This is a genomic window from Pseudomonas sp. B3(2017) (genome assembly GCF_002113595.1).
GTDB lineage: Bacteria > Pseudomonadota > Gammaproteobacteria > Pseudomonadales > Pseudomonadaceae > Aquipseudomonas > Aquipseudomonas ekonensis.
Genome location: NZ_NEIU01000031.1, coordinates 1 through 44,474, shown reverse-complemented (window position 1 = coordinate 44,474; position 44,474 = coordinate 1). Strand labels below are relative to the sequence as shown.

40 protein-coding genes and 3 pseudogenes are annotated in these 44,474 nt (G+C 62.6%); 27 read left to right on the top strand and 16 right to left on the bottom strand.

Annotation, left to right across the window (positions count from 1 at the left end; translation table 11 throughout):
* From CAG33_RS27275 to CAG33_RS27255, 5 genes and pseudogenes are all read left to right on the top strand, one after another.
* A pseudogene (locus CAG33_RS27275) lies at positions 1-233 on the top strand (type VI secretion system tip protein VgrG); the annotation flags it as partial.
* A complete protein-coding gene (locus CAG33_RS27270; RefSeq protein WP_085586946.1) occupies positions 230-1,078 on the top strand; it encodes a DUF4123 domain-containing protein in 849 nt (282 codons plus the stop codon). The pseudogene CAG33_RS27275 and the gene CAG33_RS27270, both read left to right, overlap by 4 nt.
* Before the next feature lie 80 nt (positions 1,079-1,158).
* Entirely contained in the window at positions 1,159-1,935 is a 777-nt protein-coding gene (locus CAG33_RS27265; protein WP_256576760.1) for a hypothetical protein, read from the top strand.
* Positions 1,928-2,797: a hypothetical protein gene (locus tag CAG33_RS27260; protein WP_085641213.1), complete on the top strand. Its 870-nt coding sequence runs from the start codon at positions 1,928-1,930 to the stop codon at positions 2,795-2,797. The genes CAG33_RS27265 and CAG33_RS27260 overlap by 8 nt, the downstream gene beginning before the upstream one ends.
* A gap of 8 nt (positions 2,798-2,805) precedes the next feature.
* On the top strand, positions 2,806-5,031 hold the full coding sequence (locus tag CAG33_RS27255; protein WP_085586943.1) for a lipase family protein: 2,226 nt from the start codon (positions 2,806-2,808) through the stop codon (positions 5,029-5,031).
* Positions 5,032-5,122: 91 nt separating this feature from the next.
* On the opposite strand, the pseudogene CAG33_RS27250 reads toward CAG33_RS27255, so the two are convergent.
* Positions 5,123-5,418 (bottom strand): annotated as a pseudogene (locus CAG33_RS27250) (hypothetical protein).
* 492 nt (positions 5,419-5,910) lie between these two features.
* Between CAG33_RS27250 and CAG33_RS27240 the strand changes: the two are divergent.
* Complete coding sequence (locus CAG33_RS27240) at positions 5,911-6,180, top strand: DUF2790 domain-containing protein (protein WP_085641211.1); 270 nt, start codon at positions 5,911-5,913, stop codon at positions 6,178-6,180.
* 90 nt (positions 6,181-6,270) lie between these two features.
* On the top strand, positions 6,271-6,669 hold the full coding sequence (locus CAG33_RS27235; RefSeq protein WP_085586939.1) for a hypothetical protein: 399 nt from the start codon (positions 6,271-6,273) through the stop codon (positions 6,667-6,669).
* Here the strand turns inward: CAG33_RS27235 and CAG33_RS27230 are convergent, their stop codons facing one another.
* Entirely contained in the window at positions 6,670-6,939 is a 270-nt protein-coding gene (locus CAG33_RS27230) for a DUF1652 domain-containing protein (RefSeq protein ID WP_085586938.1), read from the bottom strand.
* 373 nt (positions 6,940-7,312) lie between these two features.
* Between CAG33_RS27230 and eco the strand changes: the two genes are divergently transcribed.
* Positions 7,313-7,798 (top strand): serine protease inhibitor ecotin, encoded by a 486-nt coding sequence (gene eco / locus CAG33_RS27225; RefSeq protein ID WP_085586937.1) that lies wholly within the window; start codon positions 7,313-7,315, stop codon positions 7,796-7,798.
* A 29-nt stretch (positions 7,799-7,827) separates the two neighbouring features.
* On the opposite strand, the pseudogene ilvA reads toward eco, so the two are convergent.
* The 3 genes and pseudogenes from ilvA to CAG33_RS27210 all read right to left on the bottom strand — a co-directional run.
* Positions 7,828-8,814, bottom strand: a pseudogene (gene ilvA, locus CAG33_RS27220) (threonine ammonia-lyase, biosynthetic); the annotation flags it as partial.
* A 202-nt stretch (positions 8,815-9,016) separates the two neighbouring features.
* Positions 9,017-9,940 (bottom strand): magnesium transporter CorA family protein, encoded by a 924-nt coding sequence (locus tag CAG33_RS27215; RefSeq protein WP_085633822.1) that lies wholly within the window; start codon positions 9,938-9,940, stop codon positions 9,017-9,019.
* Positions 9,941-9,947: 7 nt separating this feature from the next.
* Complete coding sequence (locus tag CAG33_RS27210; protein WP_085641207.1) at positions 9,948-11,522, bottom strand: RimK family protein; 1,575 nt, start codon at positions 11,520-11,522, stop codon at positions 9,948-9,950.
* A gap of 92 nt (positions 11,523-11,614) precedes the next feature.
* Here CAG33_RS27210 and CAG33_RS27205 point away from each other — a divergent pair, with 92 nt between their 5' ends.
* Complete coding sequence (locus CAG33_RS27205; protein WP_085641205.1) at positions 11,615-12,715, top strand: GNAT family N-acetyltransferase/peptidase C39 family protein; 1,101 nt, start codon at positions 11,615-11,617, stop codon at positions 12,713-12,715.
* Between the two features lie 200 nt (positions 12,716-12,915).
* Here CAG33_RS27205 and CAG33_RS27200 read toward each other — a convergent pair whose 3' ends face one another.
* The 3 genes from CAG33_RS27200 to lpxO all read right to left on the bottom strand — a co-directional run bounded on the left by CAG33_RS27200 (position 12,916) and on the right by lpxO (position 15,573).
* A complete protein-coding gene (locus tag CAG33_RS27200; RefSeq protein ID WP_085586932.1) occupies positions 12,916-14,067 on the bottom strand; it encodes a PQQ-dependent sugar dehydrogenase in 1,152 nt (383 codons plus the stop codon).
* Positions 14,068-14,118: 51 nt separating this feature from the next.
* Positions 14,119-14,460: a hypothetical protein gene (locus CAG33_RS27195; RefSeq protein ID WP_085586931.1), complete on the bottom strand. Its 342-nt coding sequence runs from the start codon at positions 14,458-14,460 to the stop codon at positions 14,119-14,121.
* Between the two features lie 213 nt (positions 14,461-14,673).
* Positions 14,674-15,573 carry a lipid A hydroxylase LpxO gene (gene lpxO, locus CAG33_RS27190; protein ID WP_085586930.1) on the bottom strand — a complete coding sequence of 300 codons (900 nt, stop codon included), beginning with the start codon at positions 15,571-15,573 and terminating at the stop codon, positions 14,674-14,676.
* Between the two features lie 391 nt (positions 15,574-15,964).
* Here lpxO and CAG33_RS27185 point away from each other — a divergent pair, with 391 nt between their 5' ends.
* The gene (locus CAG33_RS27185; RefSeq protein ID WP_085586929.1) at positions 15,965-17,551 is read left to right on the top strand and encodes an ABC-F family ATPase; all 1,587 of its coding nucleotides are present in this window, start codon (positions 15,965-15,967) and stop codon (positions 17,549-17,551) included.
* Between the two features lie 477 nt (positions 17,552-18,028).
* Positions 18,029-19,213: an MFS transporter gene (locus CAG33_RS27180; RefSeq protein WP_085641203.1), complete on the top strand. Its 1,185-nt coding sequence runs from the start codon at positions 18,029-18,031 to the stop codon at positions 19,211-19,213.
* A gap of 142 nt (positions 19,214-19,355) precedes the next feature.
* Here the strand turns inward: CAG33_RS27180 and CAG33_RS27175 are convergent, their stop codons facing one another.
* Both CAG33_RS27175 and CAG33_RS27170 read right to left on the bottom strand, forming a co-directional pair.
* Positions 19,356-20,393, bottom strand: a complete 1,038-nt coding sequence (locus CAG33_RS27175; RefSeq protein WP_085586927.1) for a dienelactone hydrolase — start codon at positions 20,391-20,393, stop codon at positions 19,356-19,358.
* Between the two features lie 236 nt (positions 20,394-20,629).
* Positions 20,630-21,241 (bottom strand): FMN-dependent NADH-azoreductase, encoded by a 612-nt coding sequence (locus CAG33_RS27170; RefSeq protein WP_085633810.1) that lies wholly within the window; start codon positions 21,239-21,241, stop codon positions 20,630-20,632.
* Between the two features lie 127 nt (positions 21,242-21,368).
* Here CAG33_RS27170 and CAG33_RS27165 point away from each other — a divergent pair, with 127 nt between their 5' ends.
* The gene (locus tag CAG33_RS27165) at positions 21,369-22,277 is read left to right on the top strand and encodes a LysR substrate-binding domain-containing protein (RefSeq protein ID WP_085641201.1); all 909 of its coding nucleotides are present in this window, start codon (positions 21,369-21,371) and stop codon (positions 22,275-22,277) included.
* Positions 22,274-22,633, top strand: coding sequence for an MmcQ/YjbR family DNA-binding protein (locus CAG33_RS27160; RefSeq protein ID WP_085586924.1), 360 nt, complete (start codon positions 22,274-22,276; stop codon positions 22,631-22,633). The genes CAG33_RS27165 and CAG33_RS27160 overlap by 4 nt, the downstream gene beginning before the upstream one ends.
* A gap of 179 nt (positions 22,634-22,812) precedes the next feature.
* Here CAG33_RS27160 and CAG33_RS27155 read toward each other — a convergent pair whose 3' ends face one another.
* Together CAG33_RS27155 and CAG33_RS27150 are read right to left on the bottom strand one after the other, a co-directional pair.
* Positions 22,813-23,223 carry a DUF1294 domain-containing protein gene (locus CAG33_RS27155; RefSeq protein WP_085586923.1) on the bottom strand — a complete coding sequence of 137 codons (411 nt, stop codon included), beginning with the start codon at positions 23,221-23,223 and terminating at the stop codon, positions 22,813-22,815.
* A complete protein-coding gene (locus CAG33_RS27150; RefSeq protein WP_085586922.1) occupies positions 23,220-24,050 on the bottom strand; it encodes an undecaprenyl-diphosphate phosphatase in 831 nt (276 codons plus the stop codon). The genes CAG33_RS27155 and CAG33_RS27150 overlap by 4 nt, the downstream gene beginning before the upstream one ends.
* 301 nt (positions 24,051-24,351) lie before the next feature.
* Between CAG33_RS27150 and CAG33_RS27145 the strand changes: the two genes are divergently transcribed.
* The 9 genes from CAG33_RS27145 (at position 24,352) to CAG33_RS27105 (ending at position 32,747) form a co-directional block, all read left to right on the top strand.
* Positions 24,352-25,986 carry a methyl-accepting chemotaxis protein gene (locus CAG33_RS27145; RefSeq protein WP_085641199.1) on the top strand — a complete coding sequence of 545 codons (1,635 nt, stop codon included), beginning with the start codon at positions 24,352-24,354 and terminating at the stop codon, positions 25,984-25,986.
* A gap of 333 nt (positions 25,987-26,319) precedes the next feature.
* Positions 26,320-26,886: a nicotinamide riboside transporter PnuC gene (gene pnuC / locus CAG33_RS27140; protein WP_085633804.1), complete on the top strand. Its 567-nt coding sequence runs from the start codon at positions 26,320-26,322 to the stop codon at positions 26,884-26,886.
* Positions 26,883-27,407: an AAA family ATPase gene (locus CAG33_RS27135; protein WP_085586919.1), complete on the top strand. Its 525-nt coding sequence runs from the start codon at positions 26,883-26,885 to the stop codon at positions 27,405-27,407. The genes pnuC and CAG33_RS27135 overlap by 4 nt, the downstream gene beginning before the upstream one ends.
* Before the next feature lie 358 nt (positions 27,408-27,765).
* On the top strand, positions 27,766-28,215 hold the full coding sequence (locus CAG33_RS27130) for a hypothetical protein (RefSeq protein WP_085586918.1): 450 nt from the start codon (positions 27,766-27,768) through the stop codon (positions 28,213-28,215).
* A gap of 1 nt (position 28,216) precedes the next feature.
* Positions 28,217-28,789: an adhesin gene (locus CAG33_RS27125; protein WP_085586917.1), complete on the top strand. Its 573-nt coding sequence runs from the start codon at positions 28,217-28,219 to the stop codon at positions 28,787-28,789.
* A 68-nt stretch (positions 28,790-28,857) separates the two neighbouring features.
* Positions 28,858-29,862, top strand: a complete 1,005-nt coding sequence (locus CAG33_RS27120) for a heme utilization protein (RefSeq protein ID WP_085586916.1) — start codon at positions 28,858-28,860, stop codon at positions 29,860-29,862.
* Positions 29,863-29,926: 64 nt separating this feature from the next.
* Positions 29,927-30,607 carry a C39 family peptidase gene (locus CAG33_RS27115; RefSeq protein WP_085641197.1) on the top strand — a complete coding sequence of 227 codons (681 nt, stop codon included), beginning with the start codon at positions 29,927-29,929 and terminating at the stop codon, positions 30,605-30,607.
* A gap of 43 nt (positions 30,608-30,650) precedes the next feature.
* Positions 30,651-31,397: a hypothetical protein gene (locus CAG33_RS27110; protein ID WP_085586914.1), complete on the top strand. Its 747-nt coding sequence runs from the start codon at positions 30,651-30,653 to the stop codon at positions 31,395-31,397.
* 45 nt (positions 31,398-31,442) lie between these two features.
* On the top strand, positions 31,443-32,747 hold the full coding sequence (locus CAG33_RS27105; RefSeq protein WP_085586913.1) for a transporter: 1,305 nt from the start codon (positions 31,443-31,445) through the stop codon (positions 32,745-32,747).
* Positions 32,748-32,829: 82 nt separating this feature from the next.
* On the opposite strand, the gene CAG33_RS27100 is transcribed toward CAG33_RS27105, so the two are convergent.
* Positions 32,830-34,155, bottom strand: a complete 1,326-nt coding sequence (locus CAG33_RS27100; protein ID WP_085586912.1) for a sigma-54 dependent transcriptional regulator — start codon at positions 34,153-34,155, stop codon at positions 32,830-32,832.
* A 344-nt stretch (positions 34,156-34,499) separates the two neighbouring features.
* Here CAG33_RS27100 and CAG33_RS27095 point away from each other — a divergent pair, with 344 nt between their 5' ends.
* The 3 genes from CAG33_RS27095 (at position 34,500) to nhaB (ending at position 37,917) form a co-directional block, all read left to right on the top strand.
* Positions 34,500-34,766 (top strand): hypothetical protein, encoded by a 267-nt coding sequence (locus CAG33_RS27095; protein WP_085586911.1) that lies wholly within the window; start codon positions 34,500-34,502, stop codon positions 34,764-34,766.
* 285 nt (positions 34,767-35,051) lie between these two features.
* Positions 35,052-36,341, top strand: coding sequence for a hypothetical protein (locus tag CAG33_RS27090; protein ID WP_085586910.1), 1,290 nt, complete (start codon positions 35,052-35,054; stop codon positions 36,339-36,341).
* Between the two features lie 73 nt (positions 36,342-36,414).
* Positions 36,415-37,917 carry a sodium/proton antiporter NhaB gene (nhaB, locus tag CAG33_RS27085; protein ID WP_085641195.1) on the top strand — a complete coding sequence of 501 codons (1,503 nt, stop codon included), beginning with the start codon at positions 36,415-36,417 and terminating at the stop codon, positions 37,915-37,917.
* A gap of 136 nt (positions 37,918-38,053) precedes the next feature.
* Here the strand turns inward: nhaB and CAG33_RS27080 are convergent, their stop codons facing one another.
* From CAG33_RS27080 to gnd, 3 genes are read right to left on the bottom strand one after another with little or no spacing between them, the layout of a single operon-like run.
* Positions 38,054-38,875 carry a Cof-type HAD-IIB family hydrolase gene (locus tag CAG33_RS27080; protein ID WP_085641193.1) on the bottom strand — a complete coding sequence of 274 codons (822 nt, stop codon included), beginning with the start codon at positions 38,873-38,875 and terminating at the stop codon, positions 38,054-38,056.
* Positions 38,872-40,395 (bottom strand): glucose-6-phosphate dehydrogenase, encoded by a 1,524-nt coding sequence (gene zwf / locus CAG33_RS27075; protein ID WP_085633800.1) that lies wholly within the window; start codon positions 40,393-40,395, stop codon positions 38,872-38,874. Before zwf ends, CAG33_RS27080 begins: the two co-directional genes overlap by 4 nt.
* Entirely contained in the window at positions 40,392-41,372 is a 981-nt protein-coding gene (gnd, locus tag CAG33_RS27070) for a phosphogluconate dehydrogenase (NAD(+)-dependent, decarboxylating) (protein ID WP_085641191.1), read from the bottom strand. Before gnd ends, zwf begins: the two co-directional genes overlap by 4 nt.
* Before the next feature lie 274 nt (positions 41,373-41,646).
* Here gnd and CAG33_RS27065 point away from each other — a divergent pair, with 274 nt between their 5' ends.
* Positions 41,647-41,829 carry a DUF6026 family protein gene (locus CAG33_RS27065; RefSeq protein ID WP_085586905.1) on the top strand — a complete coding sequence of 61 codons (183 nt, stop codon included), beginning with the start codon at positions 41,647-41,649 and terminating at the stop codon, positions 41,827-41,829.
* A gap of 189 nt (positions 41,830-42,018) precedes the next feature.
* Complete coding sequence (locus CAG33_RS27060) at positions 42,019-43,764, top strand: phosphoethanolamine transferase CptA (protein WP_085633798.1); 1,746 nt, start codon at positions 42,019-42,021, stop codon at positions 43,762-43,764.
* Positions 43,765-44,474: the final 710 nt, after the last annotated feature.

The following is a 44,474-nucleotide window of genomic DNA, read 5'->3' as shown; positions in this document are numbered from 1 at the left end:
GCGGGGCCGAGGTGAAGGCCAATACCGGCGGGGCGCCGGGGGTGGGGAGCGGGATTGCGGTGTTGGAGCCCGTCATCCCCTGGGCCGCCGCCCGGGACAAGGCCGGCGCCGTGCTCGTCCCCGCCGCCGTGCAGATGGCCCTGGCCAAGGCCGCCCGCAAGGCCGGCGACACCCGCTGCCCGATCTGTGAAGCCTGCCGCGAAGGCAAATGCGATATTGGAGCCACGGCATGAGCGATGCACTCAACAACTGGCTGGGCGAGCAATCGCGCCTCAACCGCGTCCTGATCCTGACCCTGGACAGCCTCGCCGAACCGAACCCGGTCACCTCGCTGTACAGCGCCGGCGTCATGCAGCGCTCGGTGCAACTCTACCGGCGCACCGAGTTCGTCCAGTTCGCCGCCATCAGTCCGTGGCTCACCGAACTGGAAAACCCGGGCAACGAAGCGTTCCGCCTGCTGCTGGACGACCCGCAGCGCAACTGGGGCTGGATCGGCAGCATGGACAAGGCCGACCTCGACGGCCTGACCCAGCACTGGATCGCCCGCATGGTCATCGACGAAGACGGCGACCGTTCCCTGTTCCGCTTCCAGGACAACCGCGTGCTTGCCCGCTGCCTGGGCAACATGAAAGACACCGAATGGCCGCTGCTGCTCGGCCCGGTCAGCAGCGTGCTGTATTGGGACGAAGATCAGTGGAAAAGCGCGGATAACGGTCGGCCGGGGCAGTACCCGGTGCCGAATCCGGCGCCGTGGCTGAGAACGCCCGAGTCCGGTGAACAGGCCCGCAGCATCCTGCGCGACAACCTCAAGCGCTGGCTGTTCACGTACCACGTCGACGCCGCCGCTGCACTGGCGGAAACCCACGTGGTCAGCGAATGGCTGGAAGAACAGATGGATCTGCTCGACACCTGGGGCTGGCAGACACCGGAACAGCGTGAACTGATGCTGAGCCGGCGCCTGTCGCCACCATGCGCTGCTGACATTGCCTGGGAACCCATCCCCGGAGAAACGCCGGAACAGCACTTTGACCGATGCCAACGAGTGTTCGCTGAGCCGAAAGCCGGTGCCACGGTTTGAAGGCTCGACTGTGGATTGCAGTCGCGGCGGTACCAATACTCGGTGGTTGCAGCTTCGCGCGTCAGATGACTGAAAGCAGCGTGAGTTACTACTCGTGGGAGCACTTCACGCTGGTTGCCACTTTGCCTGCCAAATTCGGCTTTACGTCAAAAGCCCAGTATTCGCCAAAAGCAGGTGAAAGTTGCCAAACGTACAGCCCTGGGTTGGGCGGGTCAGTTACCCGGCAGCAACAGAGATCACACACGACCGTGGCCAAGGACGTAGAGCAGACGGTATCTACAGATATTCCATTGGAGTTCCATATCGCAGACTGCTCCATGGAGTTGTCCCGCGTAATCTATGAAGTAAACGCTACGTATGGACCTGATGCGTGGGATCATGGCCTGGATATCGCGGGTGGGCTTTCTGTCAGATCTTCAACGATCAACACCGTGTCAAAGAAAGAGCCGACTGTTATCGAACAAAAAGGCTTGTGCTCATGGCTATTCCAAATTAGCAAGTCCAAAGCAAAGCTAGGTGAGGTAGAAAAAATTCTCTCTTGTAATGCATCAGATGACAACTGGTCGGCCCCTTCCAAAAAATATGAGCGTCGCAAGCCTAGGGCCGCCATTGACAGAAATAAACTAGCGAGCACAACGGTAAAAATCAAATTTCACCTTTCAAATGAAGAACGCCCAGCAGTCGGCGATACATGGCAAAAGGTCCCAGGGGGTTGGAAACCGTGTCTCGGAAATGGGCCCAGCGATCCCTACGGGTTCTGCCGTGCAGACACTAGAAACTTCAGAACCTTCAAAATGAACAAACGCAAGTGCACCATCTATCCTAATTGTGTTGAACAGGGAGTAGTTCATGACTAGCAAGTATTTTTCATGCGGTGTTCAATCCGTGTTCTTCCTTGCTCTGCCATTGATAGGTGCATGCAGCTTTGCGGGACAGATTGCGAAGGACTCTGCTGAAGGAGCTACCAGCTACTACAGCCAGGAACACTTCACATTAGTTGCCACGATTCCTTCGAAATTTGGTTTCACATCAAAAGCCAGTTACTCGCCTAAAAGTGGTGAAAAATGCGAGACCTACAGCCCAGGCCTCGGTGGAAATGTTACGCGCCAGCAACAAAAGTCGAATACAACTGATGCCAAAGACATTCAGCAAACAGTCTCCACAGACATTCCGCTGGAATTCCACATCGCTGATTGTTCAATGGAGCTTACGCGCGTTAGCTACGAGGTGAGCGCCAGATACGGAACAGGATCATTGGACCGAGACTTGGAGTCAGCGGGTGGCCTTTCCATTAGAAAAATGACCGACGCAGATATGAAAAGTCGCTCTCCTGAGGTTTTAGAACAACGTGCTCTCTGCGCTTGGTACTTCCAGATAAGCACAGCAAAGATAAAGAAAGGGGAAGTTGAAAAAATTCTATCCTGTGAAGCTACTGGCCCTGAATGGAAATTGGCAGAGGACAACCTCAAGCGCCGAAAGCCTGGGGGAGTACTCGCAAGAAACGAGTTAGCGGGCAAGTCAGTTCACGTTGAATTCAGACTCTCTCCTGAGGAACAACCCTATTACGAAGGATATTGGCTCAAGGTTCCCGGTGGCTGGAAGCCGTGCTCTGGACGCCAGGAATCTAGTCGTGAAGCGCTATGCGCTACACCACCACAGTTTAAAACATTCAAGCTAAATGGACGTGAGTGCTCCGTGTACCCGGGATGTAATGAATAAGGATTTTTATGCAAAGCCAAGAAAAGTCATTGCTTTCTGATCAAGGGCGTACATGCCCATTGCGAGGAGGCTGGATCAGCTTTCGTTTAGTCGACGAATTCGGAGATGCCAAGCCCTACGCAGGTCTGAGTTATGTATTAACTGACTCGGAGGGCACAAAGTACGAAGGCACCTTGGATGGAGAAGCTTACGCGCGATTAACTGGAACCTACAGTGGCCCGTTAATATTGACACTATCTACTCCGTACAAGGGAAGTGAAACTATTTATGCTGACCTGTCTAGACGCAAGGATTACAGAATACCTGTAACAGAACTTCAGGTGGCCGCTGAGAAAACACTTAGACGTCCAATCGGCAGCACAGGCAAAACAGGCGCTTACCGCGCCTCGGCCGAAAAAGGCGAATATCACAACGTCGAAGTCCGCGACCTTGTCGAATTCACCAAGCATCTGCCTCCTGCCGCCAAACTTTCCAGTCCAGTGCCCGCAGGTTGCGCCAAACTCGCCCGTGACTTCGCTGGAGACAAAGTTCCAAGTTTTGGAGTGGGCCTACTTCCAGAGAAACATTACGTTCTCGAAGTGCGTGCCCTTCGCGCGTTTAGACCACTTTTGTCTTTGGCCCCGGAATTCAGTGCGCTGAATTTGTATCAATTGTCGCTGCTCGCCACACTGAGCTACGGTGCTTTTGGTCAGACGCCAGAAAAACCTGATGCAGCCCCCAAAAAAGATTTCGAGTTCACCTATCCCAAGCGCGGCACCATTGGCCATGTGCTGAATACCTGCCTTGCTTGCTTCGAAGAGCCGTCAAGTTACGCGGACTCCAAGAAACCATCGTTCCCACTGGTCGAAGATGTTCCCTATTCAAAGCGCTTGGAAATAGTACCTTTTGACCCTGAGCTTTACCCACAAAACGACCCTTCCTCCGGTGAAGAATCGGAAACGCCAATGAGCGTGCACTTTTTCAACGATTCGAGACAAGGCAGCACTGACTGGAAAAACACCGACACCCAGGCCTATGCCACCCACGATGATCGGGTAATTCTCATCGGCGTGAGAGGTACAGCGGAAGGCTGGGACGCCTGGCGAGATGTCGATGCCAAACAAGTGCCGATTGAGGGTGGAACGGGTAAAGCGCACCAAGGTTTCTACGAAGCATTCATGGCATTGCGTCCATTCATCGAGCGTTACGTTCTTCGTTTCCGCACCGACCAAAAAATCCTCGTCTGCGGCCACAGCCTCGGCGGTGCAATCGCGTTGCTGCTCTCCGAATGGCTTCACCGAGAAATCACCAGCGACGTCATCCTCTACACGTTCGGCGCTCCCCGGGCCGGCGACAAAGATTTTGTCGAGTCGGCGAGCGGGCTGGTTCACCATCGAATCGTCAACCAGAACGACCCGGTTCCGAGCGTGCCCGCCGGCTGGATGAGCACAAAGAAACCCATCTGGATCACAGGCCTGGTGGCGACGGTTTCCGGCGTGCTGACGCCTATGGCTGGCGGCTTGGTGTTCGGGGCCGGCCTGACGCGTTTCGGCGGCAAGCCTTACTGGCACCACGGCGAACAACGCTACTTCATGCCCTTGCAACTGCCTGGACGCGTCGTCTCCTCTGTCCTGTGGACGCCCAGCTGCGAAGGCTACGAAGAAGCCGCCATGGCCCGCTGCATGAAGCAGATGAAAAACAACGACACGCCGGACCGCAGCCAGTTTCTGGTCCAGGCCGCCAACGGTGCCGACCACAAGATGCTCGACGGCTACATCCCGGCCTGCTGGGCCAGCCTGAAGCGCTGGCAGGATACCCAGACCACCGGCGGCTTCATCATCAGCACCACGGAGTCCGACCGCCTGAAACTCGAAGTGGAGACCTACCGCACAGAGCTGCAGAAATGGCAACGCGATGCCGATTCGGAGTTCCCCGGAGGCACCATCGAGGGGCGTCCGCAGGATCGTGCAACGCCAATGCAACGCCGCTCGAGCATGTCGGATTTGCAGGAACGCCAGACCGCGATCCGGCAGGCCGTCCAGCACAACAAGAAGGAGCTGGAGGCTGTCGAGGAAACGCTTCGCAAGCTGACCTCATTGAGCAAAACCAAACTCACCATGGCGGATGTCTATGGTGACCGAAGCGATTTGCCCGAGCTGCAACAGCACATCGACCGCTGGGCGGAGCACCGTGAGAACCAGGAGTCCGTGCGACTCGCGCAGATTCCTCCTTCATCCACCGTCAGCATGGCCTGAACCGGGGCAAATAGGGCCTTGCAACTAGCGATTGTTGAAATGGCCTAAAAGGGAGTCTGGCCGGACTCCCTCCTCTACCGCAGCCTTAAGCTCAAGCAGGCGCCTGCCAGTCAGCATCCGCTGCTGCGCAACCTGCAGCAAATCATTGCCGTCCTGCGCCAGCAGGTACAACGCATGGGTGATGTGGGGGATGTCCTGGACGTCGGCGTGCTTGAAGCAGAGGCAATGCAGGGTTTCGAGCAGGTCGCTGCAGGCGCGGACGCGCTGGACGCCGGCTTCGAAAATGTCTTTGGGGTTGGCCTCGGTGTCGATGACCATCGGGGCGCTTTCGGTGACGCAGCTGTTGAGGCGGTGATAACGATCGGGAAGCGGATTAAGTGTCGGCATGGTGATTACTCAAACGAATTGAAAGTAACCGCCAGCACCGTGACCAAACGGTGGGGAGGCGGACTGTGTACAGGTTTGGTCACCGGAGAATCACCAACCCGGTTCGCCCGAAAGCGACCCTGCACACAGCCACCACAGCAATGCACTCCGAGGACATGGATGTCCGCGGCGCGAATGATGGCACAAATGCGCAGGTGATTTCCCCAGGTGACCAAACCCAGGTCGCTGATTTTGCAGCGACGCCAAACGATATCCGCCCCGCTCCAACCCCCGAAAGCAGACAAGGCATCCACACTTGTAGGAACGCTCCGCACCTGCCTCAGAAATCACCCCGCCCCCTGACAGCCTCCATTCAGCCCGCTTAACCGTCGCTTAACGCCACGGTCCAAGACTCTACCCAACCGCACGCCCTCAGCCGTCCGCTGACGCCCAGTGCGGCAGGTTCGGCCTGCCATTGGCCGAATGCCTTTTGCGTCGCACCGGAGTCCTGCCATGAACCTGCGTCCCCTTCTGCTCGCCGCCACCCTCGCCTGCACCGCCTTCGCCGGGCTCGCCCAGGCCAACGACACCGCCGCGCCGTCCAAGGCCGTGCCCTACCAGTACGGCATGCCGCTGCACGTGGCCAAAGTGGTGTCGCTCACCGAGCCGCCGACCCAGGACTGCAAGGTGATCACCGCCGACATGAAGTACATCGACAACAACGGCAAGCCCGAGGAAATCAGCTACCGGAAATTGTCTGACGCGTGCAGTTTCCAGAACTGACAGACCGTTCTGATTTGCGGCCTGGCGGTAGGCGAGCGAGGGCCCTGGCGGTTATGCTCGGGGCCCTCCCTACTGCCGCAAGGATCCGCCATGCAGTTGTCGTTCCGCACGTTGTCGACCTTCACCGCCCTGTTGTGCTTTCTCCTGGCCATCGTCTGGGGCTTTGTGCCTGACGGGCTGCTGGCGATCTGGAGCATCGACTACTCGCCGGCGGCGGGGTTCGTCGCCCGGCGCAGCGCGGTGCTGTTCGCGGCGTTGGGGGTGATGTTCTGGCTGGTGCGCAATGCGCCGCCGTCGGCCACTCGCCATGCGCTGGGCAACGGTTTCACGGTCGGGTGCTTCGGGCTGGCGGTGCTGGGGTTCGGTGAGTGGCTCAATGGCCACGCGGGCCCCGCGATCCTGTTGGCGGTGCTGGTCGAGTTCGCGCTGGGCCTTGGTTTCATGCAGGCCCGGCGCGTGACGGTCGAACTGAGTGAAACGGTAGGTTAGTCAACCCGCCTTCGAGCGTGGCGCGTATTGATGCGCTGAAGTCTGCTGCGCCAGATCCGAACGTAGGCCAGCGATCAGGTCGTTGATCTCACGGCAGCCGTTGAGGTGGCTGGCGTCGATGCCACTGACCAGCAGATCCACCTGGTCGGTCTGGTGGTCGCCGAACACCTTCACCGTCATCGACAGTTCCGGGGTCAGCGTGCATTGGCAGCGTTTCGGCAGAAAGCTGCTTTCAATGATGTTGCGAAGTTCCAAGGCAGACAGAAACATGGCGAACCCTCTCCTTACTGTGAGACTGCCAATCAAGTATTCACGTCGACCGCTGAGGCTTACCCGTGCGGATGTCTCTCCGCTGGTTCCTTGGTGGCTTCAGGCGGCGGTACTGCGAAATGCCCATTGGAGTGTAGGCGCACAAACTCGGTGCGCCGCACCGGAACGACGCATAAAACGTGCCTTTCATCGGTTAGTGCCGTGCCTTTGGGAAATCAGGCACTTGGCGGCACGGGCCAGCATTGTGCCTGTTGCAGATTGCAGGATGGCCCGCTTTGCGCACCGCATTTTGCAACACTTCAAGGGTTTGCATTCATCGCCTACGCTGGTAGAACTGCCCGCCAATTTATCCGACGCCCGCCAGGAGGCTTACATGGGATCCTTTACCGCTTACGCGGCCACCGGCCTGATGGTCGCCAGCCTGTCCACCTTCGCCCACGCCGCCAAACTCGAAGACGTGGCGCCCTACCCCAAGGCTGAAGCGGGTTTCACCCGCCAGGTCATCCACCTGCCGCAGCAAGCCGACGAAGACAACTTCAAGGTCGAGATCATGGCCGGCAAGACCCTGGAGGTGGACTGCAACCGCCAGCACCTGGGCGGCAGCCTGCAGGAAAAGAACCTTGAAGGCTGGGGTTATCCGTTCTACCGCCTGGAGAAGGTCTCCGGCCCGGTGAGCACCCTGATGGCCTGCCCGCCGGAATCCAAGAAGAAACGCGCGTTCGTGCCGGTGGTCGGCGACGGCTTCCTGCTGCGCTACAACAGCAAGCTGCCGATCGTGGTGTACGCGCCGAGCGACGTCGAAGTGCGCTTTCGCGTCTGGTCGGCCGCCGACAAGGTCGGCGTTGCCCTGCCGGAATGACCTCACACCGCTGAGCCGCACGCCGCCACGCGCTCCGCCACATGGCGCAGGCTGTCGAAGTTGATGTTGGCGCCGGAATCGATGGCGATGAACGTCCGGTTCCGGGCGCCGGTCTGGGCCACGTACCGCTTGATCCCGGCCACCGCCAGCGCGCCGGAAGGTTCGGTGATCGAGCGGGTATCGTCGTAGATGTTCTTGATCGCCGCGCAGAGTTCGTCGTTGCTGACGGTGACCACCTCATCCACGCAGAACCGGCAGACCTCGAAACCGTAGGCGCCGATCTGCGCCACGGCCACGCCGTCGGCGAAGGTGCCGACGCTGGGCAGCACCACCCGTTCCCCCGCCGCCATCGCGGCTTTCAGGCAGGCCGAGTGTTCCGACTCGACGCCGATGATCCGCACCTCGGGCCGCAGGTATTTGACGTAAGCGGCGATGCCCGCGATCAATCCGCCGCCGCCCACCGGGACGAAGATCGCATCCAGTTCGCCTTGGTGTTGCCGCAGGATCTCCATGGCCACGGTGCCCTGCCCGGCGATCACGTCCGGGTCGTCGAACGGCGGGACGAAGGTGCGCCCGGTCTGCTCGGCCAGTTGCAGCGCATGGGCCAGGGCGAACGGAAAGCTCTCGCCCTGCTGGAGCGCCTCGGCGCCGCGGCTGCGCACCCCCAGCACTTTCAGTTCGGGCGTGGTGGTCGGCATGACGATGGTGGCGGCGATCCCCAGTTCCCGGGCGGCCAACGCCACGCCTTGGGCATGGTTGCCCGCCGACGCGGTGATCACGCCGCAGGCCTTTTGCTCGTCGGTCAATTGCACCAGGCGGTTGTAGGCGCCGCGGATCTTGAACGAGAACGTCGGCTGCAGGTCCTCGCGCTTGAGCAGGATGCGGTTGCCGAGCATGGCGGACAAGGCCGGCGCCGCCTGCAACGGCGTGCGCACCGCCAGTTCGTAGACCGGCGCGGCGAGGATCCTTTTCACATACTGTTCAAGCAGGGCTTGCTGGGCGGGGCTGTGGCGCATGGTCGTCTCCTGACGTTGGTTGGAGCCCCGGAGACAGAAAGAAAAAACCCGCCTCAAGGGCGGGTTCGGTGCTGCAGCCGTGCGCTAGCCCGCCAGATGAGGAATGGCGGTAATAATAATGCTCGGCTGAAGAAGCAGTACGGTGCAGGTCATGGGCTGGAAAGTAGCCTGAGGCCGGCTGGCAAGTCAATGGCGGATGCCGTCACCTGGCCAGCCGCCTGAGCCCCAGCAGCATCCCGCCCGCCGCCAGCACCATCGCCCCGAGAAACAGCGGGTACGACACCCACCACGGGGTTCCGGCGGTCATCATGCTGAACTCGGACATCCCGCCGATGCTCGCGATCAGGTTGAGCGGCAGAAACACCACGTTGATCAGCGTGAGCTTGCGCAGCAGGCCGTTGGTGCTGTTGTTCATCAGGTTGCCCCGCGCATCGATCAGCCCGGAAAACACCGTCGAATAGATTTCCGCCTGCTTGTAGCACTGGTTGTTTTCGATGATCAGGTCGTCGATCAGGCCGAGGGCTTCGCTGCCGAAGTGCTGCTTTTCCGCGTGGTTGCGCAGCCGGGTGAGCACCGCGCCGTTGCTGTGCAGGGCGTTGATGTAATAGATCAGGCTTTCGCTGAGGTTGAACATCTGCATCAGGTGCTGGTTCTGCATCGAGGCGTTGAACTTCTGTTGCAGCTCCCGGGCGACCAGTTTGATCACCTTCAGATGCCCGAGGTAGTGATGGATGTTGTTGAACAGCAGATCGAGCAACACGTCCAGCGGCGTGTTCAGCGGCCGCCCCGTGCCCAGGCCGTGCAGCGGCGTGTCGTCGGTGGCGATCACCAGCAATTGCCCCGGTGAGAACAGCAGGCCGCAGGACGACACCTCGAACGCCAGGCTGCCGCCGCCGGCGTACTTCTCGGGGCGTTTCCAGATCAGGAACAGATGGTCCGGGTGGAACTCGATCCGCGAGACCTCGTCCGGGTCCAGCGCCGAGGCCAACGCATGTGCGTCGAGCTTGAAGTGACTGTGCAGCAGATCCCGTTCGGCGGCGTCGGGGTCGCTGAACAGCATGACGTCGGCGTCGAGCCGTTCGACCCGGTGCAACGATCCATGGCTGAGCGCAAAACCGCTGATCATCGGCGCGTCACCAGGCCTGACCGCGGCGCTTGAGTTCCAGGCGCCGCACGAACTCCTCCAGCACCAGCGAATACAGATCGTCCTGCAGATAGGCGTCTTCGATGCCGGCGTCCAGGTTCGGGTTGTCGTTGACTTCGATGACCACCACCTTGTCGCCGGCCTGCTTGAGGTCGACGCCGTAGAGCCCGTCGCCGATCAGGTTGGCCGTCTTCACCGCCAGCTCCACCACTGCCCTCGGCGCTTCGTGGATCGGCAGCGTGCGGCATTCGCCATTGACGTCCTGGCCCTTGGCCTTGTGGTTGTAGATCTGCCAATGGCCCTTGGACATGAAGTACTGGCAGGCAAAGATCGGCTTGCGGTTGAGCACGCCGATGCGCCAGTCGTATTCGGTGTAGAAGAACTCCTGGGCGAGCAACAGCACCGAATGCTCGAACAGTTCGGCGGTGGCCTCCAGCAGCGCCTGCTGGCTTTCGACCTTGATCACGCCACGGGAGAAGCAGCCGTCGGGGATCTTCAGCACCAGCGGAAAGCCGAGGCGCTCGCCGACCCGTTCGAAGTCTTCCGGTCGCTCCTTGTAGAGGATTTCCGTGGCGGGCATGCCCAGCTGATGGCTGCCGAGCAGGTCGGTCAGGTACACCTTGTTGGTGCAGCGCAGGATCGACGCCGGGTCGTCCATCACCACCAGCCCTTCGCTCTCGGCCTTCTTGGCGAAGCGGTAGGTGTGGTTGTCGACGCTGGTGGTCTCGCGGATCAACAGGCCGTCGTACTCGGCCAATCGCGCGTAGTCCTTGCGCTCGATCAGCTCCACGTCGATGCCCATGCCTTTGCCGACCCGCACGAAGTTGGCCAGCGCACGGGCGTTGGACGGCGGCAGCGCCTCTTGGGGATCGTGCAGGATCGCCAGGTCGTAACGGGCCACCTGACGGGAGCGCGGGAGACGCCAGACTTTACGGCTGAAACCGTCCAGGGCATTGGCGAACTGGTCTTCCTGGTCGTCACGCAACATGTGCAGCGACCCCGACTTGATGCCCTCGATGTGCCAACCGTTAGTTCGCTTGAATTCAACTAACAGGATCGGACACGGAAACACTTCAAACAACTGACGGGCCAGATCCTGTAAGGGTTCAATATGTGTCCGACCAAAGTACAGCGTCAGCGTAAACCCTTCCGTATCGCTGTAGAGATGATGGCTGAGGGCTCTTTCCAGGGTTTTGTCCAGATCCTCCAGCGCCAACCCGTAGAGCGACTTGCGCGTCAGCTCGCTGATGGTCTTCACCGAAGGAATGACCCTGTGCCCACGGGCCTCGGCCAGCAGCGAGCAGTAATAACCGTGCCCCAGGTACTTGTAGCTGCGGCACAGGTTGATCACCTGCACCCGCTTGCCCGGCTCGCTGCCGGGGGTTTGCTCCAGGTATTCCTGGGCGGTGACGATGTCTTCGCTGGGGAAGTAAGAGGCCCAATCTTCCTTGCGCTCGACAATGATCAGCACCCGGCTGGAAGTTGCAACGACCGGATTTAAATAAGTTGCCGCCGGCAAACTTTGCCCGGATACTTCGCGCCAATGACCCTGTACCGCTGACATAGAAATCGATCCGTTGGAGAACAAGACCATTTCTATTAAGCACGAAGTTTTTCGAAAGTCCCGTTTCGTTACGCAACTTTTACGGTGGTCATATGAACCCTGTCTTTCGTCTGGCGACAACCGAAGACCTGCCGGCGCTGATGGCGCTGGAGACGCAATGCTTCACCACGGACCGGCTCACCGCCCGCAGTTTCCAGTGGATGATCACCCGTGCCCACGGGCAACTGTGGGTGGCCACTCACGCTGGGCAATTGGCGGGGTATGCGCTGGTGCTGTTTCATCGCGGCACGTCGCTGGCCCGGCTGTATTCCATCGCCATCGCGGCCTCGGCACGGGGCGCCGGGTTGGGCAAGCAATTGCTGAACCGCATCGAGGCCTGCGCGCTGGAGCATGATTGCGCCTACCTGCGGCTGGAAGTGCGCACCGACAACCCCGCAGCCATCGCGCTGTACGAGCGCAACGGCTATCGGCGCTTTGCGCTGATCCACGATTACTACGAGGACCATGCCGACGCGTTGCGCCTGGAGAAGCGCATCCTTCAGCACCGCGATTCCCGCAGCGTCAACGTCCCCTATTACCGGCAAACCACCGATTTCACCTGCGGCCCGGCCTGCTTGCTGATGGCCATGGGCACGTTGCAGCCCGGGCGGACGCTGGAGCGCCAGGAAGAAGTGCAGCTCTGGCGCGAGGCGACCACGGTGTTCATGACGTCCGGCCATGGCGGCTGCAGCCCGCAGGGGCTGGCGCTGGCGGCGTGGCGTCGGGGCTTTCGGGTGCGCCTGCAATTGAGCATGGCCGGGCCGCTGTTCCTCGACGGCGTGCGTGGCGAGCATAAAAAGGACGTCATGCGCCTGGTGCACGAGGCGTTCATCGCGCAATTGCGTGAGACCGATGTCGAACAGACCGTCGGTTCGGCACTGGACCTGCCCCGTTTGCTGGAGGTTGGCGGGCAACCCCTTGTGCTGATCAGCAGCTACCGCCTGACCCGCTCCAAATCACCGCACTGGGTGATCGTCACCGACTGCGACGAGGAGTTCGTCTACCTGCACGACCCGGATGTCGACCACAGCCTGCATCGCCAGCCCATGGACTGCCAGCATGTGCCGGTCAGCCATGGCGAGTTCGAGAAGATGAGCCGCTTCGGCCGGGGGAAGCTCCGGGCGGCGGTGGTGGTGTTTGCCTGTCAGGAGTAATGCCGGATGGCATGTGCAGTGCGAAATTCCTGTAGGAGCCAGCCTGCTGGCGATAGCGGCCTGCCTGACACACTGATGCCAGATGCACCGCCCTCATCGCGAGCAGGCTCGCTCCCACAGGGGATCTGTGCCGTGCGCAAATCCTGTGGGAGCCAGCCTGCTGGCGATGGCCGGCACCGCCGCTCCCACAGGATACGGGGCTATTTCAGGCCGACCTTGTACAGCGAGCCGTCCGTCTCGTCCGTCAGCACGTAGAGGTAGCCATCCGGCCCTTGGCGCACATCGCGGATCCGCTGTTTCAACTCACCCAGCAAACGCTCTTCGTGCACTACCCTGTCGCCGTCGAACTGCAGGCGGATCAGCTCCTGGCCCACCAGCGCGCCGATGAACGCGTTGTGCTGCCAGGTCTTGAAACGGTCGCCATCGTAGAACGCCAGGCCGGTCACGCCCGGTGACTTTTCCCAGACATGATGGGGGCCGACCGTGCCCTCGGCGGTCTTGCCTTTAGCTTCCGGGATGGGCTGCATCGAATAGTTGATGCCGTGGGTCGCCAGCGGCCAGCCATAGTTCTTGCCGCGCTCGATGATGTTCACCTCATCGCCCCCGCGCGGGCCGTGCTCGTTTTCCCACAGCGTGCCGCTCCACGGGTTGAGCGCCGCCCCCTGCGGGTTTCGGTGGCCGTAGGACCAGATCTCCGGCCGCACGCCGGACTGACCGACGAAGGGGTTGTCGTCCGGCACCTTGCCGTCCGGGTACAGCCGCACGATCTTGCCTTGCAGCTTGTCCAGGTCCTGGGCGGTCGGCCGGTCGTTGTTTTCGCCCAGGGTGATGAATAGGAAGCCGTCGCGGTCGAACACCAGCCGCGAGCCGAAATGGTTGCCGACCGACAGCTTGGGCTCCTGGCGGAAGATCACCTGGAAGTCTTTCAGCGTCTGCATGTCGTCCGAGAGGCGCCCGCGACCGACCGCCGTTCCCGCCTTGTCGCCGGCGCCGCCACCCTCGGCGTAGGACAGGTACACAAGCCGGTCCTCCTTGAACGACGGCGACAGCGCCACATCCAACAGGCCGCCCTGCCCCTTGGCCCACACGCTGGGCACGCCGCCGATCGGCGCAGACGTCTTGCCGTCCGCGCTCACCCGCCGCAGATGGCCGGGGCGCTCGGTCACCAGCATGCCTTGGCCGTCCGGCAGGAACGCCAGCGCCCAGGGGTGTTCGAGGCCTTGGGCGATGGTGGTGACTTGCAGGGTGCCCTGCTCGCTCTGCAGTTCCTTCACGGGCGCAGCGGTCGCCGACAGGGTGAAACTCGCCAATGCTCCGGCGCACAGGCCGGCCAACAGGGTTTTACGCAACATGCACGATTCCTTTTGTTCGCTTGAAGGGCTGACGGAAACGGCCTCCGCCGATCAACGGTTGCTGCCGGTGTCCCGCACCGGCGGATTGGGAATGAACGTGGGCGGTGTGGCCGGCACCGAGCGCTGGGGCTGGCCATTGCCGATGCCACGGTTTTCAAGGGTAGGCGGACGCGGCACCGGAACGGTGTTCGGCCCTTGCAGGGCAGGCGCGCTGGGCTGGGTGCCCTGCATGCTGTTGGGATTGGCCCGGCGGATCGGGCTGTTGTAGGGGTTGTTGCTGTTGCCGGTCGGGCTTTGGGCCAGCAACGGCATGGCAGGCGGCGCAGTGACGTCGGCCTGCGCCAGGCCGCCACTGAGGATCAGGGCGGCGATGCCTGACAGATAACGGTTCATGATCGACCTCGGGGCGCGTGGACTGAAGCGTTCGAGTCCACGCTACGCCGAGGGTTCGGATTTGTTAACCCGTGAGGGACGGGCAACCTGTAACAGGGCGTGATTGCCGTTGAGGGTGGTGTCGGGTTCGTGTCGAACACAACATCAGTGAACGACCCGGAACCTGTGGGAGCGGGCTTGCCCGCGATGGCGTCCGCAAGAACGCCACCGAACTCAGATCAGAATGAAGATCGCCAGCAGACCGCCGAAGATCGCCCACTTTTCCATGTAGTAGCGCGCACGGTTGCGCTTCTTCAGTTCCTTGCCGCGCAGGCGCACCTTGTAGATCTTGGTGAACAGGCGGTTGATCCCGCCGGTGCGGTCGCCCGCGTCGTTCGGCGCGCCGGCCGCCGACATCACGGTGCGGCTGAACCAGCTGTTGAACGCCGCCGCCCAACGGTACTTCATCGGACGCTCGATATCGCAGAACAGGATGATGCGGTTCTGGTCGGTGGTGTTTTCGGCGTAGTGGATGTAGGTCTCGTCGAACATCACCGCTTCGCCGTCGCGCCAGTGGTAGTTCTCGCCGTCGACGTTGATGTAGCAGCCGGCGTCGTTCGGCGTTTCCAGGCCCAGGTGATAGCGGTACGAGCCGGCGTACGGGTCGCGGTGGCGCACCAGTTTGGAGCCCGGCGGCAGTTCGGCGAACATCGCCGCCTTGATAGAACCGATGCTCTGCACCAGCTCTGTGGTGCGCGGGCACAGTTTCATGGCCGACGGGTGGCTGTCGCCGTACCACTTCAGGTAGAAGCGCTTCCAGCCGGTCTTGAAGAACGAGTTGAAACCGACGTCGTCGTATTGGTTCGAGCGCTTGATCTCACCGGCGCGCAGAAGGTTCTGACCTTCTTCGCGGATTTCTTCCCAGTGGGCCTGCAACGGGCTCAGGTCCGGAAAGTCCGCCGGATTGAGGTAAGGCTTGTTGGGCATCTTGGAGAACAGATAAAGGAAGCAATTGACCGGCGCCAGAAACGTGGAGTGGTCGCTCAACTGACGACCGAGCTTGTGGCGCACGCGACCGCGCAGGTGCACGTATGCAATGGAAATGACATATACAGCGGCAATGATGAGTTTCACGGAAATCGTCACACGTCAGAAGTGAACAAACTGCGCGCCCCGAAGGCGTCGGCCAGCGGCCTGCGGCAGTGGTCTGAAAACAAAACAGCGTCCCGATGGCGCATCCTTGAGCCCATGCCGCACCGGGCATTGGGTGAATGGATGGCATTTTAGCCACAGTTTGTAACCAATAGTGAACCTTCATCTGTGAAAAACTGTCCCGCTAAGGCGCCGATCGCGCGAACAAGGCGTGATCGCCCTATCGCTCGCACGGCCAGACCAGTACAATCGCCGCCAAACTTTACAGGCCCCTGGGCTGATGACGGGACGCACCCCGCTTCGGCGTGCTTCGACTCGGGCCCAGCGCACCCGCCGCCTCCTCGCTTTTCAGATTGCCTCGCAGGAAAAACCTTTGATTTCTACAGCTAACATCACGATGCAGTTCGGCGCCAAGCCGCTGTTCGAAAACGTTTCGGTCAAGTTCAACAACGGCAACCGCTATGGCCTGATCGGCGCCAACGGTTGCGGCAAGTCGACCTTCATGAAGATCCTCGGCAGCGACCTCGAACCGTCCGCCGGCCAGGTGATGCTCGAACCGAACGTGCGCCTGGGTAAACTGCGCCAGGATCAGTTCGCCTACGAAGAATTCACCGTGATCGACACCGTGATCATGGGCCACGAAGAGCTGTGGAAGGTCAAGGCCGAGCGCGACCGCATCTACTCGCTGCCGGAAATGACCGAAGAAGACGGCATGGCCGTGGCCGAGCTGGAGACCGAGTTCGCCGAGATGGACGGCTACACCGCCGAATCCCGCGCCGGCGAGCTGCTGCTGGGCCTGGGCATTCCGCTGGAGCAGCATTTCGGCCCGATGACCGAAGTCGCCCCGGGCTGGAAGCTGCGGGTGCTGCTGGCCCAGGCGCTGTTCTCCGATCCGGAAGTGCTGCTGCTCGACGAACCGACCAACCACCTGGACATCAACACCATCCGCTGGCTGGAAAACATTCTCACGGCGCGTAACAGCACCATGATCATCATTTCCCACGACCGGCACTTCCTGAACAGCGTCTGCACCCACATGGCCGACCTGGACTACGGCGAACTGCGCCTGTTCCCGGGCAACTACGACGAGTACATGACCGCGGCGACCCAGTCCCGCGAGCAGCTGCTGGCCGACAACGCCAAGAAGAAAGCCCAGATCGCCGAACTGCAGACGTTCGTCAGCCGCTTCTCGGCCAACGCCTCGAAAGCCAAGCAGGCCACCTCCCGCGCCAAGCAGATCGACAAGATCCAACTGGCCGAGGTCAAGCCATCGAGCCGCGTGAGCCCGTTCATCCGTTTCGACCAGAACAAGAAGCTGCACCGTCAGGCCGTGACCATCGAGCGCATGTCCAAAGGCTTCGACGACAAGGTCCTGTTCAAGAACTTCAGCTTCACCGTCGAAGCCGGCGAGCGCGTGGCGATCATCGGTCCGAACGGCATCGGCAAGACCACCCTGCTGCGCACCCTGATGGGCGAGCTGACCCCGGACGCAGGTTCGGTGAAGTGGACCGAAAGCGCGGAGCTGGGCTACTACGCCCAGGACCATGCCCACGACTTCGAAGACGACGTCACCCTGTTCGACTGGATGGGCCAGTGGACCCAGGGCGAGCAGATGATCCGCGGCACCCTGGGCCGGATGCTGTTCTCCAACGACGAGATCCTCAAGTCGGTGAAGGTCATTTCCGGTGGTGAGCAAGGCCGCATGCTGTTCGGCAAGCTGACCCTGCAGAAGCCGAACGTGCTGGTGATGGACGAACCGACCAACCACCTGGACATGGAATCGATCGAGGCGCTCAACCTGGCGCTGGAGAACTACCCCGGCACGCTGATCTTCGTCAGCCACGACCGTGAGTTCGTGTCGTCCCTGGCCACCCGCATCATCGAACTGAGCCCGAACGGCGTGACCGACTTCAGCGGCACCTACGATGATTACCTGCGTAGCCAGGGTGTGGTGTTCTAAGGGCTGCTGTCAGCCTCAAGCCGCAAGCTGCATGTGATAAGCCCTGTCCTGGTGACAGGGCTTTTTGCATTCTGCGGCCTTGGGATTTTCCTCAGGGGGGCAGTTGTCTGGATCATGCCCTGCGCTGCCCGGACTGCCGCCATCGCTGGCAAGCCAGCTCCCACAGGGATTCCGGTCGCCCACAAGTTCCCGGTAAACCCAAATACCTGTAGGAGCTTGCCTGCAAGCGATGAGGCCCGCACTGCCAACATCTATGGAACTTGGACTGCCGCCATCGCCAGCAGGCTGGCTCCTACAGTGGATCCCGGTCGTCCGCAGATCCCGGTACACCCCAAAAACCTGTGGGAGCTGGCTTGCCAGCGATGAGGCCCGCACTGTCGACCTCTTTCGGTCAGTCATATCGTTAGCCTGCTTCCTTTTACCCCGCACAAAAGCCATGATGCCGTATCTCCCACCGCCGCCCGCGAACGAGTCCCCATGTCTGCGCAGCAACCGCCGTCGCAAAGCTCCCTGTCGATCACCCTGCAGATCGTTTCCATCGTCTTCTACACCTTCATCGCCTTCCTCTGCATCGGCCTGCCGATTGCGGTGTTGCCGGGCTACGTCCACGAGCAGCTCGGCTTCAGCGCGGTGATCGCGGGGCTGACCATCGGCTCGCAGTACCTGGCCACCCTGCTCAGCCGGCCGATGGCCGGGCGCATGTCGGACAGCGTCGGCACCAAGCGGGCGATCGTGTACGGCTTGTCGGGGATTGTCCTGAGCGGCGCGCTGACCTTGGTCTCCACGTTGCTGCAGAGCGTTCCGCTGCTGAGCCTGGTGATCCTGATCACCGCCCGCCTGCTGCTCGGCATCGCCCAAGGGCTGATCGGCGTGGGCACCATCAGTTGGTGCATGGGCCAGGTCGGCGCCGAGCACACGGCCCGTTCGATCTCCTGGAACGGCATCGCCTCCTACGGCGCCATCGCCATCGGCGCGCCGCTGGGGGTGGTGATGGTGGCCGATTACGGCTTCGCCAGCCTCGGCATCGCCCTGTCGGCGCTGGCGGCGGGGGCGCTGCTGCTGATCCGCAACAAGCCGTCGGTGCCGGTGGTGCGCGGCGAACGCCTGCCGTTCCGGGCCGTGTTCGGCCGGATCGCCCCCTACGGCGCCAGCCTGTGCCTGGCGTCCATCGGCTACGGCACGCTGACCACGTTCATCACGCTGTATTACCTCAACCGTGGCTGGACGGGCGCGGCCTACTGCCTGACGGTGTTCGGCGTCTGCTTCATTCTGTCGCGTCTGGTGTTCATCTCGGCCATCAACCGTTTCGGCGGTTTTACCTCGGCCATTGCCTGCATGATCATCGAGACCCTGGGCCTGGTGCTGCTGTGGCTGGCGCCTTCCACGCTCACGGCGCTGATCGGTGCAGGGCTGACCGGGCTCGGCCTGTCGCTGGTGTACCCGGCGCTCGGCGTAGAGGCCATCAAACAAGTGCCAGGCTCCAGCCGCGGCGCGGGCCTGGGCGCGTATGCGGTGTTTTTCGACCTGGCGCTGGCGATCGCCGGGCCATTGATGGGCGCGGTGGCGCTGAACCTGGGGTATTCGTGGATTTTCTTCTGCGCGGCGGTGCTGTCGGTGGGCGGACTGGGGTTGACGCTGATGCTCAAACGACGTGCGGCCTGATCTTGCCCTTGTGGGAGCCAGCCTGCTGGCGAAACGGTCAACCAGGCGTTGAATGACAGATGGCTATCGCCAGCAGGCTGGCTCCCACAGGGGACATCGGGGTTTCACTGGTCTGCGGTCTCCCACAGGGGATATCGGGGGTTCATTGGTCTGCGGTCTGCATCCCCGCCCGGCTGGGCCGGCCCAGCACCCGGGAGAAGAACCGCCCGGCCTCGGAGATCAGGTTGCGGTGGATGTCTTCGCGGTCCACACCGTCGGCGTCGGTGCACAGGGCGGGCATGGCGACGATCTGCTCTTCGTTGCACGGCGCCATGAACACGAAATGCCCGGCCCCGGCCAGCAGCTTGAAGTCCGGCGCGGTCGGCAGCTTGCGCGCCAGGGCGGCGGCGTTCTTGTCGAAGGCCACCAGTTTGTCGCCGTCGCCGCTGTACATCAGCACCGGCACATGCACGTCGGCCAGCGTCTGGCGGCCGAACTTGAGGCTCAGCGGCGCCATCAGCAGCAAGGCATGCACCCGTGGATCGGCCACCGGCTGGAGGTCGTCGCGGTCGACGATCAGCTCGCCCTGGGTGTTGCAGGCGTCGCGGTCGTCCGGGCGCTCCTGGCAATAGCGGCGCAGGCGATCCAGGTCCGGCGTGGCGCCCGAAAGGATCAGCGCCGTCTCGCCGCCGGCCGAATAGCCGATCACCCCGACCTGCTCGGCGTTGACGAACGGCGCGAGCATGCGGTCGCCGAGGGTGGCGGAGATGGCTTCGGAAATCTGGATCGGCCGGCCGTACAGGTTGCTCAAGGTACCGAGGCGGCTGTGGTCCTTGGAGTTGTCGCCGGGGTGGATCACCGCCACCACCACGAACCCCTTGCGCGCCAGCGACGTGGCGAGGTCATGCAGCGCCAGCGGCGTGCCGGTGTTGCCGTGGGACAGCATCAGCATCGGGAAGCGGCCGATGGCGACCTTGACGTCTTCGCCGGCCTCGACCGTGTAGCCCTCAAGCTTGCTGGTGTGCTCTCGGTCGCTGGACGGGTAGAACGCGATGGCGCGCATCGGCTGCAGATCCAGGGGGTCGAGGAAGGTCATCTCGTGGAAGCCGACGCTCCAGCGAGGATGCTGCCCAGGCGCCGCGTGCACTGAGTTCAGGCTGCCGAGCAGGCAAATCAGTAACGTTGCACAAAGACGCATCATGGGATGCCCCACCCTGTGTTACTCAATCGAAAGATCCGTTGCGGTCCGATGCGCGAAACACCGTGGTTTTGGCGTTCCTGCGCGTCGCTGCACTCAGACGTCGAACGTTTGACTGCATAACCCGGGCCAGATTATGTAACAGTCAGAAACAAAAAACTCCGTATTCGGCCCTTGCAGAACCAGAATACAGAGTTTTTTGAGGTTTACCTGAACAGACGCTGTTCTTTACGCAAGCCTTACGCGGCGGCGAACAGTTGCTCGCTGATCTGCGTGTGAGCGGCGTTCATGGCGTTGTTGCGCACTTCCTCACCGTAGGCCAGGCCTTCGGCACGGACGATTTCGATGTCGGTGATGCCGAGGAAGCCCAGCACCAGCTTCAGGTACTCTTCGTGGGCGATGCCGCTGGCCTGGCCGGCGTGCAGACCGCCGGCGGTGGACACGATCACCACTTTCTTGCCGCCGCACAGGCCTTCGGGACCGGCTTCGGTGTAGCGGAAGGTCTGGCCGGCCACGGCGACGCGGTCGATCCACGCCTTGAGCTGGGTCGGAATGGTGAAGTTGTACATCGGCGCAGCGATCACGATGGCGTCTGCGGCTTTGAATTCGGCCAGGGTGGTGGCGCTGAGTTCGGCTTCGTGCTGCTGGGCGGCGTCACGCAGTTCGGCGGTGGTGCCGGCGGCCACCAGGGTGGTCGACGAGAAGTGGCTGATGGCGTCGGCGGCCAAGTCGCGGTAGGTCACCACGGCGCTTGGCTCGGCGGCTTGCCAGGCTTGCACGACTTCCTTGCTCAGCTGACGGGATGCAGAGTTGTCGCCCAGAATGCTCGAATCGATGTGCAGCAGTTTCATGTGGAATCTCCTGGAAAGAATCGCCGATGGCGACGGAATGGAGACAATCCTACAGACGAAACCAATAGATGATTAGACGGTAACAATGCGATAGTTTGTCCCACTGATAGAACAGTCGGATTTCACCATGCAAGACCTCAACGATCTCTACTATTTCGCCAAGGTGGTCGAGGCCGGCGGATTCGCCGCCGCCGGCCGCCTGCTCGGCATTCCCAAGTCGCGCCTGTCGCGGCGGATCGCCGAGCTGGAAGAGCGCCTCGGCGCCCGGCTGCTGCAGCGCACCACCCGCCAACTGAAGCTCACCGCCGTCGGCGAACGCTACCTGCGCCACTGTCAGGCCATGCTGCTGGAGGCGGAAATGGCGGACGAAGCCGTCGCCAGCATGTCCAGCGAGCCCCGGGGCCGGTTGCGGGTGTCCTGCCCGACGGGGCTGGCCCATGAAATGCTGCCGATGGTCATCAGCGATTTCCTGGGCAAGTTCCCCCAAGTGCAGCTGGAAGTGATCCTGCTCAACCGCCGGGTCGACCTGATCACCGAAGGCGTCGACATCGCCCTGCGCGTGCGCGAGCACGGCGACGAAGACCCGATGCTGGTCACCCGCCGTTTGCGTCAGGCGCAGATGGTCGTGGTGGCGAGCCCTTCCTTTATAGAGGGCGTCGAGATCCGGCATCCCCAGGACCTGAGAAACCTGCCGGTGCTCGGCGCCCTGGAACCTGACCGGATGGTGCATGTGCGCCTGCTCGACGAACACGGCAAGAGCTGCGACCTGGCGCTGGAGGCCCGCCTCGGCATCGACGACTTCATCGTGCGCAAGGCTTGCGTGCTGGCCGGGCAAGGCTTCACCCTGCTGCCGATGATGTATTGCGAAGCGGAGCTGAACAACGGCACGCTGGTGCAGTTGCTGCCGGGCTGGTCATTGCCCGGCGGCTGGCTGCAAGCGGTGTATCCGCACCGGCGCGGGGTGATGCCGGCGGTGCGCGCGTGGATCGACCACCTGGTCGAATCGTTCAATGCCTGCGGAGAGCGCCTGTTATGAAACAAGGAAAGATGAGCGAAACGGACGTCGCCGCGTTCTGCCTGACGTTGCCCGGTGTGCGGGAGGATTACAAATGGGGTGGCGTGCGGGTGTTTTCGGTGGCCGGCAACAAGATGTTCGCCTTGCAGGGGCTGCGCGGTGAGTCGCTCGCTTTCAAGGTCGACAAGGATCTGTTCCTCGGCCACTGCGACCGCCCGGGCATCGGCCCGGCGCCGTACCTGGCGCGGGCGCAGTGGATCATCATGCACCCGCCCTACCCGCTGGGCGCCGAGGAACTGCAAGGGTTGCTGCAGCGCTCGCACCAGTTGGTGGTGGGCAAGCTGCCCAAGCGTACGCAGGTCGGGTTGTTGCTTTGATCGGTTGGCGCTTTGGGGCGAGCCCATCGCCAGCAGGCTGGCTCCCACAGGGTTCTGCAGTGACCGCAGACTCTGCGTTCAACAGCCATCCCTTGTGGGAGCCAGCCTGCTGGCGATAGCGGCGACCCATCCAGCCTCGCCGGACCAGGCCGACCGCCGAGCCAAAGGCCAACCACCGCTCAAAACACCGCTGACAGCGCCGCCCCGTAGAACAGCCGGTCGATCCAGAACATCTGGTGCAGCCCCACGATCATCCAGAACACGATCTGGAACGACGCCTTGCGCGTCTTGTGGCGGAACACCTGCTGCGCGATCAGCGCGCCCGGCCAGCCGCCGGCCAGCTCCACCGCGTGCAGGATGTTCTCCGGCGTGCGCCAGGCCTCGTTGCGGGCCTTGCGCTTGTCGCCCCAGTACAGGAAGAACGCCACCGCGCTGACGACGCCGTAGGCCGCCAGCGGGATCAACGAGATCCCGTGCAGCCACATCGACAGCGAGCCGTACAGCGGCAGCGCGCACACGGCCAGGAACACCGCCAGTTTGACCTTCAGGTGCTGGACACCGCCCCCGCGGCGGGCGCGGGGATCGCTCATGGCTTGGCCGCCGACCAGTCCACCCAGCCGAACTGCCAGGTCGCCAGGATCACCAGGCCGAACACGATCCGGTACCAGGCGAACGCCGCGTAGCTGTGGCTGCCGATGAACTTGAGCAGCCCGCGCACGGCGATCATGGCGAAGATGAACGCGGTGACGAAGCCGATGGCGAACACCGGAAAGTCCGCCGGCACGAACAGGTCGCGGTACTTGTAGCCCGAATACACCGCCGCACCGACCATGGTCGGCATGGCCAGGAAGAACGAGAACTCGGTAGCGGTCTTGCGCGACAGGCCGAACAGCAGGCCGCCGATGATGGTCGAGCCGGAACGCGAGGTGCCGGGGATCATCGCCAGGCACTGGGCGAAGCCGATCTTCAGCGCGTCCGTCCAGGTGATGTCATCGACCGTTTCGGCGTGCACTTCATGCTGCCGGCGCTCGGCCCACAGCATGACGAAGCCGCCCAGCACCAGCGCAGTGGCCACGGTGATGGGGTTGAACAGGTAATGGTGGATCAGGTCGGCGAAGACCACCCCCAGCACCACGGCGGGCAGGAAGGCGATCAGCAGGTTGGCGGTGAAGCGCCGCGCCCCCGGCTGGGTCGGCAGCCCGACGACCACGTCGAAGATCTTGCGACGAAATTCCCAGACCACCGCCAGGATGGCGCCGAGCTGGATGATGATGTTGAACGCCATGGCCCGTTCGCCGCCGAAGTCGAGCAAGTCGGCGACAATGATCTGGTGTCCGGTACTGGAAATGGGCAAAAACTCCGTCAGCCCTTCTACAACTCCTAGAATCAATGCCTGCAAGGCGGTCCAAAGATCCATCGATCCCCCAAAGAGCGATGCCCGGCGGCATGCCCCGATAATATTTTTTCAATCGTTCACTGCGAGAAGCGTAGCCGCTGCGGTGCGGTGCGCACACGCACAGAATCCACATCAAAGGGTCAAAATTCCGTGAAGAATCAATCGCCATTCAGGTTTTTCCGTGCGGGGCCGAAATCCTAACAGACAAGCCGAAATAACGCTGTGCGTTATACGACTTGGGTCGCGTAGGCGCCCGTCCCGAAACGTGGTTGGATGCTGGCGGCGTTTTATGACAAGAACAAGAAACCGGAGTGACAGCGTTATGAACAGCTTGCGCAGTGTGTCGATCAGCCGACGCTTGTGGCTCATCTTGATTGTGGCGGTGGTCATGCTGCTGACCCTGGGCGTGTTGATGCTCAAGCAGGTGCACGACGGCCTGTACCACGCCAAGGCGCAGAAGACCCAGCACGTGGTGCAGACCGCGGCTGGCCTGCTGACCTACTACCAGGGCCTGGAAGCGGCCGGAACCCTGACCCGCGACGCCGCGCAGAAGCAGGCGCTGACCGCCATCCGCGGCCTGCGCTACGACCAGAACGACTACTTCTGGATCAACGACCTCACCCCTGTGATGGTCATGCACCCCACCAACCCCAAGCTTGAAGGCCAGAACCTTTCGGCGATCCGCGACCCGGACGGCTTTGCGGTGTTCAACGAGATGGTCGCCATCGCCAAGTCCAAGGGCGCCGGCATGGTCGACTACCGCTGGCCGAAACCCGGCGCCAGCGAGCCCGTAGCCAAGACCTCCTACGTCAAGCTGTTCGAGCCGTGGGGCTGGGTGATCGGCTCCGGCGTGTACATCGACGACGTGCAGGCCGAATTCCAGGGCCAGGTGCTGAAGGCTTCGGCGGTCGGCCTGGTGATCGCATTGATCATGGCCGTGCTGGTGATTCTGATCGCCCGCAGCATCGTGCGGCCGTTGCAGGAAAGCGTCAGCGCCATGGCCAACATCGCCAGCGGCGAAAGCGACCTGACTCGCAGCCTCGACACCCACGGCCAGGACGAAGTCACCCAATTGGCCCATCACTTCAATGCCTTCACCGCCAAGCTGCGCCGGGTGATCGGTGACTTGCAGGCCTCCGCCAGCGCCTTGGGGCAATCGTCCAGCGAACTGGGCAACGATGCCGCCCAGGCCCAGGAGCGCAGCCAGCAGCAGTCGCAGCAGATGGAACTGGTGGCCACGGCCGTCAACGAAGTCACCTATGGCGTGCAGGACGTGGCCAAGAACGCCGAACACGCCGCCAGCGAAGTGCGCGACGCCGAGGCTCAGGCCCAGCAGGGCCAGATCAATATCGACGGCAGCCTGCAGCAGATCGACAGGCTGTCCGGCACCATCGACCAGGCCGTCGAGGTGATCCGCACCCTGGCTGCCGAAAGCACGCAGATCGGCAGCGTGCTGGAAGTGATCCGCTCGATCGCCGAGCAGACCAACCTGCTGGCGCTCAACGCCGCCATCGAAGCGGCCCGGGCCGGCGAACAGGGCCGCGGGTTTGCCGTGGTGGCCGATGAGGTGCGCCTGCTGGCGCAACGCACGCAGAAGTCCACGGCGGAGATCCAGGCCATGATCGAACGCCTGCAGAACCATTCCGAGGCGGCGGTCAAAGTCATCGGCGAGAGCAGCACGGCCTCGCAGTTGACCATCGAACAGGCCGGACTTGCTGGTGCGAGCCTGAACGCCATCGGCCAGGCGCTGCGCAACCTCAACGGCCTGAACGCCTCGATCGCCAGCGCCACGCTGCAACAGGCCCACGTGGTCGAGGACATCAACCAGAACGTCACCCAGGCGGCCGGGCTGTCCCACAGCACGGCGCTGGCGGCCGAACAGTCCAGCGCCGCCAGCGTGCGCCTGGGCCAGCTGAGCGAACAGCTGAACGGGCTGCTACGCCAGTTCCGGGTCTGACCATCGGCCAAGGCACTGCCCGGCGGTGCCTTGGCTGACGCCATCGCCAGCAGGCTGGCTCCCACAGGATTTGCGGCGACCTGCCGTTTGCGCGAACACCACCGAACCCTGTAGGACCTTGCCCTGCAAGCGATAGCGGTGTGTCAGGCAATGAAGATGCCGGCTGGCCCGGCCTCATCGCTGGCAAGCCAGCTCCCACAGGATTTGCGCAGGCCTGCCGTTTGCGCGAAGAACGCCGCCATCGCCAACAAACCGGTGCCCACAAGCAGGCTCGCGCCCGGGGCTTTTTTGGGTACAATCCGGCCCCTCTTCCGCTCCCTTCAAGGATTGTGCATGTCCGGGCTTGAACTGTTTGCCGCCGCCCTCGGTGTGATCGCCGTCTGGCTGACGGTCAAACAGAATCCGTGGTGCTGGCCGATCGGGCTGGTCATGGTGCTGCTGTACAGCTGGATCTTCTTCGAGGTGAAGCTGTATTCGGACATGTTGCTGCAAGTGGTCTACGCCGCCCTGCAGCTCTACGGCTGGTGGCAGTGGACGCGCGCCGGGACGATGCACGACGGGCGCCAGGTCAGTCGGCTTGCCCCGTCCTCGATCGTGCAGGGCCTGGGCTTCGGCGCCGTCGGCAGCTTGCTGCTGGGTGCTGCGATGGCCCATTGGACCGACGCCGCGCAACCCTGGCTCGATGCCGCGCTGACCGGCTTCAGCCTGGTGGCGCAGTTCTGGATGGCCCACAAGCGCCTGCAATGCTGGGCGTTGTGGATCGTGCTGGATGTGGTCTTCGTCGCCCTCTTCCTCTACAAGGCGCTGTACCTCACCGCCGCGCTGTACGCCCTGTTCACCCTGATCGCGGTGCTGGGCTGGCGTGAATGGCGGGCCGACCCGGCGTTGCGCCACGCATGAAGACCGTCGTCCTCACAGGTCCCGAATCCACCGGCAAAAGCTGGCTGGCGGCCAGCCTCCAGGCACGCTTCGGCGGCGTGCGGGTGGACGAGTACGTGCGCACCTTCATTGAGGAAAAGGCCCGGGACACGTGCCTGGCCGACATCCCCGAGATCGCCCGCGGCCAATTGCACCGCGAAGACCAGGCGCGGGCACAGCGGCCGCCGCTGCTGATCCTCGACACCCACCTGCTGAGCAACATGCTCTGGAGCCAGACCCTGTTCGGCGACTGCCCGGCGTGGCTGGAGGAGCAATTGCTGGCCCGCCGCTACGACCTGCACCTGCTGCTGTCCCCGGAACAGATCGAATGGACCGACGACGGCCAGCGCTGCCAGCCGCAACTGATCGAACGGCAGGCGTTCTTCAACGCCACGCAAGCCTGGCTGGAACGCCACGGTCAGCCGCTGCGCATCATCCGCGGCGACTGGGACGAACGGCGCCGCGAGGCCTTCGCGGCGGTCGAGGCCCTGCTGGCCGGCTGACCCGTTCGCCGGGGCCTCTGCCCCGCCCTTTTCCCCTGCTTTGGGGCAAAAGTGTCCATTCCTGAAACACGTCCCCCGCTGCAAAGTGCCCGTCTTGGCGCGCTTCATCGCTTTGTCATGCCTTGTGTTACAGCGGTGAAACAGCACCGCGCAAACCCTTGTTCCAGAGCTTTGCATCGGCTTTGGCCCACTTGCGGGCCCGGTGCCTGTTTCAGCGCTGAAACAGCTTTTGTATCAGCCTTGCGCAACGCGGAACCAACCCATTGAAATCCATGGAGTTTTAAAAACCGGCACAGCTTTCGCTCTCTCCCTCACAACGCTGACCTGGGCTCGGCCCACTGAAGAAGGAACAGCCACCGTGGGGAAAATCAAAAAAGGCCTGACCTGCCTCCTGGTGATCGGATCCGCCGCCAGTGCACTCATCAGTTTCAACGTTCAGGCCGGCGGCAACGGCGTGATCGTCCTCAACCGCGATGTCCAGCCTACACCCATCGGCCGCAGCGCCGGCAAAGATCCGTACCCGACCACCGTCAACGCCAACCCTTCGGCGCGGATCAACCAGACCATCGACAACACCGAACTCAACGACGGCGACTTCGCCAGCGTCGCCAGCGGCTCGTCGATCCGCGGCAACATGGCGACCCCCAACGGCAGCCTGCCGGGCCTCAACACCCTGACCAACCCCAACGGCATGCCCGGCATGAGCGCCGGCCACGGCGGCGGCGCCGGCGGCACGATCTCCAACACGGTCAACCGTGCCATGAGCACCGGCCTGGCGCCGCTGACCCGCATGGCCGGAGGCCAATGACATGAATCGTTCCCTGCTCCTGCTCGCCCTGATCGGCTGCGCCAGCGCCATGGCCGATCCCAGCTCTGTGAACAACGCGAACATTCAAGATTCAGGCATGCAGTACCGCGGCAACTTCAACGTCAACCAGGCCGCCGGCGACCAGATGCAGCAGACCAACGCCAAAGCGGTCGCCATCGGCACCAACGCCCATGCGACCACCAGCGTGATCCAGAAGATCGACACGCCGGCCGACCGTTCGACGAACGCCAGCGCCACCATCGGCGGCGCCTCCTTTAGCAACGGCAGCGGGATCCTGGGCGTGAACCAGGGCGCCGGCGCCAACAACCAGATGGCCAACGTGACGCGCGTCAGCATCAGTGCTGCCCCGCAGAGCGTTGACGACAGCGCCCTGTCGCAACAGAACGTGGCGCTTTTACCGAACTCAGGAGCAACTGGCACCTCACCCGGCAGTCGCCAGGTCACGACGAGTGATCAGGCCTTCACCGGCAGCCGAGGAGTGATCCAGGTGAACCAGAGTGCCGGGGTGGGGAACCGTATGGCTAACACCCTGAGCATCCGGGTCGCTGACTGACCCAAACAGGCAGTGCAATTAGAAAGTACCAACACTTAACCAACTAATAAGCACGACGGAGAAACACCATGAAACCTACAATGGCCCTCAAACCACTGGTTTTCGCACTTGCAGCAGTGATGGCAATCGCAGCACAGGCAGGCGGCCGTGATGACAATCACGGTCATGGTAACGGCCACGGCAACGGTCATGGCCACGATCCAAAAGGCCCGACCCTTGAGCAAATCCTTCAGATCACCGCCGGCGCCGGCGCCGCTGTGCTGGACGAACAGAACAGCGACGGCAACGTGGTGAAAAACCAAGGCACCAAAAACGATGCCAAGGCTGACAACTCGCTGAACAACTCCAACGGCAACATGGGCGCCAACGTGGCCGCCGGCGACGGCAACCAACAAGACAACGCCGCTGCCCTGGCCACCGCCGACGAAAGCTTCATCTTCGGTACCGCTGTTGCTGCCTCGAGCGCCACTCAAGTCAACAACAACAACTATGTGAAAAACTCGTCGACCACCAACAGCGCTACTCTGAACAACGCTGGCAACAACGGCTCCGGGAACATCGGCGTCAACGTGACTTCCGGCAACTTCAACCAACAGAAAAACAACCTGGCGATCGCTGTTTCGGGTGGCCGTGTAGCCAACGCCGCCGCTGCCGCCAACCAGTCCTCCACTGGCCTGGTCGTCGACAACAAAGGCGTGCAGACCTACAAAAAAGACACCCTTACCGGAACCTTCTCTGCCGCTGGCGTCTTCGCCGCCAAAGGCACCGCAACCATCGAAGGCGACGATCACCATGGCGGCCACGGCGGCTATGGCAACGACAACCGTGGCGGCGGTCGTGACGACGATCAAAAAGCCAAATTCGAAGCCGTTGGTGTCTTCGGTCTGGCTGGCGTCACCACCCAACAAGTGCTGACCAAAGACGGCTGGAAAAACCCTGTGACCAACACCGCCAACATGACCGGTTCGATGAACAACTTCTCCGGCAACGGTGGAGCCAACGTATCGGCAGGTGTGGGCAACCAACAAAGCAACTCGCTGTCCATCGCCGCAGGCTGCAAAGCCTGCATGTAACCGCGATCAAAACGAAAGCCCCGGAAACGGGGCTTTTCGTCGGTCCCACAAGGCGTACCCGACCATGCGTACAACTGCCCTCATCGCCCTGCTTTGCCTGTCCGGCCTGACCCAGGCCGCTCAGATACCGGTGGCCGCCCTGCCCGGTGGCGTACTGGTCTATAAGGACGTGCAAAGCCTGCGTGAGCGCAAGTTTGCCGACATCGTCGAACAGAAAACCGACTTCAGCTGCGGCGCCGCCGCACTGGCGACGGTGTTGCGCCAGGCCTATTGGCTCGACGTCGATGAGGAGCACATCATCAAAGGCATGCTGGTCAACGCAGACCAGAACCTTGTCCGTACTCAAGGTTTCTCCATGCTGGACATGAAGCGCTACGTGGAAAGCATCGGCATGCGCGCCAGGGGCTACCGGATACCGGCCGACAAACTCGAGTCGGTGAGCATTCCGGTCGTGGTACTGATGGAGATTCGCGGCTACAAGCATTTTGTGGTGCTGCAGCGGGCGGACAAGGATTGGGTCTACATCGGAGACCCGGTTTTAGGACACAAACGCTACGCCCACAATGACTTTGTCAAAGGTTGGAACGGCATCGTCTTTGCCATCGTCGGCCCCGGATACGACAAGACCAATGCATTGCGCAGTCCTCCGGAACCGCTGACGGCCAAGAACAAGCTGGATACTTTCAACCCCGTCAAAGATGCTGAACTGATGGACTTCGGGTTCATACAGAGCGACTTCTTCTAATCGCCGATTACAAGAATGGGGCTGGATGTCCCGGGAGCAGCGGATGAAAACCTCATATTGGCTGGCCGCCGCCTGCCTGGCAGCGAGCGCATCAAGCTTTGCCAATGCAGGATTCAAACCCATTGAAATCAAGGACCAAGAGCTCGCCGAGCTTCGCGGTCGCTACGTCATGCCGGGCCGGATCATCAGCTTCGGTGTGGTCATGAGCAGCACCTGGCGCAACGCCAGCGGCGACATGATCGGGGCGTCGGCCTCGATGCAACTCCAAGCTGCAACGGTAAAACCCGAATTCTATGTCTCGACCATCAAGGAAACCGGTAACGGCAGCCCCCTGCAGACGGGGACCGGCAACGTCATTGGTGGCGCAGGACTGAACAGCAGCCAGGGCGTGACGCAAAGCGTACGCGCCGCCGGCGACAGCAACACCGCCTACAACAACGTGGCGATCAACGTCAAAGAGGCCAACCAGGCACCGGCACTGGTGCCTGCCCAGGGGCAAGCCCTGATGGCCGGACAGACCATTTCCGGCAGCAACGCCGCCGGCAGCGTGGCGGTCTCCGCCACCGGCGGAGGCGTGCAGATGGCCATTCAGGCCGCCGGCAACCAAGGGACGGCCCTGCAACAGGTCGCCCAGGGCGGGCTTTTGCAGAACAGCCGCCTGCTCGGCAACGCCAACGTCGTCAATAACCTGACGCAACTCAACGTAGTCCTCAGCAACAACGGCATGAGCGCCGGCGCGCTGGACTGCAATCTCACTCAACTCAGGGCACTACGCAACATCGGATATTGAACTACGCTGAGTCTCGACCATTGGGCTTGAAGGGACGGCTTATTCATGTATCGATCAGTTTCACTGCGTGCGGCTGTATGTTTGAGTACTCTACTTCCCGCCGCAGCATTGCATGCGGCGCCGGACGCGGACGTAGAGGCCCTGAAACAGGAACTTCTGGAGCTTAAGCAACGATACGAAGTGCAACAAAAGGCCCTGGCGGTGCTCGAGCAGCGGGTCCGCCAGGTCGAGGACCAACCCGCTTCACCACCGCCCAAGCGCCTGGCCAAGTCGCCGGCCGACATGAAAGGCAACAAGCAGGTCGCCGGCACCGGGGCCGCAGCCGCGTCGGGGGGCGCAGCGGGGGGAAGCGGCGCATCCTATGGCCAATCGCTGGCCGACGACTCGCAACCGGCGCAGAGCGTGTCCAACCTGTACGACGAGGCCAGCGGCTTCTTCGGCGGCGGCAAGTTCAGCTTCGAGACCGGCATCACCTATTCGCGCTACGACACGCGCCAGCTGATCCTCAACGGTTTCCTCGCGCTGGACTCGATCTTCCTGGGCAACATCAACCTGGACCGGATCAAGGCCGACACCTGGACCCTTGACCTCACCGGCCGCTACAACTTCGACAACCGCTGGCAGTTCGACCTGAACGTGCCGGTCGTGTACCGCGACTCGACCTACCAGTCCGGCGGCGGCAACAACGGCGCCGCCAACGTCACCACCGAACAGGACGTGAGCCGCGACCCGACCATCGGCGACGTCAACTTCGGCATCGCCTACAAGTTCATGGACGAGTCGGTCAACACGCCGGATGCGGTGGTCACGTTGCGGGTCAAGGCCCCTACCGGCAAGGATCCGTTCGGCATCAAGCTGCGCCAGACCGACGCCAACAGCAACCTGTTCGTGCCGGACACCCTGCCCACCGGCAACGGCGTCTGGTCGATCACGCCCGGCATCTCGCTGGTCAAGACCTTCGACCCGGCCGTGCTGTTCGGCAGCCTGTCCTATACCCACAACCTGGAGGAGTCCTTCGACGACATCAGCTCCACGGTCAACCAGAAGACGCCGGGCAAGGTGCGCATCGGCGACAGCTTCCAGATCGGCGCCGGCATCGCGTTCGCGCTGAACGAGAAGATGAGTATGTCGTTCTCCGTCTCGGACCTTGTGCAACGCAAGAGCAAGCTCAAGCAGGACGGCGGGGATTGGGAATCGGTGGTGTCCAGCGACGCCAACGCCGGTTACTTCAACGTCGGCATGACCATCGCGGCCACCGACAACCTGACCATCGTGCCCAACCTGTCCATCGGCATGACCGACGATGCCCCGGACTTCTCCTTCAGCCTGAAATTCCCGTACTACTTCTGACGGGCGCCCATGCAAAAGGCCCGCTGCGATCCCTGTCGCAGCGGGCCTTTTCAGTTTCCCCTCCCCGGGGAAACACCGCGCCCTAGCGGATCTGGTGCTTGTGCAGCAAACGGTAGAAGGTCGGCCTCGAGACGCCCAGCACCTTGGCGGCCACGCTGAGGTTGTCGCTGTGGCGGTTCAGCACGTCGCACAGCGCCTGGCGTTCGGCCCGGGTCTTGTAGTCTTCGAGGGTGCCCATGGGGGTCGTGACCGACTGCTGGCTGATCAGCCCCAGGTCGCGGGCCTCGATCTGCCGCCCTTCGGCCAGCACCAGGCCGCGGCGCACTCGGTTGGCCAGTTCGCGGACATTGCCGGGCCAGTCGTGCTTGCCCATGGCGATCAGGGCGTCTTCGCTGAAGCTGCGCGGGCGCCGGCCGGTCTCGTGGCTGTAGAAATGGGAAAAGTGGTTGGCCAGCATCGACAGGTCGCCGTGGCGCTCGCGCAGCGGCGCGGTCACCACCTGCAATACGTTCAGCCGGTAGTACAGGTCTTCGCGAAAACGTTTCTTCTCGATGGCCGCCTCAAGGTCGACGTGGGTGGCCGCCAGAACGCGCACATCCACCGGAATCGGCTGGCTGCCCCCGACCCGTTCGATGTGTTTTTCCTGGAGAAACCGCAGCAGGTTGGCCTGGAGCTCCAGCGGCAGGTCGCCGATCTCGTCCAAAAACAGCGTGCCGCCGTTGGCCGCCTCGATGCGCCCGACCTTGCGCTGATGGGCGCCGGTGAACGCGCCTTTCTCGTGGCCGAACAGTTCGGACTGGATCAGATGCTCGGGAATCGCCCCGCAGTTGATGGCCACGAACGGCTTGCTGTGACGTTGGGACTGGCGGTGCAGCGTGCGGGCGACCAATTCCTTGCCGGTGCCGCTTTCGCCGCGGATCAGCACCGGCGACTCGGTGGGCGCCAGTTTGCTCAGCAGCTTGCGAAGTTCACGGATCGGCTTGCTGTCGCCGAGCAGTTCGTGCTCCGGCTGATCGACGTGGATCGTGCCCTGGCCGCGCAGGCGCGCCATGCCGAACGCCCGGCCCAGGGTCACCTGCACCCGCGAGACGTCGAACGGCAAGGTATGGAAATCGAAGAACCATTCGCAGACGAAGTCCCCGACATTCTGCAGACGCAGCACTTCCTGGTTGAGGACGGCGATCCACTCGGTGCCGCTGCGGCTGATCAGCTCCTTGACCGCCTCCGGGCGCTCCAAATGAAAAGGCTGCAAACGCAACAGGCCGACATCGCAGGTGCGGTCGGCGGCGTTTTCCAGCGAACAGCTGTCGACATCCCAGCCCACGGCACGCAAACCGGGCAGCAGGCGGTGACAATCGTCACAGGGGTCGACCACCAATAGTCGTCGTAGGGCAGGCGCTTCGCTCATGACTGTTCCTTGGCGCCAAATTATGGGAAATGATCGCAAAAACAGTCATTTGGCAGACCTGGCTGTAACATTAGCAAGAATTTGACGGCACCTTGTATCAATTGCTTATAGGCGTACAAGTGAAGCAGTTATAAGTAACCGGTTTATTAGTTAGCTATCGACATGATTCTTTCACCAGGCTTTCAAAAGCGCCCGGACAATTGCCGGATCGGAAGAAAGTTGAAATTTCTTCGAATCCTGTGTGACCCGTCCCCCGGTTGCGTGCATCAGTACAAGTAACCAGCCGAACGGTAAGCCCAACCGACGGCACATCACTTGATTGGGCACTACAGAGAGAAGACCCCATGACCGCCCCGCTCCGTATCAACGAAGCTCTTTTGATTGCCAACCGCGCGTTCGAACCCTTCCAATGCGTGGCCTGGGCCCCACAAGACGGCAACGGCGAACTGAACCTGACCGTCATCGACCGCACCAACTCCCAGATCGGCCGCACGAAGATCCCGAGCAGCGCCTACTCCGACCCGGCGCAACTCGAACACCTGCTGCAACGGGCCCGCGCCGAACTGAGCGAAGAAGGCTACACGCTGCAATCCTGGTCGATGCCACACTGATCCGGGGCGATGCGGATGACGTTCCTGTCATCCGCCCCTCTTGCGCTTAGTTGCCGCATCCCTTCTTTTATTAGCGCACTCGCGTACAACTTTCTTCACAAGTTGAAGGCCCAAATACTTGGCAGGCTTGCGACTGGTTCAGAAAGTCATTGTTCTGGCACAGTGCGACCCTCCACCTGTTACTTCTGTCAGTTGTACTTGCACTCTTTCAAGGATTGAATGGGTCGCTCATGCAGTTGCCCGACCGACTTCCCGGTGTCGGCCGACTCGCAAGGAGACGCGTGCATGCCCACCCAGACCGCTTATGCGTTACCCGCACCTGCCGACAACGCCGGTCAACTGGACACCTCTTTTGCCGCCAACGGCGTCGCCCGGGTCTACTTCGCCGGCAGCCGCTCCAGCCTCACCCAGGGTGTGGCGCTCGATGCCCAAGGCCGGATTCTGGTGGCCGCCAAGGTCGGCACGGATCAAGGCAGCCGTTTCGGCCTTGCCCGTCTGCTGCCGGACGGTTCGGCAGACCTGAGCTTCGGCCTGCACGGGAGCGTGATCGGTGCCTACGCCGACGGCTACGAGGCCACCGCCGGCAAGGTGCTGGTACTGCCTGACGGACGGATCCTGCTGGCCGGCCTGCATTATGAAAACACCCACCGCACCCTGCCCGCCCTCGCCCTCTTTGACTGCCACGGCCGCCCCGACGGTGCGTTCGGCGAGGACGGCCGGCAAGTCGTGCGCTTGCCGGGCGACCTGTCCATGGGCTCGCGCGACTCTTGGCTGCCGCCCGGCGTCCCCGGTGCCGAGGCATGCGACGTCGCCTTGCAGCCCGACGGCCGGATCCTGCTGATCGCCAATCACCATTTCGAACTCGCCGACCATGCCGGCATCCTGATCCGCCTCACACCCGGCGGCCAACCGGACAGCACCTTCAATGGCCGCGGCTTCGTGATGGTTCGCCACCTGCTGCTGAACACCTGGCTCAGCAGCCTGCTGCTGCAGCAGGACGGGCGCATCGTGGTCGCCGGCTCCATCGATTTCCCTCAAGAGGGGCTGCTGGCGCGTTACCTGCCGGACGGCCGACTGGACGAGCGCTTCGCCGTGGACGGGTTCATGGCGTTCAAGGCCGGGGGCCAGAGCGCGCTGGTGAGCCAGGTCCTCGAATCCGCCGAGCGCCTGCATTGCCTGGGCAGCAGCCGCGATCCGATCCGCTGCCTGTCACTGACGCTTCACGTCAACGGCCGCCCGGATGTGCATTGCAACGGCGCGCGACCGCACCTGCTGGAAATCGGCCACAGCGGTTGCCAGTGGACCGCCGCCGTCCGGATGGCGGATGGTCGGATCATCGCGGCCGGCGCCACTATCGGCGGCGTCGAAGCGGATTTCATCGTCGCCCGCTACCTGGCGGATGGCCGGCCGGACCGGTGCTTCGGCGACGGCAACGGCTGGCTGCGCACGCGGCTGGGGCACAGTCTGGACACCGCCACATCCATGGCCCTAGAGCGCGACGGCGGGATTCTGGTCGGCGGCTACTCGCTTGACGGCAATTACCGTGCTGTCGTGGCGCGTTATCTGAATCAATAAGAGAAAACTCCTACGCTTGATCTTGATCGAAGCTTGCGGCACCGTGCGCGCTTCTTAAGACAAGGAGCAACCGATGTCCGGCTCGATGGCCCAAGCGTTCGCGCACAATTTTCTCGGGCACTCTCCCCGTTGGTACAAGGCGTGCCTCGTCGGGTTCCTGATACTCAACGCGCTGGTGTCGTGGACGGCAGGCCCGGTGGCTGCCGGCTGGCTGCTGGTGGTCGAATTCATTTTCACCCTGGCGATGGCGCTCAAGTGCTACCCCCTGATGCCGGGCGGCCTGCTGCTGATCGAAGCGCTGCTGCTGAACATGACCACGCCGCAAGCCATCTACGATGAGCTGGTGCACAACTTCCCCGTGATCCTGCTGCTGATGTTCATGGTCGCCGGCATCTACTTCATGAAGGATCTGCTGCTGTTCCTGTTCTCGCGCCTGCTGCTGGGCGTGCGCTCCAAGGCACTGCTGGCGTTGATGTTCTGCTTTCTGTCGGCGTTCCTGTCGGCGTTTCTCGACGCGCTGACCGTCACCGCCGTGATCATCAGCGCCGCTGTGGGCTTCTACTCGGTGTACCACCGCGTGGCCTCCGGCAACGATCCTCGCCAGGACAGCGAGTTCAACGATGACCAGCATCTGCCCGTGCTGCACCACGGGGATCTGGAGCAGTTCCGCGCCTTCCTGCGCAGCCTGCTGATGCACGGCGCGGTCGGCACGGCCCTGGGCGGCGTGTGCACGCTGGTGGGCGAGCCGCAGAACCTGCTGATCGGCCATGAGATGGGTTGGCACTTCGCCGAGTTCTTCAGCAAGGTCGCGCCGGTGTCTCTGCCGGTGCTGGTGGCCGGCCTTACGACCTGCGTACTGCTGGAGAAGCTGCGCTGGTTCGGTTACGGCACGCTGCTGCCGGACAACGTTCGCGCCGTGCTGGCCAACTATGCCGCCGAAGACAACGCCGAACGCACCCCGCGCCAACGCGCCGCCCTGCTGGTGCAAGGCGCCGCCGCTCTGATCCTGATTGCCGGGTTGGCCCTGCACATCGCCGAGGTCGGCCTGATCGGGCTGATGGTGATCGTGCTGATCACTGCCTTCACCGGCATCACCGATGAACACCGGCTGGGCAGCGCCTTCAAGGACGCCATGCCCTTCACCGCCCTGTTGGTGGTGTTCTTTGCGGTGGTCGCGGTGATTCACGACCAGCAACTGTTCGCGCCGTTGATCCGCTGGGTGCTGGCGCTGCCGGCCGAGCAGCAGCCGGGCATGCTGTTCATCGCCAACGGTCTGCTGTCGGCGATCAGCGACAACGTGTTCGTGGCCACGATCTACATCACCGAAGTGAAGCAGGCGTTCCTGTCCGGCCACATGAGCCGCGAGCATTTCGAGACGCTGGCGATCGCGATCAACACCGGCACCAACCTGCCGAGCGTGGCGACTCCCAATGGTCAGGCGGCGTTCCTGTTCCTCCTGACCTCGGCCATCGCGCCGCTGGTGCGCCTGTCGTATGGGCGCATGGTGTGGATGGCGTTGCCGTACACCGTGGTGATGGGCGTTTTGGGCTGGTATGCGGTGGGCTATTGGCTGTAGCCGACATTTTCAGGGCCTGACACGCCGCCATCGCCAGCAGGCTGGCTCCCACAGAGTTTGCGGTGGCCCACAGTCAGCATTCCCCCAGCAAACCTGGGGGAGCCAGCCTGCCGGCGATGGCGTCAGCATGAGCCCCCTACCGGGGCAGGATGTACCGCTCGATGGCCTGCGCCACGCCGTCTTCGCTGTTCGAGCCGGTCACCGCATCGGCCTGGCGCCGGATCTCCTCCGGTGCCTGCCCCATCGCAATCGACAGCCCGGCGCAGTGGAACATCGCCGGGTCGTTGCCGCCGTCGCCGATGGCGGCGGTCTGGGCCAAGGGGATGCCCAGGTATTCGGCCAGCGTCACCAACGCGGTGCCTTTGTTGGCCTCCAGCGCCGTCACGTCCAGATAGACCGGCTGCGAGCGCGACACCTGGGCCATGCCGTCGACCTGCGGCAACAGGCGCGCCTCCAGCTCGATCAACAACTCGGTGTTGTCGCTGGCGGCCACGATCTTGGAGATGCGTTCCAGGTAGGGTTCGAAGCTGTCCACCACCACCGGCGGGTAACCGAGCCCGTGCTGCTCGCGCGGCACCATCGGCCCGTGCGGATCCTTGAGCAGCCAGTCGTCGCCGCTGAACACCCAGATTTCGATGTCCGGCCGGTCGGCGAACAGCGCCAGCGCCGTCAGCGCGGCGGTGGCCGGCAAGTGGTGGGCCGCCAGCAGGCTGCCGTCCGGGTTGACGATCGTGCCGCCGTTGAAGCCCGCCGTCGGCAAATCGACGCCCAACGCCTCGATCTGCTGTCGCATGGCCCTGGGTGGACGTCCGGTGGCGAGGCTGAACAGCACGCCGGCCTCGCGCAAGGCGCGCACGGCTTCGACCGTGCGCGGGCTCAGGCTGTGGTCGGCCCGCAGCAGCGTGCCGTCCATGTCGCTGAGCAGAAAACGGATGGGTTGCGGCGCAGAGTCACTCATCCCAGGCCATGCCAGACGCGGCCGTCGCGGGTCAGCAGTTCGTTGGCCGCTTCCGGGCCGTCTTCGCCGGCCGCATAGGCCTGTACGCTCGCATCCTGCTGCCAGGCGTCGAGGAACGGCTGCACCGCCCGCCAGCCGTTCTCGATGTTGTCGGCGCGCTGGAACAGCGTCTGGTCGCCGGTGAGGCAGTCGTAGATCAGCGTCTCGTAACCGGTGGACGGCTGCATCTCGAAGAAGTCCTTGTAGGCGAAACCCAGTTCGATGTTAGCCATGTTCAGCGCAGGCCCCGGCCGCTTGGCCAGCAGGTCGAACCACATGCCTTCGTTGGGCTGGATCTGGATGCGCAGGTAGGTCGGCTGCAGCTCGTCCACTTCGGTGTCGCGGAACTGCGCATAAGGCGCCGGCTTGAAGCAGATGACGATCTCGGTGTCGCGCACGCTCATGCGCTTGCCGGTGCGCAAGTAGAACGGCACGCCGACCCAGCGCCAGTTGTCGATCATCACCTTCAGCGCCACGTAGGTTTCCGTGGTGCTGTCCGGCGAAACGTTGGCCTCTTCGCGGTAACCGGCCAACGGCTTGCCGTCCAGGGCTCCGGCGCCGTACTGGCCACGCACCGAGTTGGCCCGCGCCTCTTCCGTGGTCCAGGGGCGGATGGCGCCGACCACCTTGGCCTTCTCGCCGCGCACCGCGTCGGCGCCGAACGCGGCCGGCGGCTCCATGGCGACCATCGCCAGCAGCTGGAACAGGTGATTGGGCACCATGTCCCGCAGGGCGCCGGTGTTTTCGTAGAAGCTGCCGCGGGTCTCCACGCCGACGGTCTCGGCGGCGGTGATCTGCACGTGGTCGATGTAGTGGTTGTTCCAGAAGGCTTCGAACAGGCTGTTGGAGAACCGGCTGACCAGGATGTTCTGCACGGTTTCCTTGCCCAGGTAATGGTCGATCCGGTAGATCTGCTTCTCTGTCATCACCTTGAGCAGGCAGGCGTTCAAGGCTTCGGCGGTCTTGAGGTCCGAGCCGAACGGCTTTTCGATCACCACCCGCCTGAACGCTTCCGGAGCTTCCTCCAGCAGGCCGGCGCTGCCGAGCCTGCGCACCACCTCGCTGAAGAAACGCGGCGCGGTGGCCAGGTAGAACACCGCGTTGCCGGTGCCGCTGTCGGCGATCTTCGCCGCCAGGGCCGAATAGGTGCCGTCGTCCAGGAAGTCGCCCTGGACGTAGCTGATGTTTTTCGCAAGCTGGGCCCACAAGGCCGGGTCAAGGGACTGGTTGCCCTTGCCGACCTTGCTGGCCACTTCGTCGCGGATGAAGTCTTCGAGTTTCTTCGCGAAGCCTTCATCGCTGATGGCGTTGTGGTCAACGCCGATGATCCGCAGTCCGTCACCGAGCAACCCGTCGCGCTTGAGGTTGTACAGCGCCGGCATCAGCAGGCGCTTGACCAGGTCGCCGTGGGCGCCGAACAGAAACAGCGTGGTCGGCGGCGCGGGCTCGGCCTTGGACTTCCTGCGGATCACATGGGTCATTTCTTCGCGGTCTCCACATGGCCGCCGAAGCCGAAGCGCTGGGCCGAAAGGATCTTGTCGCCGAAGGTGCCCTGGCCACGGGAGCGGTAGCGCGAGAACAGCGAGTTGGACAGCACCGGCACCGGCACCGCTTGTTCCATGGCCGCCTCGATGGTCCATTGGCCTTCGCCGCTGTCCGCGACAGAGCCGGAGAAGCCGTCGAGTTTCGGGTCGGCCGCCAGCGCGTCGGCGGTCAGGTCCAGCAGCCAGGACGACACCACGCTGCCGCGGCGCCACACCTCGGCGATGTCGGCGACGTTCAGGTCGAAGCGCTGATCTTCCGGCAGGCGGTCGCTGGACTTGGTCTTGAGGATGTCGAAGCCTTCGGCGAAGGCCTGCATCATGCCGTACTCGATGCCGTTGTGGATCATCTTGACGAAGTGCCCTGCGCCGGCGGGACCTGCGTGGATGTAGCCGTGCTCGGCACGCGGGTCGTCGGACTTGCGGTCCTTGGTGCGCGGGATGTCGCCCATGCCCGGCGCCAGCGTCTTGAACAGCGGGTCGAGACGGCTGACGGTCGCGGCGTCGCCGCCGATCATCATGCAGTAGCCGCGCTCCAGGCCCCAGACGCCGCCGGAGGTGCCCACGTCGATGTAGTGCAGGCCTTTCTCGGCCAGGGTCTTGGCCCGGCGGATGTCGTCCTTATAGTTGGTGTTGCCGCCGTCGATGATGGTGTCGCCGGCCTCAAGCAGGGTGCTCAGGGTTTCGATGGTCTCTTCGGTCGGCGCGCCGGCCGGCAGCATGACCCACACGGCGCGAGGCTTGGCGAGGCCGGCGACCAGCGCCGGCAGGTCGGCGACGCCCGTGGCGCCCTCGGCGGCCAGGGTGTCCACAAAAGCGGTATTGCGGTCGTAAACAACGGTGGTGTGACCGTCGAGCATCAGGCGCCGCGCAATGTTGCCGCCCATGCGGCCCAGTCCAATAATCCCGAGTTGCATGTGCTGATGCTCCTTACTGCAGTAAAAGTGTGTCAATGGTTATAGCCCAACGCGACTGATGGAGGTTAGTCCGAAGCGTCGTGATGAAGTTTCCGGGCATTGTGCCCGATCCAGACAGATAACGTCGGGAAACGTGGCGAAGACACAACGACCGCAAAAAATAAAAAAGTTCCCATCACAAGCAAAAGAAATCAGAATCGGCGCCGATAGTGAGTCAGGATCCCGGCCACGGGAGCCGATTCACGGTTGAGTCACGCCGTTTGCGAGGTGAGCAATGGGCACAGTACATACCGCAACACCGCCACAAACCCTGTACGTCACGATCCGCCGCGATGAACTGCGCGAGCTGAAGGACGAACGCGATCAGCTCAAGCGGGAATTGGCGCAACTGCGCCTGCTGACGCAGGGCGCCCAGCCCGCCCCGCTGCCGACCCTGCAGCGCCGCCCCAACGCCTGACCCCTCTGCCCCGGGAGCGGCCCGCGCCGTTCCCGTCACGATGCCCGCCTCGCCTTTACGGGCAACTCACAAAGTTTTCACATCCGCTTGTTGATACTCCGCCGATTGAGCCGAGCGAGAGCGTTCGGCTTCCGTTCGTCGGCAAAAGGATGCACCGGCGGTGGTTGTGACGAGTGAGCGGAGCGCTGAATGGCATTGTTCAAACGCAGCAATACGACTGCGACAGGTTTTGACTGGACCGGACTGCTCTGGCTGTTCGTGTTCTTCTGGTACTTTTCGGGCATCACCCAACTGTTGATCCAGCTGACCGGCACCTCCGGGTTCACCGGGTTCCGCCAGGCGTTCGTGATGAGCGCCGTGTGGCTGGCGCCGATGCTGCTGTTCCCCAAACGCACCCGCCTGCTCGCCGCGCTGATCGGCGTGGTGCTGTGGGCCTGCTCGATGGCCAGCCTTGGCTACTTCTTCATCTACCAGCAGGAGTTCTCCCAGAGCGTCATCTTCATCATGTTCGAGTCGAACGTGTCCGAGGCCGGCGAGTACATCACCCAATACTTCGCCTGGTGGATGATTCCGGCGTTCCTCGCCCACACCGCGTTCGCCTGGTTCCTGTGGACACGCCTGCGCCCGGTCTACATGCCCCGTGGCCGCGCGTTCGTGGCGGCGATGGCGATCCTGCTGGCCGTGGTCGGCTATCCGCTGATCAAGCAGACCCAGCGCACCGGCAGCTTCGCCGGCGGTTTCGAGAAGTTCGAGACCCGCATCGAGCCGGCCGTGCCATGGCAGATGGCCGTGGCCTATCACCGCTACCTCGAAACCCTGGGCGAAATGCAGGGCATGCTGCACAGCGCCAGCAAGATCCCGCCGCTGCACAACCTCAAGGATGCGGGCGCCGACCAGCCGGCGACCCTGGTGCTGGTGATCGGCGAGTCCACCAACCGCCAGCGCATGAGCCTCTACGGCTACCCGCGCAAGACCACGCCTGAGCTGGACAAGCTCAAGGATCAACTGACGGTTTTCGACAACGTCATCACCCCGCGCCCTTACACCATCGAGGCGCTGCAGCAGGTGCTGACCTTTGCCGACGAAGAGAACCCGGACCTGTACCTGTCCACGCCGTCGCTGGTGAGCATGATGAAACAGGCCGGCTACAAGACGTTCTGGATCACCAACCAGCAGACCATGACCAAGCGCAACACCATGCTCACGACCTTCTCCGAACAGGCCGACGAGCAGGTGTACCTCAACAACAACCGCAACCAGAACGCCGCCCAGTACGACGGCGATGTGATCGAGCCGTTCAACAAGGCCCTGGCCGACGCGGCGCCGCGCAAGCTCATCGTCGTGCACCTGCTCGGTACCCACATGAGCTACCAGTACCGCTATCCGCCGAGCTTCGACAAGTTCCAGGACCGCGACGGTGTGCCGGCCGGCCTGCGCGACGACCAGGTGCCGACCTACAACAGCTACGACAACGCGGTGCTGTACAACGACTTCGTGGTGTCGAGCCTGATCAAGGACTACGCCAAGTCCGATCCGAACGGCTTCCTGCTGTACCTCTCCGACCACGGCGAAGACGTCTTCGACTCGGTCGGCCACACCACCCTGGGCCGCAACGAGAACAAGCCGACCGCACCGATGTACACCATCCCGTTCATGGCCTGGGCCTCGCCGAAGTGGCGCCAGACCCATGATTGGAACTTCGTCGGCGACCTGAGCCGCCCTTACAGCAGTTCGCACCTGATCCACACCTGGGCGGATCTGGCCGGCCTGAGCTTCGACGAACTGGACCGCAGCAAGAGCCTGGTCAGCGACAGCTTCAAGCCACGCCCGCTGATGATCGGCAACCCGTACGAACGCGAGCAGCGTCCGTTGATCGACTTCAGCCTGATGAAGCCGAAGAAACCGGCGGCCACCGAGGTGGTGCAGCAGCAGTGAGACAAAGGGGCCATCTAAGGCCCCTTTTTCATGGGCATCGTTTGTGCGGCCAATGGCCCGATCCCTGTGATCCTGTGATCCTGTGATCCTGTGATCCTGTGATCCTGTGATCCTGTGATCCTGTGATCCTGTGATCCTGTGATCCTGTGATCCTGTGATCCTGTGATCCTGTGATCCTGTGATCCTGTGATCCTGTGGCGAAGGAGTTTGCTCCCTCGCCACAGAGGCACCTACAGCTCATAGAGGTTCTTACAGCTCACACAGAGGGAAGAAACGGGACGGATGTATTTAGCCGTCCCGTTTTCATTCGCCAACATCACAACATTTTCAACCTTCAGCAAAATCGTTTAAACACGTTTAGAAAGACATCCCTAACCCCACATCACCTTGCGCCATTGCCTACAGCTACGCCAGAATCCGCCGGCTTGTTCGCCTTGGGGGCGGGTTCTATCGTTTGGCGGTCACTGACGAATCAGTGATCGGATTTGACCGTCCGCCCAACATCAAGGCGCAGCAGCGTTCTGCACGTGTTCAGGCATTGTCTGAAATCATGTCGCGGTGGCTGTGCGTGGGACACCTTCGGGTGTGCCGGATTCCTTGATGTCCGGTCGGTCAACCCGCGTACAGCTGCCACCCTGTTTGTTTGACCGCGAACGGTGGCGGCTCCAACCATCAAGGAGCTTCACCATGTTCAAACCCACCCCCAACCC

Coding starts and splice junctions, on each gene's coding strand:
- CAG33_RS27205 (WP_085641205.1), top strand. CDS start 11,615: ATGAACCCTGTCTTTCGTCTGGCGACAACCGAAGACCTGCCGGCGCTG.
- CAG33_RS27240 (WP_085641211.1), top strand. CDS start 5,911: ATGAACCTGCGTCCCCTTCTGCTCGCCGCCACCCTCGCCTGCACCGCC.
- CAG33_RS27155 (WP_085586923.1), bottom strand. CDS start 23,223: ATGAGCGATCCCCGCGCCCGCCGCGGGGGCGGTGTCCAGCACCTGAAG.
- CAG33_RS27200 (WP_085586932.1), bottom strand. CDS start 14,067: ATGTTGCGTAAAACCCTGTTGGCCGGCCTGTGCGCCGGAGCATTGGCG.
- CAG33_RS27095 (WP_085586911.1), top strand. CDS start 34,500: ATGACCGCCCCGCTCCGTATCAACGAAGCTCTTTTGATTGCCAACCGC.
- CAG33_RS27060 (WP_085633798.1), top strand. CDS start 42,019: ATGGCATTGTTCAAACGCAGCAATACGACTGCGACAGGTTTTGACTGG.
- CAG33_RS27175 (WP_085586927.1), bottom strand. CDS start 20,393: ATGATGCGTCTTTGTGCAACGTTACTGATTTGCCTGCTCGGCAGCCTG.
- CAG33_RS27270 (WP_085586946.1), top strand. CDS start 230: ATGAGCGATGCACTCAACAACTGGCTGGGCGAGCAATCGCGCCTCAAC.
- CAG33_RS27195 (WP_085586931.1), bottom strand. CDS start 14,460: ATGAACCGTTATCTGTCAGGCATCGCCGCCCTGATCCTCAGTGGCGGC.
- CAG33_RS27100 (WP_085586912.1), bottom strand. CDS start 34,155: ATGAGCGAAGCGCCTGCCCTACGACGACTATTGGTGGTCGACCCCTGT.
- CAG33_RS27230 (WP_085586938.1), bottom strand. CDS start 6,939: ATGTTTCTGTCTGCCTTGGAACTTCGCAACATCATTGAAAGCAGCTTT.
- CAG33_RS27110 (WP_085586914.1), top strand. CDS start 30,651: ATGAAAACCTCATATTGGCTGGCCGCCGCCTGCCTGGCAGCGAGCGCA.
- CAG33_RS27255 (WP_085586943.1), top strand. CDS start 2,806: ATGCAAAGCCAAGAAAAGTCATTGCTTTCTGATCAAGGGCGTACATGC.
- pnuC (WP_085633804.1), top strand. CDS start 26,320: ATGTCCGGGCTTGAACTGTTTGCCGCCGCCCTCGGTGTGATCGCCGTC.
- CAG33_RS27215 (WP_085633822.1), bottom strand. CDS start 9,940: ATGATCAGCGGTTTTGCGCTCAGCCATGGATCGTTGCACCGGGTCGAA.
- zwf (WP_085633800.1), bottom strand. CDS start 40,395: ATGACCCATGTGATCCGCAGGAAGTCCAAGGCCGAGCCCGCGCCGCCG.
- CAG33_RS27090 (WP_085586910.1), top strand. CDS start 35,052: ATGCCCACCCAGACCGCTTATGCGTTACCCGCACCTGCCGACAACGCC.
- CAG33_RS27170 (WP_085633810.1), bottom strand. CDS start 21,241: ATGAAACTGCTGCACATCGATTCGAGCATTCTGGGCGACAACTCTGCA.
- CAG33_RS27150 (WP_085586922.1), bottom strand. CDS start 24,050: ATGGATCTTTGGACCGCCTTGCAGGCATTGATTCTAGGAGTTGTAGAA.
- CAG33_RS27165 (WP_085641201.1), top strand. CDS start 21,369: ATGCAAGACCTCAACGATCTCTACTATTTCGCCAAGGTGGTCGAGGCC.
- eco (WP_085586937.1), top strand. CDS start 7,313: ATGGGATCCTTTACCGCTTACGCGGCCACCGGCCTGATGGTCGCCAGC.
- gnd (WP_085641191.1), bottom strand. CDS start 41,372: ATGCAACTCGGGATTATTGGACTGGGCCGCATGGGCGGCAACATTGCG.
- CAG33_RS27235 (WP_085586939.1), top strand. CDS start 6,271: ATGCAGTTGTCGTTCCGCACGTTGTCGACCTTCACCGCCCTGTTGTGC.
- CAG33_RS27180 (WP_085641203.1), top strand. CDS start 18,029: ATGTCTGCGCAGCAACCGCCGTCGCAAAGCTCCCTGTCGATCACCCTG.
- CAG33_RS27080 (WP_085641193.1), bottom strand. CDS start 38,875: ATGAGTGACTCTGCGCCGCAACCCATCCGTTTTCTGCTCAGCGACATG.
- CAG33_RS27115 (WP_085641197.1), top strand. CDS start 29,927: ATGCGTACAACTGCCCTCATCGCCCTGCTTTGCCTGTCCGGCCTGACC.
- nhaB (WP_085641195.1), top strand. CDS start 36,415: ATGTCCGGCTCGATGGCCCAAGCGTTCGCGCACAATTTTCTCGGGCAC.
- CAG33_RS27160 (WP_085586924.1), top strand. CDS start 22,274: ATGAAACAAGGAAAGATGAGCGAAACGGACGTCGCCGCGTTCTGCCTG.
- CAG33_RS27065 (WP_085586905.1), top strand. CDS start 41,647: ATGGGCACAGTACATACCGCAACACCGCCACAAACCCTGTACGTCACG.
- CAG33_RS27260 (WP_085641213.1), top strand. CDS start 1,928: ATGACTAGCAAGTATTTTTCATGCGGTGTTCAATCCGTGTTCTTCCTT.
- CAG33_RS27105 (WP_085586913.1), top strand. CDS start 31,443: ATGTATCGATCAGTTTCACTGCGTGCGGCTGTATGTTTGAGTACTCTA.
- CAG33_RS27145 (WP_085641199.1), top strand. CDS start 24,352: ATGAACAGCTTGCGCAGTGTGTCGATCAGCCGACGCTTGTGGCTCATC.
- CAG33_RS27210 (WP_085641207.1), bottom strand. CDS start 11,522: ATGTCAGCGGTACAGGGTCATTGGCGCGAAGTATCCGGGCAAAGTTTG.
- CAG33_RS27120 (WP_085586916.1), top strand. CDS start 28,858: ATGAAACCTACAATGGCCCTCAAACCACTGGTTTTCGCACTTGCAGCA.
- CAG33_RS27125 (WP_085586917.1), top strand. CDS start 28,217: ATGAATCGTTCCCTGCTCCTGCTCGCCCTGATCGGCTGCGCCAGCGCC.
- CAG33_RS27135 (WP_085586919.1), top strand. CDS start 26,883: ATGAAGACCGTCGTCCTCACAGGTCCCGAATCCACCGGCAAAAGCTGG.